Genomic DNA, 57,053 nt, shown 5'->3' on the forward strand with positions numbered 1-57,053 from the left:
CAGCGTCGGTGTCGGTCGGGACGGTGTCCAACGTGCTCAACTCGCCCGAGCGGGTCGCACCGGCGACGGTCGCGCGCGTGCACGCCGCGATCGAGGAGCTGGGCTTCGTCCGCAACGACGCGGCGCGGCAGTTGCGGGCAGGCCAGTCTCGGTGCGTCGGCCTGCTGGTCCTCGACGTGGGCAACCCGTTCTTCACCGACGTCGCCCGCGCGGCCGAAAGACGTGCTGCGGGAAACAATTTGGTGGTGCTGCTCGGCACGACCGACGACGACGCCCGGCGTGAACGGGTCTACCTCGAGACGTTCGAGGAGCAGCGGGTCTTCGGCCTGCTGATCTCCCCGGTGGGCGAGGACCTCGAGCGTCTGCACGTGGCGCGCCGCCGGGGCATTCCGGTGATCCTGGTGGATCGCGACGGAACGGGCACGCCGTTCCCGTCCGTCGCCGTGGACGACGTCGCAGGCGGCGGGTTGGCCGCCCACCACCTGTGCGATCAGGGCCGCACCCGCATCGCGTTCGTGGGCGGGCCGCACGGTCTGCGGCAGGTCGCCGACCGCCTGGCGGGCGCGCGGGCTGCGGTGGCCGAGCATGCGGGTGTCGGGCTGGAGGTATTCGACACCGACGAGCCGACGGTGCTGGCCGGACGCGCGGCGGGGGAGCGGTTGTGCGCGCTGCCCGCAGGCCGCAGGCCCGACGCCGTCTTCTGTGCGAACGACCTGTTGGCGATCGGGGTGCTGCAGGCGTTGACGGTCGGCGGGGTGCGCGTGCCCGACGACGTCGCCGTGATCGGCTACGACGACATCGACTTCGCCCGCTCGGCGGCGGTTCCGCTGTCGTCGGTCCGTCAGCCGAGCGCCGACATCGGAACGACGGCGATCGACCTGCTACTCACCGCCGCGGAGTCCCCGGACGCCGAGCCCCGGCACGTGGTGTTCCGGCCGGAGCTGGTGGCCCGCGCGTCGACCGGCGCGCCGGCGGCAGCTACCTGACGGTCGCTACTTGATGGTGTAGCCGCCGTCGATCACCAGATCGGCGCCGTTCACCATCGCCGATGCGCCGGAGGCGAGGAAGACTGCGGCAGCGGCGATCTCGTCGGGATAGGCGAACCGGCCGGTGGGGATCAGCTTCTTCAGCGCATCGCCCCTGGGGTTGTCCCATGCCTTGATGCCGAGGTCGGTGAGTACCACCGTCGGCGAGATGGTGTTGACCCGTACGCCCTTCGGCGCCCATTCGGTGGCGAGGACCTTGCTGATGCCGACCACGCCGAACTTCGACGCGCAGTAGGCGACGTGCTGGTCGATCGCGACGCTCGCGGCTTGGGAGGCCATGTTGATGATGACGCCCGAGCCTGCGTCGAGCATGTGCCTACCTGCCGCCTGACACATCAGGAACGTGCCCTTGAGGTTGATGGCGATGGTCGAGTCCCAGTCCGCGAGCGACAGTTCCTCGGCGGGCGCGAGCCTGGCGACGCCCGCGCAGTTGACCAGGACGTCGATCCGGCCGAACTCGGCGATCACCGCGTCGATCACGGTGGCCACGGAGTCGGGATCGGATACGTCGCAGGCGAATCCGCGGCTGCCGGGCAACGTGCCTGCCAGCTCCGACGCGCCTGCCTCGTTGAGGTCGACGACGGCGATCCGAGCGCCCTTGGCGGAGAAGGCGGCCGCGATGGCCGCGCCGATGCCCGACGCCCCGCCGGTCACGAGCGCCACCAGTCCGTCGAGGCGGAAGTCGAAGTCGACTGTGGGTTCTGCTGTCTCGGGCACGTGATCGTCTCCTCGGGTCGTCGTTGGTGCGGTTGGGGTCGGTGGTCAGTCCAGAACGGCTGCGGCGACGTCGGTGTCGGTCACCAGCGACGACACCAGGCCGGAACGCAGGACGGCCTTGGTGGCGGCCACCTTCTCGGGTCCGGTCGCCAGGGCGATGCGGGTGGGGATGGCACGCAGCCGAGCCTCGTCGATGCCCATTCGGCGTTCGTCGAGGCCCGGGATGCGGTTGCCGTCGGCGTCGAGCAGCAGGGCGCAGGTCTCGGCGCACACCCCGGCGGCGGCGAGCGCCGCCACCTCGTCGTCGGTCAGCGACGCGTACACCTGGGAGGCGCCGGGCGCCCACGCTCCGACGGACACGATCGCGCAGCTGACCTTCGGATGCCGTTCGACGGTCTCGCGGATCTGTGGGTTGCTGGCGAGACTCGCCGCGGTGCGCGCGTCGGGCACCACCAGCGGCGCGTAGAGGGGCCAGGACTCGCCTCCGCTGACCTCGCTGATGCGCCGGACCAGGTCGGCGCCGTTGGAGGTGATGGCGCCGGCCATTCCCGTGAGTTGTACGACGTCGCAACGGGGTAGGGACGTCAGGAACGGTGCGATGTGGGTGAGTGTGCGGCCGCAGTCGACGCCGACGACGTCGCCGTCGCGCAGGATGGACTGGAGCAGCTCGGCCATTGCCTTTGCGACGGCGTGCACCCGGTCGGCGGCGTTGCTGGTGTCGGCGGAGACGGCGTAGGCGTGCTCGAGGCCGTAGCGACGCTGCAGGGCGGTGGAGAGGTCGACGTCGATGGAGCCGGGGTTGTGGATCTTGATCTCGACCATGCCCGACTCGATGGCCTCGTCGAGCATCCGGGCGACCTTGAAGCGCGAGAGCCCGAACTCCTCGGCGATCTGGATGCGGGTGCGCCCCTCGAGGTAATAGCGCCGGGCTATCACCGCCCGCTGGAACAACTCGTCAGGCCCCATCCGTCCCCTCCCATGGGTCGAGAGCCGCTATGCTCACCTGCCGCTGCACATATGTGCAAGCCCGTTGACAGATGAGCATACGCATTGCATGATCCACACCACAAAGACACACATGAGTATCGGAAATCACAGATGAGCAATGAGGACATCGCGCTGGCATCGCTGGCCGGTTCGGTGTTGTCCCGGGAATCGGCTGCGGTGAGCGCACTCGTCGGCAACGTCGAGTCGAGCGTCGTCGCCGTGGCACGGCAGATGCTCGCCGTCACCGGCAAGGTCGTCACCACCGGCTCGGGCACGTCCGGGATCATGGCCGAGCGTCTCGCCCACCTGCTGTCGGTGTGCGGCACGCCCGCGGTGTACCTGCCGTCCATGGACGCCCTGCACGGCGGCATGGGCGCCATCACCGGCGCCGATCTGGTGATCGCGATCTCGAAGACCGGCCAATCCCACGAACTCGTCAACCTCGTCGAACGTCTGGGCCGCAAGGGCATCCACGTCGTGGCGGTGACCGAGAGCCCCGCATCGCCGTTCGCGCTCGCCGCAGGCAGCGTCGCCGCGCTACCGCAGACGCCGCCCGGCGCCGACCCGGGCGACATGATCGCGATGGCCAGCACCCTTGCGGTGGGCGCGTGGAGCGACGCGGTCGCGGTGGTCACGATGTCGATGCGCGGGCACACCGTCGGCGACGTCATCGACAGCCACCCGGCCGGCGGTGTCGGCGTACGTGGTCACCGACCCGGTGACGAGACGGCGCCGGTGGTACCCGCGTGAGCAATCCAGCCGTGCTTGGCGTCGACTCGTCCACGCAGTCGTGCAAGGTCGAGATCCGCGATCTGGCCACCGGTCGACTGCTGGGCTCCGGCTCGTCCCCGCACCCGCCGGCCTTCCCGCCCGTCGCCGAACAGCATCCGGACGTTTGGGTCGCCGCGTTCGTCGCCGCCACCGGCATGGCGATGGCCGCGTGCGACCAGCGACCCGACGTCCGCGCGATCTCGGTGGCGGCGCAGTGCCACGGCATGGTGCTCCTCGACGAGCGCGGCGACGTGCTGCGCGCCGCCAAGCTCTGGAACGACACCACCGGCGCGCCGAATCTGTCGCGTCTGGTCGACCGCATCGGAGCGCGCCGCTGGGTCATGCGGATCGGCACGCTGCCGACGGCCGCGTTCACGATCGCCAAGCTGGCGTGGGTCGCGGAGAACGAGCCGCGGCTGCTCGACCGCCTCGCGACCATCCTGCTGCCTCACGACTACCTGACCTACTGGCTCACCGGGCAGAAGGTGACCGACCGCTCCGACGCCTCGGGCACCGGCTACTTCGACGCCACCGACGGGCTGTGGATCCCCTCCTACCTCGAACTCGCAGGGGGAAGCCGGGATTGGGCCGCCACGCTGCCGACCGTCCTGGGCCCCGCCGACGCCGCGGGCACCGTGCTGCCGGCCCGTGCCGAGCAGCTCGGCATCGGGCACGACGTCCTGGTCGGTGCGGGTGGCGGCGACCAGCACGCGGCCTACCTCGGCCTCGGCCTCACCGATGGCGACCTGTACTTCAGCATCGGCACCTCCGGCGTCGTCGCGACGTCCTCGCGCGGCCCGGTGTTCGACACCACCGGTGCGGTCGACGGCGTCGCCGACATGACCGGCGGCTACCTGCCGTTGATGAGCACGCTGAACGCCGCCCGGGTCGTGGATCGAGCCGCCGCCCTGCTGGGCACCGATCTGGCGGGCATCTCGGCGCTGGCTCTGGCGGCCGGGCCCACCCAGGGTCCCGTCGTGGCGCCGTTCCTCGACGGCGAACGCACCCCCGACCGACCCGATGCCCGCGGCGCCATCGCCGACGTGACGTCGCGGACCACGCGCGAGGAACTCGCCCGCGCATTCGTCGAGGGGCCGCTGCTCTCCCTGATGTCGGGACGCGACAGCCTGGCCGACTGCGGCGTCGACACCAGCGGCGCGGCGACCGTCGTCGGCGGCGGCGCACGCTCACCGGCCACCCTGCAGCTGCTCGCCGACCTGCTCGGCGACGAGGTCACCGTGCCCGACGTCGACGAGGCCACGGCCCGCGGTGCCTGCATCCAGGCCGCCGCCGTGGCGTCGCGCACCGACCGCGCCGGGCTCGTCGACCTCGCCAAGCGGTGGCATCCCGAGGCACGCGCACGCGTGGCGCCCCGGGCACACGGCCGCGACCTCGGCGCGCTACGCACCCGCTGGGCCCAGCTCGCCGCGTCACCCGTCCTGGACGGAGGCGCCCGATGAACGACCTCGCGTCCTGGCACGCCGACTTCCCCGGACTGCTGGCCGGCTCGGTGTACGCCGCGCACGGCTCTCGGGTGGCGGCCGCGCAGACGCTGGCCGACACCGGCATCGACGTCCACGTCGACGTGATGGCCGTCTCGGAGGGCCTGCCCGCGGGGGTCAGTCTCGACGAGCTGCAACGCATCTCGGCCGTCGTCCCGAGTGAACGCGTCGGGGTCCACGTGATCGGGTCCAAGGACTTCGTCGACGCCGTGCTGCCCAAGATCCTCGCGGTGCACCCCGGTGTCGTGTTCCTGCCATGGCAGGCCTTCACCGCCGAGCGTGCCGACGCGATCCGGGTGGCAGGCGGGTCGGCGTGGATCGCCGTGTGGCGCGAATGGGACGGAATCGGCGAACCGCAGTGGCCCGCCGAACCCGACGGCGTGCTGGTCATGCTCATCCAGCCCGGCACCCAGGACCGCTGCCGGCTGGACCGGATCGGGCTCGTCACCGCCTGTACCGCCCAATTCTCGGAACTACCCGTGGCCGTCGACGGAGGAGTCACCGAGGACGTCGCGCCGCTGTGCGCCGCCGCCGGTGTCCGCCAGATGGTCGTCGGGCGCGCTCTGCTGAACACCAGACGAAGGGAAACGACATGACTACGACATCGCCCGCCACCCCGCCCGAGACGATGCGGGCCAGCGTCATGACCGACGTCGGCACGCTCGAGATCGAGGACCGGCCCGTCCCGGCGCCCGGCCCGCACGAGGTGCTCGTCGAGGTCGCCGCGGTCGGGGTCTGCGGATCCGACGTGCACTACTACCGGCACGGCCGGATCGGTGACTTCGTCGTCGAGGACCCGATGATCCTCGGCCACGAACTCTCGGGCCGCATCGCCGCGGTCGGCGAACGCGTCGATCCCACGCGCGTCGGCCAGCGGGTCGCCGTGGAGCCGCAGCATCCGTGCCGGCGGTGCAAGCAATGCACCGCCGGACGCTACAACCTCTGCCCGTACATGGAGTTCTACGCGACGCCGCCGATCGACGGTGCGTTCTGCCGCTACGTCACCATCGACGCCGAATTCGCCCACCCCGTACCGGATTCCATGTCCGACGACGCGGCGGCGCTGCTCGAGCCGCTGTCGGTGGCGATCACCACCATGCGCAAGGCAGGCGTGGAACCGGGCTCGTCGATCCTGATCGCAGGCGCCGGGCCCATCGGCGTGCTCTGCGCGCAGGCCGCCCGTGCGTTCGGTGCGTCGCGCATCGTCGTCACCGATCTCCTCCCGTCCCGTCGCGAGAAGGCGCTGCAGTTCGGCGCGACCGAGGTGCTCGACCCGACCGCGGTCGACGTGTCGGCGATCGAACCGGTCGACGCCTTCGTCGATGCCACCGGAGTGCCCGCCGCCGTTGTCAGCGGCATCAAGGCCGTCGGCCCGGCCGGACACGTCGTGCTGGTCGGCATGGGCGCCGACGAGTACGCGCTGCCGGTCAGCCACATCGCCAATCTGGAGATCACCGTCACCGGGGTGTTCCGCTACACCGACACGTGGCCCGCCGCAATCCATCTGGTGTCCAGCGGGGCGATCGACCTCGACTCGATGGTGACCGGACGCTACGACCTCGAACACGTCGCCGACGCCCTCGACAGCGACACCGACCCTGCCAGCCTCAAGTCGATTGTGAATCCTCGATGACACAGAACCCCTTTGACCTCACCGGCCGCACCGCCCTGGTGACCGGCGGGAACCAGGGCCTCGGCAAGGCCTTCGCGATGGGTCTGGCCCAGGCCGGCGCCCGCGTGGCGTTCTCGGGCCGCAACGCCGAGCGCAACCAGAAGGTGGTCGCCGAGGCCTCGGGTGCCGGCATCGACCTGCACGCGATCACCGCCGACATCACAGTCAAGGCCGACGTCGACCGGATGACGGCCGAGGCGCTCGACGCGCTCGGGCGCATCGACGTCCTCGTGAACAACGCGGGCACCTGCTACCACGCGGAGTCGTGGGACGTCACCGAACAGCAGTGGGACGACGTGTTCGACCTCAACGTCAAGGCGCTGTGGGCCTGCTCGCTCGCCGTGGGTGCGCACATGCGCGAGCAGGGGTCCGGCTCGATCGTCAACATCGGCTCGATGTCCGGACTGATCGTGAACCGCCCGCAGTGGCAGCCGGCCTACAACGCCAGCAAGGCCGCCGTGCATCACCTCACGAAGTCGCTTGCCGCCGAATGGGGTCCGCTCGGCATCCGGGTCAACGCCTTGGCGCCGGGTTACGTCAAGACCGACATGGCGCCGGTCGACCGTCCGGAGTTCAAGCAGCACTGGATCGACGACGCACCTCTGCTGCGCTACGCCCTGCCCGAGGAGATCGCACCGAGCGTGGTCTTCCTGGCCAGCGACGCGGCCTCGTTCATCACGGGTTCCGTGCTGGTCGCCGACGGCGGGTACACCGCATGGTGACCGCCGCCGAAGCGATCCGCCGGGTCGTGGTCAACTCCCTCGACGACGTGGTCATCGAGACCGTGCCGGAGGCCGAACCGAGCGCGGGCGAGGTGCGCGTGCGCAGCACGGTCGTCGGCATCTGCGGATCGGACCTGCACGCGGCGTGCGGCCACCATCCCTTCATCGACCTGCCCTACCGGCCCGGGCACGAGGTGGTGGGCGTGGTCGACGCCGTCGGACCCGGTGTCGACGACTCCTGGGTCGGCAGCCGCGTCGCCGTCGAACCCAACCTCGCGTGCGGGCACTGCCCCCAGTGCGAAGCGGGTAGGTACAACGTGTGCCGCGAGCTGCTGGTCCTCGGGTGCCAGACGCCGGGAGCCCTGGCCGACAGCTTCACCGTCGCCGCCGATCGCCTCGTCGCGCTGAACCCGACCCTCGACGACGATCACGCGATCCTCATCGAGCCGCTCGCCACGCCGATCCACGCCGTGCGCCGTGCCGCGGCGGCGGTGGGCGATCTGCGCGGTCGCCCCGTCGTCGTCATCGGCGCCGGACCGATCGGGCTGTTCGCCCTGCTGGCGGCCCGTCAGGCCGGGGCCACCGTCGTGGTCGCCGACCTACTCGCATCGAAGCGGGAGCGGGCCGAACGCCTCGGCGCCACCGGCAGTTTCGATCCGACCGCCGCCGACGCCGTCGCGGCCGCGCACCGCCTGCTGGGGGGACCGGCCGCCGTCGTCATCGACTGCGTCGCGATCGAGGGTTCAGTGGCCCAGGCCGTCGACCTGGTCGACAAGGGCGGCGCGATCATGATCGTCGGCGTCTCGTCCGGTGCGACACCGGTCCGGCTCGACCTCGTCCAGGACCGCGAACTGTCGCTGATCGGCAACCTGATGTACGTCCGGGAGGACTTCCTCGCCGCGATCGATCTGCTGGCCTCCGGAACGGTGCCGATCGACGAGTTCATCAGCGCCCGTTTCGACCTCGAGCATTCCGCGCAGGCGTTCGCCGCGTCGGCGGACCCCGAGAACGTCAAGGTGGTGGTGTCGGTCGGCAGGAGCAGTGAGCCCGTGTCGGTCGGCGCCGCATCGGTGGGGAGTTCGTCATGACAGCTCCTTCCCCGTCGCTTCGCTCGCCCCAGGCCGCCATTCTCGAGTGTTCCGACATCACCAAGAGCTTCGGCGGGGTGCCCGTTCTGCGCGGCATCACGCTCAACCTCGAACCCGGCACCGTCACGGCGCTGGCGGGCGAGAACGGTGCGGGCAAGTCGACGCTGATGAAGATCGTCAGCGGCCAGTACAGCGCCGACTCCGGTGACGTCACCGTCCAGGGCACCCACCTGGCGCCAGGCAATCCGCGTGACGCCGTCCGGCACGGCGTGGCGATCGTGCCCCAGGAACTCGCGTCCATCGAGGACATGACGGTCTACGAGAACCTGTTCGTGGGGCGGGAACTGAAGCGCGGGCCGTTCCTGAACCGCAAGGCGATGATCGACGAGGCGAAGGAGACGCTCTCGGCCTTCGACGTCGCCATCTCGCCGACCGCGCGAATGGGCAGCCTGCCCGTCGGGCTGCGCCAGATCGTCGAGATCGTGAAGGCCGCGCGCACCGGCGCTCAGGTCGTCATGCTCGACGAGCCCACGTCCGCGATCTCCGAACGCGAGGTCGAGGGCCTCTACGGCATCGTGCGCCGGTTGCGCGACCACGGCGTCGCCATGGTCTACACGACGCACAAGATGGCCGAGATCCGCGCCATCGCCGACCGGGTGGTGGTGCTGCGCGATGGCGGGCTCATCCTCGACGAGCCGCTCACCAACGTGACCGACGACGACATCGTCACCGCGATGATCGGCCGGGAACTCGACGCGCTGTTCCCCGCCCGCGTCGACCCCAAGGCGGAAGCGGTGCTCGAGGTCAGGGACCTGCACGTGGACGGTGCGTCGGGGCCCGTGTCGTTCTCGGTTCGGTCCGGCGAAATCCTCGGTCTCGCAGGCCTCGTCGGCGCCGGACGCACCGAGCTCCTCGAGGCGATCTTCGGTGCGCGGCACACCTCGTCCGGCGAGATCGTCGTGCGCGGCCGGACCGTGAAGCGCAACTCCCCGGCAGCGGCCATCGCCGACGGCATGGCGATGGTGCCCGAGGACCGCAAGATCTCCGGCGTCGTGCTGTCGATGAGCGTGCTGGACAACGGATCGCTACCCCGCCTGTCGGCGTTCAGCGTCGCGGGTTGGCTACGCGGCAAGGCCAGGACGACGGCCGTCTCCGACGTGATGAAGTCGGTGCGGCTGCGCAGCAGCGGCTTAAGCCAGCAGGTCGGGACGCTGTCGGGCGGCAACCAGCAGAAGGTGGTGCTGGCCAGGTGGCTGACCGGTGACGTCAACGTGCTGCTGCTCGACGAGCCCACCCGCGGCGTCGACGTCGGCGCCCGCAGCGAGATCTACCGCATCATCACCGAGTTCGCCGAGGCAGGCATGGCGGTGGTGATGGCGTCGTCGGACATGCCCGAGATCATCGGTCTGTCGCACCGGGCGTTCGTCATGCGCGACGGCGCGCTGGTCGGAGAACTCGACCGCGACGCACTCGACCACCCGGCCGTCCAGGAATCCGTGTTCCGCATGGCGACCGCACTCGACGGGCCCCAGCACCCCGAGAGCCCATCAACCCCCACGGCCGGAGATCGGCCCCAGTCACCGGAGGCAACATCGTGACCACCCAACTCGACACCGAAGGCGGCCAGGAGGGATCCAAGACCGTCGTCGCGTCGCCGACGACGGGCGAGCCCGTGCGGCTGTTCTCCCGCGAATGGCTCAGCGGCATGGCGCTGCGCTACTCGATGGTGATCATCATGCTGCTGGTGATCGCGTACTTCAGTTACCGCAGTGCGCGTTTCGGCACCGTCGACAACCTGGTGACGATCCTGGTGGCGGCGGCGCCCTTCGCGCTGATCGCGCTGGGACAGACCCTGGTCGTGCTCACCGGCGGCATCGACCTGTCCGTGGGCAGCGTCATCGCGGTGTCGGCCATGGCGGGCGCCGCCACGGCCAAGGCCAACCCGGGCCAGGTCTGGATGACGGTCCTGGTCGCCATGGTGGTCGGACTCGCCGTCGGCTCGGTCAACGGAATCCTGGTCTCGCGCATAAACGTTCCACCGTTCATCGCGACGTTGGGCACACTGACCGCGGGGTCGGGTCTCGCCTACGTCATCGGCGGCGGCGCACCGATCAACGGCCTGCCCGCCGAGTTCGGGTCCATTGCCAACACCAAGATCCTCGGCCTGCAGATCCCGGTGCTCGTGATGATCATCGGCATCATCGTGCTGATGGTCGTGATGCGGCGAACCACCTACGGCATGCGCGTGTACGCCGTGGGCGGCAACCGCAACGCCGCCGAGATCGCGGGCATCAACGCCAAGAACGTGCTCTTCAGCGTCTACGCGCTGACCGGCCTGCTGGCGGGCATTTCCGGCGTCATGCTGGCGTCCCGCGTCATCTCGGGTCCGCCCAACCTCGGTCAGGGCTACGAGCTCGATGCCATTGCCGCCGTGGTGATCGGTGGCGCCAGCCTGATGGGCGGCCGCGGCACCATCTGGGGAACGGTGCTGGGCCTGTTCATCATTCAGACGCTCAACAACGGCCTCGACATCCTCGTCGTGCCCGCCTACTGGCAGGACGTCATCAAGGGCGTCCTGATCGTCGCGGCAGTCGCCGTGGACGTCTGGTCCAACCGCCGAAGAACCTGACCCGCCCTCGCGGATTCACCATTCATCGATCCGAACACCGACACAACGAGAAGGAATGACCAGATGAGACTGACAACGAAGTTCGTCACCATCGCCGCGGCAGGAGTGCTGGGGCTTGGACTGTCCGGCTGTGGCGCCGGCGACACCGAGGCCAACAGCGACACCACCCGCGTCGGCGTGTCGGTGTACGACATGAGCTCGTTCATCACCGCCGGCAAGGAGGGCATGGACCAGTACGCCAAGGACAACAACATCGAACTGGTCTGGAACTCCGCCAACCTCGACGTCTCCACCCAGGCCAACCAGGTCGACTCGATGATCAACCAGGGTGTCGACGCCATCATCGTCGTTCCCGTGCAGGCTGATTCGCTCGGACCGCAGGTCGCCTCGGCCAAGGCCAAGAACATCCCCCTGGTGCCGGTCAACGCCGCGCTCGACAGCAAGGAGATCGCAGGCAACGTCCAGCCCGATGACGTCGCCGCCGGCGAGCAGGAAATGCAGATGATGGCCGACGCCCTCGGCGGCCGCGGCAACATCGTGGTCCTGCAGGGGCCCTTGGGCCAATCCGGTGAACTCCAGCGCACCGAAGGCATCAACAACGTCCTGCGCAAGTACCCGGACATCAAGGTGCTCGCCATGGACACCGCCAACTGGAAGCGTGACGAGGCCGTCAACAAGATGAAGAACTGGATCTCCGGTTTCGGTGACCAGATCAACGGTGTGGTGGCCGAGAACGACGACATGGGTCTTGGCGCACTGCAGGCGCTCAAGGAGTCGGGACGCACTGTGCCGATCGTGGGCATCGACGGCATCGAGGACGGACTCAACGCCGTCAAGAGCGGTGAGTTCATCGGCACGTCGCTGCAGAACGGCACCGTCGAGCTGGCCGCCGGGCTGGCCGTCGCCAACGCGCTCGCCAAGGGCGAGCAGGTCAACACCGAGCCGGTCTACGTGATGCCCGCCATCACCAAGGAGAACGTCGACGTCGCGATCGAGCACGTCGTCACCGAGCGGCAGAAGTTCCTCGAGGGTCTCACCGCGCTGACCACCGAGAACCTCAAGACCGGCAACATCGCCTACGAAGGCATCCCCGGACAGTAAACACGTGCGATTCGTGGAGCATCTCCCGCGCTCAGCGCAGGAAATGCTCCACGAATCGCGAAACAGGAAGGAATCGAATGAGACTGACGACCAAACTGGGCGTAGTCGCCTCGGCAGGGTTGTTGACACTGGGCATGACGGCCTGCGGGGCGGGCGACACCGAGGCCAACAGCGGGACCACCCGCATCGGCGTCACGGTGTACGACATGAGTTCGTTCATCACCGCCGGCAAGGAGGGTATGGAGACCTATGCCAAGGCCAATGACATCGAACTGGTGTGGAACTCGGCCAACAACGACGTCTCCACCCAGGCCAGCCAGGTCGACTCCCTGATCAACCAGGGCGTCGCCGCGATCATCGTCGTTCCCGTGCAGGCGGATTCACTCGCCCCGCAGGTCGCGTCGGCCAAGGCGAAGAACATCCCGTTGCTCGCGGTCAACGCAGCACTGGACACCCCGGACCTGGCGGGCAACGTGCAGCCCGACGACGTGGCCGCCGGTGAGCAGGAGATGCAGATGATGGCCGACCGCCTGGGCGGCCGGGGCAACATCGTCGTCCTGCAGGGCCCGCTCGGTGGATCCGGTGAGATCAACCGCGGCAAGGGTATCGACAACGTGCTCGCCAAGTACCCGGACATCAAGGTGCTGGCCAAGGACACGGCGAACTGGAAGCGCGACGAAGCGGTCAACAAGATGAAGAACTGGATCTCCAGCTTCGGACCGCAGATCAACGGCGTCGTCGCCCAGAACGACGACATGGGTCTCGGCGCGCTGCAGGCACTCAAGGAGGCCAACCGCACCGACGTCCCGATCGTCGGGATCGACGGCATCGAGGACGGGCTGAACGCCGTCAAGAGCGGTGAGTTCATCGGCACCTCCCTGCAGAACGGCACCGTCGAGCTGTCGGCGGGCCTGGCTGTGGCCAACGCGCTGGTCAAGGGTGAGCAGGTCAACACCGAACCGGTGTACGTCATGCCGGCCATCACCAAGGAGAACGTCGACGTCGCACTCGAGCACGTCGTCACCGACCGCCAGAAGTTCCTGGACGGTCTCACCGAGTTGACCGCGTCGAACCTCAAGAGCGGCGACATTGCCTACGAGGGGATTCCGGGGCAGAAGCAGCCCTAGTCGCGAATACCGGCAGGTTCTCGACGGGGTGACTGTGGGCCCCGTGTACGCGCGTCGCGTGACATGCGTACACGGGGCCCATACTCGTCTAGCGATGAGTTTCGGTCCCGCCCATGGTCGGTATGGAGAACTCAACGAAGGGAATCGATCGTGTCCATCGAACACGTGCTGTCGGTAGTCCCGGTGTCCGATCTCGATCGGGCGAACGCCTGGTACGAGAAGCTCTTCGGCCGCCCCGCCGACAACAACCCCATGCCCGTGCTCGTCGAGTGGCAGGTGGTCCCGGGTGGCTGGGTTCAGGTGTTCGTCGACGCCGACCGCGCCGGATCGGGCTTGCTCAACTTCGCCGTCGACGACCTGCGAGCCCACGTCGCAGAGGCGGCCGAGCGCGGCCTGACGCCCGGCGACGTCGAGGACGTCGACAAGGGTGTCCTGCTGTCGACGCTACGAGATCCCGACGGCAACCTGATCCGGTTGATCGGCGACTTCCGCGTCGAGTACTAGCGCGCCGTTCTCGGCGCAAGCGGACGCTGAGCGATCTCGAGAACCTCGTCGGTGGTCGGCGGACTCTGCGGGTGGTGCGACAGACACCACGGCGTCCGAATCCGATGAAAGGCAAGCCCTTCCAGCGCCACGTAGAAGTTGCCTGCCCGCAGCTTGCTGATGTCGGGGACCTCACCGCCCTTGACGCGCGCCATCTCCCTGGCCGTAGCGATCTGGGCGGGCGCGTTGAGCAGGCCGTAGAACTGCGTGGTCGAGTTGCCGGGGATGTGCAGGTGCAGGCCGCGGGGCGCCTGCGTCGCAAACACCAGTCCCAGCCCATACTTTCGGGCCTGGGACACCAGCGCCAGCGTGCTTCGCGTGCAGGCGGTGTAGCGGTCGGACGGTGCGAAGTTCTGCGCCTCGTCCATCACGAGCAGGCCGCCGAGCGGGCGGTCGGCCGCCGGATTCCGCTTGATCCAGGAGAACAGCGCCATCTGCAGCTGGTTGACGAAGCCCTCGCGCTGCTGGTCGCTGGTCAACCCGATCATGTTGATCACCGACACCCGGGCGCGATAGCCCTCCGACGGAGTGAGCAGCACACCGGGATCCGCCGGGGTACCGCTGCCGCCGAACAGGGGATCGTTCACCATCGCGGCGTGCAGGTTGGCCGAGAGTTCGGCTGCCAGCTTCGCGCCCTTGGGCAGCTCGCTGACGCCGTCGGGCAGGTCGCCGAGCATGGCGATGAATCCCGGTAGCGTGGCCTGGGTTTCGCGCCGCGCGTAGTGGCGCAACGCGACCTTGAGCACGGCGCGCGACTGCATCGCCTTCGCCGTGTTGCCGGTGATCAACGCGCGCGGCTCCAGCGCGGCGACCGCCGAGTCGACGGCATCCTCGAATTCCTCGGCGCTGTCGCGCACTCCGTCGAAGTCGGGCAGCGGCTGGAACGACAGCGGTCTGCCGGAGTTCCTGCGCGGCGTCCACACCACGACCTCGGTGCCAGCGAAGTACTGCTCGGCGCGCGCGTCGTCCGAGGGATCCCACCCGTCGGGGCGCTGCGGCCACGGGTCGCCGAGCCGGGACAGGTCGTTGTTCGGGTCGAGCACGATCGACGAGACCCCGCGCAGCGCGGCCTCTTCGATGAGCCGTCGGATGAGCACCGTCTTGCCGGAGCCGGAGCCGGCGAAGATCGAGGTGTGCTTGCGCAGTGCGGCGAGGTCGACGGTCACCGCGCCGTCGCTGGCGTCGACGCCGAGGGGCAACTCGTGGGCCGACGCCGCGACGGTCGGATACGCCACCGCAGCGGATTCGCCCGAAGCCTGAGCCGACGGCACCGGCACCGGCACCGGCGGCGGCTCGTCGCCGGCGAGGTCGCCAAGTGCCGTGCGCAGCAGTGCCACCGAGTGCGCGGGCCTGCGGGTGCGCAACCACGCCGTCAGCCCGGCGTCGTCGTCCTCCAGCATGTCCCGTAGCGCGAAGCCGGTGCGCAGATCGTCGTCGGACATCGTCAGCGTGCGGCCACCGGCGGCCTCGAACTCGGCGATCAGTTCGGCGGTCTTCTTGCCGCTCGGCCACGGTGTGTTGCGGAGCAGGAACAGTCGCCGCTTCTGAGAGCCGGACGCGGAACCCGCTGCGCTGCTGGCGTTTCGGATCCTGGTCTGCGCCGCGATCGCATTGGTGGCGGCGATCGCACGGAACGCCCAGTGCCGCTCGTCGTCGGTCGAGGACTCCAGGCTCTGGCGCAGCCGGGCGTGCAGCGGCGGCTTGTGCCCCGGTGGGGGATCGAGCCGGAACGCCTGCTCCTCCTCGCCCAGCTCGGCGATCCAGGCGTCCAGCACCGCACCCAGCAGCGCGGGCACGGTGGTGTCCTCGCCGTCGGGTTCCAGTGCAGCGGCGGGCACCGCGCGGCGCCGGTACTCCGCGAAGACGGCATCCAGACCGGTCGGGTCGGTGTCGCCGGCCCGGGGTTCGCCCGCGGGCACCTCGTCGGGTGCCGTGAGCGAGGCCAACTCGACCAGCGTGTCGCGTTCGAGGCAGCGGCGGACGTGGGCGTCGGCACGCTTGAGCAGTTCACGCGGCGTGAATTGGGGCGCCTCGTCGAACGCCGACGGCAGGATCGGCCAGCTCGGGTACGGCGGCGTGAAGCCCTTCGCGGCATAGCTGGTGGAGAACCGGCGCTCGAGGATGGCGCGGCCGAGAGCGGCGGTCGGCAGCGGCCGCAGCGGTGCGGTGACCCGGAACCGGTCGCTCACCGTGCCCACCGCGCGGGTTTCGATGGACTCCCACACCGCGGGCAGACACGCGACGACGGCGGGGGAGCGGCGCATGGTCTGGCGGATCGCCATCAGGCCGTGGGCGACGTGTTCGAGGTCGCGGTTGTCCGTGCGGCCCGCCACCTCGGTGGCATCGGTCGACTGGGCCAGCAGCGTGTCGATCTGGTCGATCGCCAATACGGCGGGTCCGGCCAGCGCGATGATCCGGGAGATCTGACGCACCGACTCCTGCGGTGTCAGCGTGGGATTGGGCAGCCGCCACGCGGCGCGCGCAGCGTCGTCGAGGTCGTTGCCGGACAGGAAGGCCTGTCCTACGTCCTGCAGTCCCAGGTCGCCGGATCCGAGCAGGACCAATGCCCGCAACGTATGGTGGCATTCCCTGACGGTGGCGCGGTGTTCGCGGTGCAGCGCGTTGACGAAGCGTTCGACGATCTCGGGTGTCACGTCGTCGTCACCGATGAGCGATCGACGGTCCGCCCGCCCGACGTGCGCCAGCGTCGAGAGTTCCCACAGCAGGTCCTTCAGCTGGGTCTCGCGCTCGCCGCCGGGCCGGTTGAGGCTGTCGAGGATGCCGCCGTGGGCGGACTGCCAGAAGCTGGTGGCGTCGAGCAGTTCGACGAGCAGGAAGTACCCTCCGCGGGCCTGGACGCGTTCGCGGACCTGGCCCAGCAGATGCGTCTTGCCGGACCCCGCGCGGCCCCTGATCACCACGCCGAGTGGGTTGGAGTCGGGATGCTCCGCCGCGTCGGAGAAGGCGGCGTCGACCTCCTCGATGGCGAACTCGTTGAGCCCGCCGACGTGGAGGGCGCCTTGCAAGTGCCAGAGGTCGTCGGCGGTCGGCGCCCACGTCAGGCGCAGGCCCGCCAGGGCCTCGCGCTGGCCGGTGTCCATCACGGTTCGATCGCGATCAAGTGGTTGTCCTTGTTGCCGATCCGGACCGCGGCGGATCGATCCGCATCGGTCAGCGTCTTCTGGTTCTCCTCGGGGATGAGGCTCACCCCGGGCACCTGATAGAGGCGCCGCAGCGCCGTGTCCACCTCGTCGCGCGAGACGTCGGGCAGTGCGGACCGCACCTTGACCAGCCCCACCCAGCTGCCGGGACGACGAGCGAGCTGGCGGTATGCGGTGCGAATCCTGTCCTCCACGTTGCCCCCGTCCGTCCCTTCCCGATCCGGCGCTGCGCCTTCGGTAGAGACGCTCGGAGCCGCCTCGTCGGCCGGTGCGAAGACGTCGGCCAGTGCGAGATCGGCGTGATCGAGATACCGGCCCAGCGCCTTCATCAACGTATACAGCGTCTTGTTCTGGCCGCGCACGCCGTCGGGAGCGTCGGTGCCGAAGATGGCGCGACACAGCTTCCAGCCCGCGTCGGTGAGTTCGAGGACCATCGGGGTGCCGGGTTTGACGTCGATCAGGCCCTTGTCGCGCAACCGGTCTCGGTAGCCCTTCTTGAGTTCGGGTCCCAGGTCCCGCAGCCGTGGATTGGGCACGGGAGCCGCTTGCGCCATCAGGACGAGCAGGACCGCCTGCTCCGTTCCGGTCAACTCGTCGGGGAGAACGCTCACGTGGCCTTGCCTTTCTGCCGTCGGTCGGTGAGGAGTCGCGCAATGGTGGCCAGGACGGTCGCGGTGTCCCGGTGGATGTCGTCGTTGGTGAACCGCAGCACCGCATACCCGGCGAGCACCAGGGAGTTGTCCCGGCGGCGGTCGTCGGCGTACTTGAGGGCGCCCCGGTGGTCGGGCCCGTCGATCTCGACGACGCAGCGGGCGTCGGGCCACATCAGGTCGACGCGGATCGGCACGGCCAGCGGATGCGGTTGGTGCACCTGGTTCCAGGTGCGGCCCGCGGCCCAGGCGCACCGCGCGAGGCTGGCCTCGAGTTCGCGTTCCGCGGCGCTGCGGGGGTGGGGTCGCCCCGCGACGGCGGGGTACTCCGGTGGCGGCGCGGGAGCGGTCGGCGCCGGGGTCAGGGTCTCGACGAAAGCCGGTAGCGATGGTCGGCGGGCCGGGAAGCGGTCGAGGCCGGCCAGTTCGGCGCCCACCAGCCAGACGGCCGCGCCCGAGTGGTCGGCGAGCCAGGAGGCCGCCGCGGCGACGTGCATCCGGCCGTCGTCGTCGAGCGGCGTGGCGCAGTCGAGCAGGACCGCGACGCGGTCCCGTCCGTAGGCGGCCGCCACGACGCGGATCAGGCCCCGGGCCCGCACGTCGGCGGGATGACCGTCGACGTCGCGGTTGGTCAGCGCGCCGTCCGCAAGCGCCGCGAGGAACGGACCGTAGTGCGTGCTGTGCGCGGCGACCGACTCGGCAAGGCGCCGCGCCGTGCGGCGCTCGAATGCGGTTGCCCCATCGAGGTGTTCTCCGCCGGGCAGCCAAGCGGGAAACACCGCGCGGGCCACGATCTCGAGTTGCGCGAGCACCTCGTCGACGATGGCGGCCGCCGAGCCTGCCGGGGTCACGTCGCAGCCGATCACCACCGGAGCGCCGTCCGGGAGCGGGTCGAGGCTGACCGACAGCGCGGCGTGGTCCACCCCCGCGACGCGGGTCACGCCGTCGAGCGGGAGGCATGCCCAGGTGGACGCGGGCGCAGGCACGCAGTCGTCGGCCATGCTCACCCGTACCCCCTCGGCCTGACCCACCGGTCATCATCGTGCCTCACCGCGACCGCCGTCGCCGCCCGCCGTCGTGCCGCTACGGCGCGTCGGCAGGCACGTCGACGTAGGCGGGCGTAAAGCCCTCGGCGGAGAAGGTGAACCCCTGGCGACTCTTGTCGGACATGCACGACACCCCGGTCGCCTCCTGCACGTTGCAGCGGAACCCGGCCACCGACAGCACGCGGTTGAACGGCAGTTCGGCGGGCGTGCCCTCGGCCAACCCGAATCCGGGCGGCTCCACCGCGCTGAAGCGGGGCTCGCCGTCGCGGGGCACCTCGATCGCGTTCGGCGTGCTCTCCTCGCCCGCGGCGTCGAGAACCGAGTCCGGCGTTCCGGTGATGCCGAGGCTGGACCGTCCGCCGGCAGCCTGGCAGCCGGCCGTCACCCGCGGCACGATCGCACACTCCCACCGACCGCTGGGGGTGGTGAAGAAGTACCAGGTGGCCCCGTTGACCTGGCCCGCGTAGTCGAACCCGTTGACCAGGTGCTCCACCCGCGGCTGAGGCGGCGGGACCGGCGACGGAGGCGTGGTCTTGGTCGTGACGGGTGGTTCGCCGGTGTCGACGACCGGCCCGGAGCAACCAAGGGCAAGGAGGGCGAGGCCCAGCGCAGCGGTTCGTTTCATGGCACGCATATCGGCCACCCAGCGTGCCCGAGCGCACACGCGGCGGCGCAGGCGGGGGACCTATCGCTCGGAGACCGAGGAGCGCATGACCTCGTCGCGCAGCTCGTCGTCCAGCGAGACGCGGACCAGCGCCGCGGCCAGCTGGGCGTAGCTGCGCGGTGCGAGCGCGGCGAGGTCGGACGGCGCCGTGGGCAAGTGCAGTGCGCGGGCTGCGGCGAGGGCCTTGTCGTCGAAGTGCGGACGCACCCACGGCCACACCACCTGCACTTCGCGCAGGAAGACGTCGGCGCCGGTCGGCCCGATGCCGTTGAACTTCACCAGTTCCTCGGCTGCCCGCCCGGCGTCTTGACCACAGCGGACGCCGAGGTTGCGCAGGTCACCGTCGTACTCGTCCTGTACCCGTCGCGCCATGTCGCACAGGCGCGTCGCCGAACTCTCGTCGTAGCGCGCGTACCCGGCGCGACCTAACGCGGCGATCACCTTCTGCCGGTCACCGGTGAGCACGGCACGCGGCGTCCGCATCCCGGCCTTGAACAGTTGGCGGGCTGCGTTGGCTGCGACGTCGGCACCGATCGGCTTGCTGGCGAGCATGGCGAGCACGAGGAGCTGGAACAACGGCATGGGCTTATCCTTGAGCCGGATGCCGCTCTGCTCGGCGTAGGTCTTTCCCGCCGTCCGGATGAGACGACGCACGAATTGCTTCGTATCCCTCATCTTCGTTGCGATACCCGTGGGGTCGGGCACCAAAACGCGGGCTACTTCGGTGGCAGCGTCCTGACGTGTGCCACGCCGCGACGCACCCAGACCCGCAGTTGGCGTGTGGTGCGTACGCCGTCGTCGGCGACCCGCAGCCAGCCCCTGGTCTCGCGGCCCGCCATCACCATGGGGGAGACGTGGTCGGTGGCCAGCAGCGCCTCGGTGTCCTCGGGCGGCACGCGGACCATCAGTCCGCCGCGTCCGCTGGCAGCGACGGCCATGTGCCCGCCGACCAGGAACGCGAGCCCGCCGAACATGCGCTTCTCGTCGACGGCCTGCCCCTCGACGGCCTGCTCGCCGGCCAGCACGTCACGGATGCGGTTGGCGAGGTCCTCGTCGTACGCCATGCACAGGAATTCTAAGCCCGGTCACCGGTCATCAGGGGCTCGAACTGAGCAGACGCTTCAACGTCCATGCGTTGCGCACGGCGTTGCCCTCGCCGTCGTTGTTGAAGTAGACGAGCACGTCGCGGCCCTGGTCCTGCCACTCGCCGATCCGATCGGCCCACCAGCGCATCGAGTCGTCGGAGTACGAGCCGGCGTAGAGGCGTTCGTCGTCCGGGCCGTGCATCCGCACGTACACCAGGTGGCTGGTGGCGCGCAGGACGCAGGGCAGTGCGGCGCCGCTGGTCACGACGTACGCCGCGCCGTGGCGCTCGAGCAGGTCGTAGACGGCCGGCGCGTCCCACGACGGGTGGCGGAACTCGACGGCCACGGGGATCCAGTCCGGCATCAGCGCGAGGAAGCGGTCCAGCAGGGCGGTCGACGCCTCATCGCAGGCGAGGGCGGGGTGCAGCTGCACCAGCAGGGCCTCGCGGCGGTCACCGAGGGCGCGCCAACAGCGTTCGAACCGTTCCACCCAAGCCTCGGGTTCCCGCAGCCGCCGGAAGTGCGTCAGCCCGCGGTGCGCCTTGACCGTCATCGTGAAGCCCTCGGGAAGGCGCTGGCGCCAGCCTTCGAACGTGGCGTCCTTCGGCCACCGGTAGAAGCTCGCGTTGAGTTCCACGGTGTCGAACTCCTGCACGTACCGGGCCAGGCGGCGCGACACGGGCATGCCCGGCGGGTACAGCACCGAGTTCCAGTGGTCGTACGACCACCCCGACGTGCCGATTCGGACGGTCACGACCGGTGTCATACCCGCTGACCGCCGGTTGTCACCTCCCTTGTTGCTGGCACCCTTCTCCGGCGAGCAGACACAAAATCCCCTCTTTCGGCGTGATCGAGGGGATTTTGCGTCTGCTCGCGGTATTCGGTTGTCAGGCAGCGACGGTCGCGGCCTCGGTCAGCGGCTCCAGGGCCAGCGCGACGATGTCGGCCACGTCGATCATCGGCCTGACTTCCAGCGCGTCGAGCACCTCGGCGGGCACCTCGTCCAGGTCGGGCTCGTTGCGCTGCGGGATGAAGACGGTCTTCAGCCCGGCCCGTTGCGCCGCCAGCAGCTTCTGCTTGACGCCGCCGATGGGCAGCACCCGGCCGTTCAGCGTGACCTCGCCTGTCATGCCGACGTCACCGCGTACCTTGCGGCCGGTGGCCATCGACACCAGCGCCGTGACCATCGTGACACCCGCGGACGGACCGTCCTTGGGCACCGCGCCTGCCGGGAAGTGGACGTGGATCTGACGATCCAGCGCCTTCGGGTCGACGCCCAACTGCTCGGCGTGCGCCCGGACGTAGGACAGCGCAATCTGCGCCGACTCCTTCATCACGTCGCCCAGCTGACCGGTCAGCTGCAGACCCGCGTCACCGGAGTTCGAGTTCGCCTCGATGAACAGCACGTCGCCGCCCAGACCCGTGACGGCCAGGCCGGTCGCGACACCAGGCACCGCAGTGCGTTCGTCGGACTCCGGCGTGAACCGCGGACGGCCCAGGTACGCAACGAGATCGGGCTCGTCGATGACGAGTGACTCGATGTCACCCGCCAGCTTCGTCGTCGCCTTGCGCAACGCCTTGGCCAGCAGCCGCTCGAACTGCCGCATGCCGGGCTCCCGGGTGTAGTCGGCAGCGATCTTGCGCAACGCGTCGTCGGTGACCTCGACATCCTCGGTCGTCAACGCCGCACGCTCACGCTGCCTAGGCAGCAGGTAATCCCGAGCGATGGCGACCTTGTCGTCCTCGGTGTACCCGTCGATCTGCACCAACTCCATGCGGTCCAGCAGTGCCTGCGGGATGTTCTCGATGACGTTGGCCGTCGCCAGGAACACGACGTCGGACAGGTCCAGGTCGAGATCGAGGTAGTGGTCGCGGAACGTGTGGTTCTGCGCAGGATCCAACACCTCGAGCAGCGCCGCACTCGGGTCACCGCGGTAGTCCGAACCCACCTTGTCGATCTCGTCGAGCAGCACGACCGGGTTCATAGACCCTGCCTCGCCGATCGCGCGGACCAACCGGCCGGGCAGCGCACCGACGTAGGTGCGCCGGTGACCACGGATCTCGGCCTCGTCGCGCACGCCACCCAGGGCGACGCGCACGAACTTGCGGCCCAATGCGCGGGCCACCGACTCACCCAGCGACGTCTTGCCGACGCCGGGAGGGCCTGCCAGCACCATCACGGCACCGGAGCCGCGGCCACCGACGACCGCCATGCCGCGCTGGGCACGCCGGGCACGGACCGCCAGGTACTCGACGATGCGGTCCTTCACGTCGTCCAGCCCGTGGTGGTCGGCGTCGAGGATCTCGCGGGCCCCGGCGAGGTCCGTCGAGTCCTCGGTGCGCACGTTCCACGGCAGGTCCAGGACGGTGTCCAGCCAGGTGCGGATCCAGCCGCCCTCGGGGCTCTGGTCGCTGGAGCGTTCCAGCTTGCCGACTTCCCGCAGTGCGGCTTCGCGCACCTTCTCGGGCAGGTCGGCGGCCTCGACGCGCGCCCGGTAGTCGTCCGAGCCCTCGGGCTCGCCCTCGCCGAGCTCCTTGCGGATGGCGGCGAGCTGCTGGCGCAGCAGGAACTCCTTCTGCTGCTTGTCCATTCCGGCGCGGACGTCCTCGGCGATCTTGTCGTTCACCTCGGTCTCGGCCAGGTGCTCGCCGGTCCACTCGACCAGGACGCGCAGCCGTTCCGCGACGTCCTCGGTCTCCAGCAGCTGCCGCTTCTGCACGTCGGTCAGGTACGACGCGTAGCCGGCGGTGTCGGCCAGTGCGGACGGGTCGCTGATCTTGTTGACCACGTCCACGATCTGCCACGCCTCGCGGCGCTGCAGCATGGCGAGCAGCAGCTTCTTGTACTCCGCCGCGAGCGTCTTGGTCTCGTTGGTCGGGCCCGCTGGGTCGTCGACGACCTCGGTGACCTCGACCCACAGCGCCGCACCGGGCCCGGTGGTGCCGGAGCCGATGTGCGCCCGCCGTTCACCGCGCACGATGGCGGCTGCACCGCCGCCCGGCACGCGGCCGACCTGCACGATCGACGCGATCACGCCGTGGGTGGGGTAGCGGTCGTCGAGACGCGGGGCGATGAGTAGCTTGCCCGACTCGCTCGCCTGGGCGGCGTCGACTGCTGCGCGGGCCGCGTCGTCGAGTTCGACCGGCACGACCATTGCGGGTAGCACGACCGGCTCGCTGATGAACAGGACGGGGACTGCGATTGGTTCTGGCATCAATCCTCCAAAGTTGAATCTGATGCGCTCAACCTTGGTGGGCGAGGGTTTGTTCCCCGCGACCACGCGACCGGGCGGCCGCAGGCCCACGACCAGCGTGGTGATCGCCGAGGGCTGAACGTGGCTGCGGCGCACACGCGGCTGGGTGGTTCGTCTACCCGTGCCAAACCCCCGGATGGGCGATGGCACGGATGGTTCACCGCGCTACCAATGGCGCATGCACCCTTGGCGACTGCGCGATTTCCACGATGACGACATGGAGCAGGCGATCTCGATCTGGGATCAGAGCCGCCTCCCAGGCGAGCCGTCACCTGCGTTCGGCGTGTCCGAGGTGGTGGCGGGGGCCCGTGGCGGCCAACCGTGTGTGGTCGCAGTGGTTGGTGATCAGCTGGTCGGCATGGCCGGTGGGCTGATCCACGGAGACCGTGCCTGGATCACGATGATGGCGCTCGGCAGCCGGTGGCGGGATCGCGGGATCGGCAGCGCGCTACTGAGCGAACTCGAACAGCGCCTGCGAGTCGCGGGCGCCCGTCGCATCACGGCGCTGCTGTCGCCCAAGGCCACCGGCACGACGGCGCTCCTCAATTCCGGCTACGAGGAGCGCACCGGGCTGAGTTACTTCGAGAAGGTCGACCACCTCGGGGCTTCGGACTCCGGCCTGCTGTCCGCGCTGGGGGCCCAGCTGATCCCGCGCGACCAGTGGCACGCCATGGCCGGGATGGAAAGCGAGAAGCAGGTGATCGAGCGCCGTATCGTGTTGCCGCTCGTCGAGCCCAACGCCGCACTGCGATACGGCGTCTCACCGCCGAAGGCAGTCATCCTGTTCGGTCCGCCGGGCACCGGCAAGACGAGCTTCGCCAAAGCCGTGGCCGGCCGACTCGGATGGCCGTTCGTCGAACTCTTTCCATCACAGTTGGCGACGCCTGGTGTCACCATGGCCGGCGCGCTGAGGGAGGCATTCGCCGCCCTCGCCGATCTGGATTCGGTGCTCGTGTTCATCGACGAAGTGGAGGAGATCGCCGGCTCGCGAACCGGTAAGCCGTCCGATCCGGCGCACGGGGTGACGAACGAACTCCTCAAGCTCATCCCCACTTTTCGCCAGCGCGATGACCGCCTGCTGATCTGTGCCACCAATTCGGTGCGTTCGTTGGACTCGGCGATCCTGCGACCCGGCAGGTTCGACTACGTCATTCCGGTTGGTCCACCGGACGCCACCGCCCGCGCGGCGATCTGGCGCCGCTACCTCGGTCCGACCGCCGGCTCGGTCGACGTCGGGCGGCTCGTCGACGGCAGCGCGATGTTCACTCCCGCCGACATCGAGTTCAGTGCGCGCAAGGGGTCTCAGTCGGCCTTCGAGCGGGAGATCGAGGATCGTCGCGGCGATCCGGCTCGCACGGAGGACTACTTGGCGGCGATCGCCGACACCAGACCCACGCTCACCGACGCGATGCTGGCGGAATTCGAAGAGGACATCGCCCATCGCACCCGACTGTGACGGAGATGCCGGACCTCGGAGACGCGAGAAGGGAGCCTACCGCTCGGGGGTTGCGGCAGGCTCCCTTGGTCTTGCGGTGGTGCTTGGCGGTTAGGCGACTGCCTGCGCGCCGAGCACTCGCTGGATGTCGGGCTTCATCATCTGAAGCTGCTGACCCCAGTAACCCCAGCTGTGCGTGCCGGCGGCCGGGAAGTTGAACACGCCGTTGGTGCCACCCGCGGCGACGTAGTTGTCGCGGAAGGTGAGGTTGGTGCGGAGCGTGAACCCCTCGAGGAACTGCGCGGCCATCAGGTTGCCACCGCCGCCTGCGGTGTCGAGGTCCGACGGGGTGCCGGTGCCGCAGTAGATCCAGACGCGGGTGTTGTTGGCGACGAGCTGGGCCATGTTGACCATCGGGTCGTTGCGCTTCCACGCCGGGTCATTCGACGGACCCCACATGCTCTCGGCGTTGTAGCCACCCGCGTCGTTCATCGCCAGACCGATCAGCATCGGCCACCAGCCCTCGGACGGGTTGAGGAAGCCGGAAAGCGATGCGGCGTAGACGAACTTCTGCGGGTAGTAGATCGAGTAGGTCAGCGCGGTGCCGCCCGCCATCGACAGACCCACGACGGCGTTGCCGTTCTGTGCCACGCCCTTGCTCGCCTCGAGGTAGGCCGGCAGCTCCTGGGTCAGGAACGTCTCCCACTTGTAGGTGTAGTTCTGACCGTTGCCCTGCGAGGGGCGGTACCAGTCGGTGTAGAAGCTCGACTGCCCGCCGACGGGCATGACGGTCGACAGCCCCGAGCCGTAGTACCACTCGAATGCCGGGGTGTTGATGTCCCAGCCGTTGTAGTCGTCCTGGGCGCGCAGGCCGTCGAGCAGGTAGACCGCATGCGGGCCGCCGCCCTGGAACTGGACCCGGATGTTGCGGTTCATCGACTGGGAGAACACGTCGAGGTACTCGACCGGCAGGCCCGGACGCGAGAACGCTCCTGCGGTTGCCGTGCCCCCGGCGACGCCGATCAATCCGGGCAGGGTCGCGGCGGTGAGGGCGGCCACCGCCAACCGACGCAACCACGCTCCACGAATCTTTCTGACGAACTTCATAACGGCAACCGACCTGCCTTTCTCTTCTGGTCCTAAAGCAATCTCCGTTGCTTTGCGGTCGTCAGTGAAACACGCAGGGAGACGGCACATCCCTGGGCAACGCCGTCGTGTCGTGTCGCGAATGGCTAACGATCAGGACTCGACCCCGACACCTACGTCGGCCATCGTGCGATGTGACCGGTGGGACTGAAGTGACTCGTGTGGTTTGCCGACGAAAGGCAGGCGACGTACGCCGGTCAGTCGCGGACGGCGGCCAGCGCACGCCGGGCGCTGCGCCTGCGGTCCTCGATGGTGCGGCCAATGTCCTGCAGCAGCAACGGCTTTCGCGCGACGAGTTCCTCGACGTGCTCACGGTCGACCTGAACGACCGTCACCTCGTCGACGGCACGGGCAGAGGCGGACACGGCTTCGCGGGTCAACGCCGTCTGCCCGATGAAGTCGCCCCGGCTCAGGGTCCGCACCGGGACCACCTCACCGTCGTCACCCGCCACGAACAGCTTGACGTTGCCATCGACGATGAACGACATCCTGCTCGGCACCTCGCCCGCGAACTGCAGCGTCTCCTCGGCGGCGTAGCGGGTCAAGCGGGCGTGCGCGACGAGTTCGGACTCCTCACCGGGGCCGAGGCGCAGAGCCGGCCCGACGATGCGGAGCGACGCGGTGAGTCGCTCCCCGGTGGCGAAGTCGTCCTCGGCCTCGTCGAGGTGCAACCCGGCCCGCCGGGCCGCGTACCAGATCCAGCGGAGGAACATCGACCGCGCGGCGGCGTCGTCGGCGGGGGACCGCACGGGGATCGTCGTCGCGTACTCCGTGCCACCCAGCGGCAGGGTCGACGGCTGGACGCCGGGTCGCAACTGGGGCAGTGTCGCGGCGACCCGGGTCAGGAGTTCGCACACGTCGTCCGGCGGGTCGTTCAGCGAGAACACCGTCTGCACGGTGATGACGTGCGCGCCCTCGGGCCTGCTCAAGTTGGCGAACGACTGGCCGGCCAGCACGGAGTTGGGGGTGATCTGCAGCCCGGCCACGGTCTCGATGTGCGTTGCGCGCCAATTGACCTCGACCACCCGGCCACGCGCCGACGGCGTGTCGACCCAGTCGCCGAGCCGAAACGGCTGCTCGAACAGCAGCAGGAGGCCGGAGATGATCTGACCCACCGAGTTCTGCAGCGCCAGGCCCAGCACGATCGACGAGATGCCCAGCGCCGTGAACAGGCCGCCGACGTTGGCGCCCCAGATGTAGGCGAAGATCAGCGCCACGCCGACGGCGATGAGCGCGAACCGCGCCACGTCGAGGAAGATCGACGGAATCCGCTTGCGCCACGTGCCTTCCGGCGCCCCCTGGAACAGCGTGGCGTTCAGTCCCGACAGCAGCAGGACGAGTACGACGAAGCCAAAGACGGTGGCCACGATGCGCACCGGCGTCGCCTCGCCGTTGACCTGGATGGCCTGGACGAGCAGGAGCAGCAGGGCGCCGAGCGGCAGGATGTAGGCCCGCAGCAGATACACCGGGCGGGTCAGCACGCTGCCGCGGCGGCGCAGCGCGTTCTGCAGTTCGGTCAGCAGTATCAGCAGTACCGGGAATCCGATGGCGACGCCGACGGCCCAGTAGAACCAGGGCGCGTCGAGCAGGCCGGTCACTGCTGACGCTCCACCAGTCGCCAGATCGGTTCGGTGTCGTCGTCGTCGGATCCGACGTGCCCGGCCTCGACGAACTTGCGGGTGTCGCGCATCGCGTCGTAGACCCGCGACGTGACGTAGACCCCTGGTTTCGGCGACCCGGCCTGCACGCGGTAGGCGATGTTGACCGCCGCGCCCCACATGTCGTAGGCCAGGCTCGACCGGCCGACCAGTCCGCTGCTGACCGTCCCGGTGTCGATGCCCGCGCGCAATTGCAGGTCGTTGCCGGACTCGGCGTTGTACCGGTCGACTATGTGCTGCATCTCCACGGCGAAATCGACCGTCCGCCGGACGTTGTCGAGCCTGGGCACGCTCAGACCGCAACTGGCGAGGTAGCCGTTGCGTAGCGTGCGTACTCGCTCCACGCCGAGATTGACTGCCGCCGCGTCGAATTGGCGCACCAGCTTGTTGACGATCGCCAGTCCCTCGTCTGACGTCAGTTCCGAGGACAGCTCGTCGAGCCCGACGATGTCGGCGAAGAGGACGGTGACGTCCTGGTGGTCCTGGGCGATGGTCTCCTCGCCCTCGCGGTAGCGCGCCACCACGGGTTCGGGCATCAGGGACAGCAGGAGCCGGTCGTTCTCCCGTCGTTGCTCGTTGAGCAGGTCCTCCTTGATCGCGAGGTTGCGGCTCATGTCGTTGAATGCCACCGTCAGGTCGCCGAATTCGTCGCGGGTGCGCACCGGCAGCGCCACCGCGTAGTCGCCCGCGCTGATCTGCTGGGCACCTGCCTCGAGCCGCCGCAACGGCCGGACGAACAACCTCGCCAGCAGCATGGCCGCCACGCAGACGATGAAGATGATGGCGGCGGTCGACAGGACCAGCTTGCGGGTGAACGCCGAGACCGGCGCGAACGCCTCGTCGGCGTCGATGCTCGCCACGATCGACCAGTTCAGCCCTGGCAGGTTCACCGGGGCGTAGGCCTGCAGCGTCTCGTGACCCAGATAGTCGCGTGCGACGAGCGATCCGGTCTGGCCGCGTCGGGCATCTCGGGTGGCGTCGGTCTCCACCGGCTGCACCAACGTGGTGCCGCCCTCCCGGATGGAGTCCTCGGCGACCTCCGGCGGGGTTCCCGCGTTCACCACGTCACGCTTGAACCGCTCGGGATCCTCGAGGAACAGCCGCGAGTCGGACCGCATGAGGTTGTCGGGCCCCACCAGGAACGTCTCGCCGGTGCGGCCCATGCCGGCCTGTTCCCACTGCTCGTTCGCGGTCATCAGGTCGTTGATCTTGGACACGGGGAACTGCAGCGCCAGGACGCCCTCGGCGCGCCCGTCCGGTCCGACGGGCGAGACCAGCCAGGCGGTCGGCTCGTCGGCGGGCTCGTAGTCGCTGAAATCCGTGACGCCCACGAAGCCAAGGGCATTGGAGTCGAGCGCCCGCTGGTAGGCGTCATTCAGATTGCTGCCCTTGTAGGGACCGTTGAGGATGTTCGTCCCGAGGTCGACGCCTCGGTAGGCGCTATAGACGACGTTGCCGCGGGTGTCCAGCAGCAGGGCGTCTTCGTACTGGAAGCGTTCGACGATCTGACGGAAGAAGTCGTTGTACCGGGCGTTGGCCGCCGACCAGGCGCTGCCATCTCGGGCGTCGCCGAAGGCGATGGCCTTCTGCCAGTCGTCGAACGGCGCGGTGTAGTAGGCCTGCAGATAGCGCTGGGCGGGCGAGGTGGGCAGCACCGAGGCGATGTCGACCTGCATTCCCGTCTGCGCGGCCTCGTCCCTGCCGAACCGGTTGGTGTAGTAGTCGACCAGCGACTGCTGCTGGGCCGGGTCGATCGTGGCGTTCGCCAACTGATCGAAGCCCGCCGTATAGGCCTGCAGCGCAAGCGTCGCCGTGGCACCGCGCGCATACACCACCAGCGAGTTCTTCAAGTCGTCGAACTGACTCTGTAGCTGCCTGGACTGGGAGGCGCGGATCTCGGTGAGCCTGTCGAACACCGAGGCGCGGAGTGACGACTGCCCGGACCGGTAGCCGATCGCACCGACCACCGCCGCGGACAACATGCTGGTCAGCAGCAGCATGACCAGCAGCTTGGACTGGATGCTTATTCGGGACGCCACGGGGCGCGGCAGCTTCCTTCGCGTGGGCGTCGGCTGGGAATCCCGCTTGGAGTCCGACTCGCTGGTGGTAGTGATCATTGAAGTCCGAACCCTAACCCGCTGATCGCGGCGTCGTGATCGCTGTAAGGGAATCGTTGCGATCACTTCACCTGGAGTGCGACCGTTGCGGTATGGCCGGCATCGACGATCCCTTCGACCTGCAGCGCTTCGTCACTGCGCAGGACCGCGTCTACTCCGACGTGGTCGACGAACTCACCGACGGCCGCAAGCAGAGCCACTGGATGTGGTTCGTCTTCCCGCAACTGAAGGGCCTGGGCAGGAGCAGCACCGCGATGACCTACGGCATCGGGTCGCGGGCGGAGGCTCGGGCCTATCTGGCGCACCCGGTGCTCGGGCAGCGGCTGCGCGAGTGTGCGCGGTTGACCCAGGCCATCGACGGCCGGTCGGCTCGCGAGGTGTTCGGCTGGCCCGACGAACTGAAACTGCAGTCCTCGATGACGTTGTTCGCCCGTGCGGCCGATCGCGCCGACGCCCGCGTCTTCCGCGACGTGCTCGCCAAATTCTACGACGGCGAGGAAGACCGGACGACGGTCAAGATGTGGGAGTCGCTGGCCGAGCCGGGCTGACTCAGGAAGCGTCGGCGACGATCGCCCAGCCGTGTGGGGCGACCTCCACTTCGGTGACGACGTCCTCGGCGGGCGCACCGGAGCCCGCGACGATCCGTCCACTCCGCACGCCGTGCTCGGACAACGTCATGCGCATCGATTCGTCGCCGACGTTGAGCACGACGATCAAGGCGTCGGAGCCGGCGTGTACCCGATACGCGTACTGCTCGTTGGTCAGCGTCAGAGCGGTGGTGCGGGCCGCGTGCAGCCACGGGTGACGCCTGCGCAAACCGATCAGGTGCTGGTGGGTCCGGCGCACGTCGTCGCCCGGATCGGTCTCGGGTGGGTGCGGCGGGAACTCGGGACGCACGGCGTCGTCGCCGCCGAAGCGGTCTTCCTTGACGCCGCGGTAGCCCCATTCGTCACCGGCGTAGATGCTCGGCGTGCCGCCTACCGTGAACAGCAGTGCAAGGGCGTGTTCGACGTGGCGTACGTCGTCGAGCCTGCTCGCGATGCGGGTCACGTCGTGGTTGCCGACGAACGTCAACGGCACGAAGACGTCGAGGAACTCGTCGTGTCGGCCCAAGGCGTGGTCGAGTTCGTGGAAGTTGCCGTCGTTGAGGCTGCTCCAGACGGCCTTCCACAGCTCGTACTGGGTGACGGAGTCATAGGTGGCCGCCTTCACCATCGACGCGTAGTCACCGTGGATGACCTCGCCGACGAACCAGGCGTCGGGATGCTCGCGCCGCACGCGCGGCAGCACCTCGGCCCAGAACCGGTCGGGCACGGCATAGGCCGCGTCCAGTCGCCAGCCGTCCGCGCCGCGGCGCAGCCACGTGGACATCACGTCGGCGACGTAGTCGACGACCTCGGGGCTGTCGTGGTCGAGCGCGATCAGCCCGTCGTGACCCTCGAACGTCTCGAACCGCCCGCGGCGCTGGCGGAACCACCGAGCCGACGGATGATCCGGGCCGCCATCGGAGGCCTCGCGGAAGCGCGGGAAGTCGGTGCCGACGTGATTGAACACCCCGTCGAGCAGCACGCGTAGCCCGCGCCGGTGCGCCTCGGCGATCAGGCGGTCGAAGTCCTCGTCGGTGCCGAGCCGCTCATCGATGCGGTAGTGGTCGATGGTGTCGTAACCGTGTGTGGCCGAGGCGAATACGGGCCCGAGCGCTATCCCGGACGCGCCGAGTGCGACGGGGTGGTCGAGCCAGTCGGTGAGGCGGTTCAGGCGATGCTCGTCGGCCGTCGGTGGGGGGTCCGCCGGATGTGCGCCGACGAATCCCAGGGGATAGACCTGCCACCAGATCGCGTGCTGGACCCAGCCGGGGGAGTCAGGCATCCGGCCCGAACCTCGCCTCGTAGAGCGCCTTCATCTCCGACTCCAACTCCCGCGCGGGACCGTCGACCGGGACCCGCGGTGCGATTGCCGTGATGGGCAGTGCCGAGACCGGCGACGGCGGCGAGCCCCATTCCATCTGCCAGGTCACCATCTGCTCTGTCGATGCGGCGTACACGATGCGGCCGAGGCCGACCCATCCGTGCGCGGCGGCACACATGGGGCAGTGCTCGCCAGAGGTGTAGACGGTCGCGCGCACGCGCTGCACCGGCGCCATGTTGGCCGCGGCCCAGCGGGCGATCTCGAACTCGGGGTGGCGGGTCTCGTCGCCGTCCTTGGTGCGGTTGCGGTCCTCGAAGCGGACGACGCCGTCGGCGTCTACCAGGACCGACCCGAACGGGGCGTCACCGTCCTCGAGGGCTTCGCGCGCCAATTCGACGCAGCGCCGCAGGTGACCGAGGTCGTCGTCGCTGATGCCCACAGCCGCCGAGTCTACGCAGCGGTCTCAGCACCAGGGTGGCGCGTACATCGTTCCGCACAGATCGCGGGCACGCGGATCGATCGACTGGTGCAACGCGATTTCGACCTCGGCGGTCGGAGCCGGCTCGGTCGCGACGATCGGCACGTACGCCGTCTCGGGTGTCCGTGTCGAGTGGTGCCAGAAGATGCCACCGAAGAACCCGAGGGTAACCAGAGTCGCCGCAGCAAGCTTCCATACCATCCGTCGGATTCTACGCACGCGTCAACGCGTCTGTATGCAGAAACTCCAATTGCAGTTCAACGGCGGTAACAGGCTCATCGAGCGAAGCTCCGCGTCCGGCTTTGCAACGGCAAGCGCGATCATGGTTTCCTCGTCCGACGTTGCCATATCTGCACGTGCGTGGGCGCTTACTACGTCGGTTTGCCACTCAGTCGCAGCAGGCGGGCCCGCCGGCGTCCAGCCGGCACGCGCAGGAGGCCGCGATCGGCACGTCTGCCCTGGCCCGCGCGAACTGCAGCTGGCGACCGATGATCGTCGCCTCGTCGTCGCGGCCGAGCCGGGTGAGGCACTCGTGGTAGCCGTGCAGACTCCACACGTTGCCGGGATGCTGGCAAGAGCGGCTCAGCGTCGGGTCGAGGCCGAGGTCGGCGGCGTAGACCGCCGCAGCCTGCTCGACGCGCCCCTGCTCGAGGAGCAGCGCGCCGTAGGCGTGACGGGTGGGCTGCATCCATCCCCACGGCTCGTCGTAGGGCAGCCCGTCGTCGAGGGCGATGGCCTGCCGTAGCGATTCGAATGCCTCGTCGAAACGTCCTTCGCGATAGGCGATCTCGCCGTCGAGCATCGCGCGCCCGATCGCCAGGATGTCGCGGCCGGTGTTGTTGAACAGGTAGCGGCTCTCCGGGATCGCAGCGTAGGCGGCCTCGAACGCGTCGCGTTCGGCGTGGGCCTCGGGCAGACGGCCGGTCGCGGCGTAGGCGACGCCGCGGCCGTAGTGCACGGTGGCGGCGGTCGTGCAGTACAGCAGCGGGTCCTCGGGCAGCGGCTCGGCGATCAGCTCGTCCCAGCGCCCGAACCGCACCAGCACGTGGACGCGCAACGGCACGAACGCCTCCAGCCAGTCGGCCATCGGGGGCGATTCGATCGCCAGGAGCTCGGGCGTCAACTGCCCGGCCAGTTCGCCAGCGGCCTGCAGTGCGACCTCCGACTGCCCCTCGAACATCGCGGAGTAGACGATGAAGTGCAGGTCGTGCGCCCGGTAGAGGGAGTAGAAGTTCACCGGCCCCGCCCGCTCGACGAACCGGTGATCCGCGCGCACCGCTGCCTGGTTGGCGATCACCGAGCTGCGATAGTCGCCGCACAGCACGTCGATGTGGCTCGGCATGTGCTGCAGGTGGCCGGCGTCGGGGACGAGGCCGCGCAGCAGGTCGGCCGCCGGGAGGGCCTCCTCGGGGTGGGCCGACATCTCCATGGCGTGCACGTAGAGGTGCAGCACGCCCGGATGCGCGCGACCGGCAGGCGTGGCCAGCGCCGCGTCGAGGATCCGCTTCGCCTCGACGACCCGAGAGCCGGGCGCGGGTTCTCCGGTGCGGCCGTCCCACAACGCCCACGCGGTGACGTTCACGAGGGCGTCAGCGGCCAGCGCCTGGACGTCGACGTCGCCGGGATGACGTTCGGCCAGACGTGCCATCGCGTCGGCGTAGTCGACGCCGCCGGCATCGAGGGCGTCGGTGTCGGTCGGGTCGGCCGTCGGAAACCGGGCCGCCAGGGCGGCGATCAGGTCCCGCTCCACCTCCGAGGCCCGGCCCGCCGCCGCGCGGTCGAGTTCGACGCGGGCCCGGGTGAGGCTCTCGACCAGCTCGACCGGGTCGAACGCCTCCCACGCCTTGTTGTAGTTGGGCCCCACGGAGTACGCGATGCCCCACCGGGCCACGGCGAGGTCGGGATCCGCCTCCAGCGCGCGCTCGAAGCACCGGACGGCCTCTCCGTGGTTGAACGCGTACGCCCAGACCATGCCCCGGTCGAACCACGTTTGCGCCTCGGGCGCCGCGGTGTCAATCGGCCGGTGATAAGACCCCAGGTCGTAGTACTGCTCCGTCACGCTGGTCATGGTGGGCACGATAGGCCTTCGCCGCCGCAGGGGCGAGCACTGCGCCCAAAGCGAGCACCGCTCCCGTCGCGGCCCAAATCACCAGCGTGACAAGTGGTGTCACCGCGCCGTGACCGTCGAAGTACTCGATGCTGCGCAGCAGCGCCACCCCGGAGCCCTGCGGCACGATGCCGTTGAGCGTCGTGTAGAAGCCCGACAGCAGCGGCAGACCGACGGGCCCTGCGGCCGCGGCGTTGCCGACGATGACCAGGAAGATGGTGAGCGAGGCCGAGGCGATGGTGCCGAACGCGGCGGACACGCCGGTGACGGCGCCGCTCACCGCCAGCGCGTAGAGCCACAGCGCCCCGAACACCTGCCACGTGTGGCCGGCGAGTGCGCCGAGTGCGGCATCGACGTACACGGTGACCGCGCCCGCGAGCACGGCCGAGTACGCGACGAGGCTCAGCGTGCGCCTGGCCAGCGTCGCCAGATGCGTCACGCGCCCCACCAGGAAACCGAAGACAGTGGCGCCCAACGACGCTCCGATCGACAGGAAGATCACGGCGTAGAACTCGACCGTGCCCTGCGGGTCGGCGGCCGACGTGGGGGCGACGTCGGTGACCACCGGCGTCAGACCCGCCTTGGCGGCCACGCCCCGGCCGACCGACTCGGCGGCGTTGGCGACGCTGCGGCCGCCGCCGCCTGCGACGAAGACCTCGAGTTCACCCGTGGGCGTGACGGCCATCGCGGCGTCGGTGCGGCGCTCGGTGACCTGCGCCCGTGCGGCATTGGCGTCGGCAACGCGCGTGACATCGAGTGCGTCCTGCTCCTGCATCGCGGCGACCAGCTGGTCGGGACCCGACACGGCGACGTCGAGGTGGTGCAGCGTCGGCTTGGCGAAGGCGCCGGAGTAACTGGCGATCATCGCGACGACGAACACGGTCATGGCCGCCATCACCAGCACCACTCGACGCACGTCGGTGCGGGTGAGCTGGTGCTCGGTCGGTGCGGGCCGCGAATCGTTGTGCTTGCCCATGATGGGTTCCTCTTCCTTGGTCAGTGCGCAGTGGCGGGCAGACGCAGCAGTGCGTCGACGGTGTCCAGTGCGGTGGTCACGCGCCCGTGCAGGTGGGTGGCGTCGGGGTCCTCCATCCAGGACCGCAGCACCTCCTGAAAGCCGCCGACGAGGAAGCGGCTGACGGCGTCGGGGGACAGGCCGGGCTGGGCCGGGTCGGCGCCGATCACCGCCAGCGCCTGCGCTGCTATCTCCTCGCAGGCGGGCAGCAGTTCGGTCCGGAAGGCGGCCACCACGCGCTGGGTGACGGCGCTGGGGACCACGTTGCGGTAAATCGCCCGGTGCCGGGCCGCCAGGTCGAACAGGCCGAGGATCCGCGTGCGGGCGTCGCCGTCGATGTCGCGGGTGGCCGTGCGGAACGCGGCGGTGAATGCGGTCGCCACGGCATCGTCGCGATCGGCGAAGTGGCGGTAGAAGACCTGCCTGCTGACACCGGCCCGGGCGACCAGGTCCCCGACGGTCAGTTCGTCGACGGGGCGCTCGGCGGCAAGTGCCACTGCAGCGTCGCGCAGCAGGGCGCGGACGCGCTCGGCGCGAGGGTCGACGCTGTCAGATCGGCTGGCCATCCTTCGACTGTAGGCCATTTCGTAGACAGATGACCACGAAAGCATAGGTTATCTATGACACTGTGGCGGCCGCGCAGTGACCCCGCTCTCCGCGCGCCGCCACTTCCTTCCGCGAGCAGACGCCAACTCGCACGACACGCCGGGCAATTAGGCGAGTTGGCGTCTGCTCGCGGTGAATCAGTGACCCGCGACCACGCGGCGACGATGGTAGGAACTTTCCCGCCGCTCCGCTTCGTTGCGTCCCCATGGTCACCGCCACCCCTGCCGCCACCCCTGTCGCCCTGCCCAGCCTCGCCGACCAGGCCGCCCGGCTCGTCGAACTCGGCGTGCATCACCGCGCCGGCCTGTCCACCTCCCGGTTGCAGACCCTCGCCACCACCGCCTCGGTACGACCGGGTCTGCTCGTCATCCACCCGAGCCTGCTGCCCGCGTCCCACCTGGCGCCGTTGATCCGGCACGCGGAGAAGCCGGGGTTCGTGGTCACCGACATGAGCGACGTCGACGAGTTCGAACCCGTCGAGCCACTCCCGGATTCCGACGTATTCGTGGTGAGTGACGTCGACCGCGGCGACGGCTATGCGAACTGGAGCCCCGACGAGGTGGACCCCGACCTGAGGGCTGCCGGCCGAACGCCGCTGACGCTGACCGAGGGGCTGACGTGGCTGCTCCAGCAGCCCGACGCGCTCGAACGCAACCACTGCTTCATGACGATCGGCTCGCGCAAGCGCAAGCTGGGGGGTGCGCTCGATACCCGCACCCCGGCGATCTGGATCAGCAACGGCACGGGCCGCGACGGCGTCGCCAATCGGAACGCACCGAAGGTCGGGTGGTGCTGGGCGGGCAACCGGCACACGTGGCTGGGTTTCGCCTCCGCGTCGGGCCGTCATCCGATCGCGTCGAGATAGCGCGGGCGGTCGTCACCGGACCGGCGCGGCGACCGTAGCCGGCGTCTCGGCGGCGGCCGGCTCCAGCCACCGCCCGAGCCACTGCCACAGCCGGTTCCCGTCGGCTGGGCCACCCGCGGCGGCGAGGTAACCGTCGGGGCGCACCAGCAGCCACGCGGGTCCTGCGGCGACCGCGTCGGGCAGCGTGACACTGCGCAGCGGTAGGACCCCCGTCCACGGTTGGCAGACGCGGCGGAGGCCGTCGTCGGCACCGTCGACGAGCAGGGTCGGCGACACCGGATCCAGCAGGTCGTAGAGCCGGCCCTCGGGCAGGCGCAGATCCGGCACGCGGTCACCGGCCCGCAGCGCACCCAGGCGGCCGCCACCGCGCGCCAGTGGCGCCCCTCGGTAGGACGCAGCGATCTGACCCAGCCGGGGCGCCGCCACGGTCTGAACGCGGTTGCGCCGCAGCAACTTCGGGATCGCACGCACCAGCAGACCGTGCACGACGGGATTGGTCGAGTTGAACGCCATGGTGGCACGCTCGGTCATCGCGACCAGTTGGCGGATCACCGGCAGCCGGTCGGACCCATAGGTGTCCAGCAGTTCCGGGCGGGCGCGCCCTCTCAGCACCATGGCGAGTTTCCAGCACAGGTTGATCATGTCCTGGATCCCGGCGTTCATGCCCTGCCCACCGGCTGGGCTGTGGACATGGGCGGCGTCGCCTCCGAAGAACACCCGACCCGATCGCAACGTCGTCATGTGCCTGCTGTTGATCCGGAAGCGCGAGCTCCAAGCCAGGTCGTGGCAGCGGGCGGGAACTCCCACGGTGCGGTCGTAGAGCGCCTGTACGTCGGCCAGCGTCGGCTGGGCGGCGTCACCGGTGATGCCCTCGGGATCGGTGGCCATGAACCGGAACCGGTCACCGCCCATCGGGAACACCGCGAGGAAGCCGTTGGAGGCGAGGAAGATCGACAGTTGGTCTTGGGCGAGGTCGCCCGACAGGCGCAGGTCCCCGAGTACGTAGTCCTGTGGGAGGGATCGACCCTCGAACGGCAGGCCGAGCGCCTTGCGCACCGGGCTGTGCGACCCGTCGGCAGCGATGACGTAGGACGCGGCGATGGACTGGGAGTGCCCGTCCTGGTCGCGCACGACCACCCGGACGTCGTCGCCTTGGGCCAGGCCGACGAACTCGATGCCACGTTCCACGGTGACGCCGAGCGCCGCAGCGCGTTCGGCAAGCAGGCGTTCGGTGTCGGATTGCGGCAGCATCAGGATGTAGTCGAATTCGCTTGCCATGGTGGCGAACTCGATGCCGCCGAGGCGTTCGCCGCCGGCGTGCAGAGCGGTCGCACGCACGCGGTTGCCCAGTGACAGCAGGTCGTCGGCGATGCCGCGGGGGCGGAGCAGCTCGAGTGTCCTGGCCTGGATGCCGAGTGCCCGCGACGTCGACGAGGGCGCCGGTGCCTTGTCGATGATCCGGACGGCGACGCCGAGGCGGGCCAGTTCCACCGCGGCGGTGAGTCCCGTGGGACCGGCGCCGATGATCAGGACGGGGAGGTCTGCGGTGCGTGTCATCGGAACTCCTAAGTCAACAACTGATGACTTAGACGCTAAGTCGCGGTGTCGGTGTTGTCAACGATGGGCGACTTATGCTGTCCCCATGGCCACGACCCGCCCCCGCAACGCCACCGGAACACGCGCCGACATCCTGGCCGCGGCCCGCGCGCGATTCGGGACGGACGGCTTCGACCGCACGACACTGCGTGCGATCGCCGCCGACGTGGGCGTCGACGCCGCGCTCGTGATCCGGTACTTCGGCAGCAAGCAGGACCTCTTCGCCGCCGCCGCCGACTTCACCATCGATCTGCCAGACCTGACCGGGGTGGACGCCGACCAGATCGCCGACGCCCTGCTGCCGAGGTTCTTCGCCGTCTGGGAGGACGACGCCACGTTCGTCGCACTGCTGCGCGCCGCCATGACCAGCCCGACGGCCGCCGACGCGATGCGCACCGTGTTCGCCACTCAGGTGGCACCGGCGCTGGCGGCCGTGGCCCCGGACCATCACGCGCAGCGCGCGGGGCTGATGGGTGCGTTCATCATCGGGCTCGCCACCACCAGGTACGTGCTCGCCAATCCCGCGGTCGCCAACCTCGGTCACGACGAACTCATCGCGTGGGCACGGCCGGTCATTCGGCAGCTGCTCGTCGGGGATGCGCCGGTCCGAGGGTGATTCGACACCGCGGCTAGAACGTGTTCTAGTTCGTTCATGGTCGAGTTCACCGTCCAGAATCTCAACGGCGAAGAGGTCGAGCGGTTGCGCGGCGTGTTCGGGCCGTTCACCGAGTCCGTCAGGGAATTGATCGACGCCACCATCCGCACCGAGGTCGACGCCGACGTCGTCGCAACCGCCAAGGCGCAGATCGACGCGATCACCGCCCGGCTGCGCAGCGCGCAACTCGACGGACCGTTCGGCGTGCGGTTGTCCGAGGGCGGCCAGATGCCATGGGGAAATCCGGTGATCGGGTTGCGCAACCCCATCGCCCCGCCGCTGGTGATCCGGCGGTCGGCCGACGGCGGCATCCACACCGACTTCCACCTCGGTGCGCCATACGAGGGCCCGCCCGGTCACGTCCATGGCGGCGTCTCCGCGCTGATCCTCGACCACGTGCTGGGCGAAGCCGCGAGCACGGCTCAGAACCCCCGCCTCACCGGCACGATCTCGATGCGCTACCTCCGCACGACGCCGCTGGGCGATCTGCACGCCGAAGCCAGGATCGTGCGAACCGAGGGCGTCAAGACGTTCGCGGTTGGCCACATCGCCGACGCCGACGGCGTCACCGTCGAGGCCGAGGGCGTGTTCATCACCCCGAAGTGGGCGCGCTGACGCAGGTGAGACGACCCGGCGTCAGTCGGGGATCGCCGTGGCGATGTCGACCAGCCGTTCGGTGACGGCATCGATCTCGGTCAACAGCACCCGCGCCGACGCGTCGTCGACGTCGGAGAGCTCCGCGCGCACCCGGGCGGCGGCTGCGGTCAGCACGTCGACGTCGAGCGTCCACGGCGAGCCTGCGGTCTGCGGGTCACCGCGCAGCGCCTCGACGAACTCGTCGACCGCACTGCGCAGCGCCGTGCTCGTCGTCGCAGCGCGGCGGGCGGGCAGGTTCGCCTCGAGCGCCGTGCACGACGCGGTCACCGCATTGAGCCCGGCCCGGTAGGAGCTGAGCCAGCGGCGCAGGTGTCTGTCGTTCATCAGGCCGCTCGCCGCTGCCGCCTCGAACGCCGCCCTGGCCCGGAACGCGCGCTCCCACGACGACGCCACCATCTCGCCGGGTCGGTCGACGTCGTGTACTGAGGCCTTGATGACCGTTGCGGCGTAATCGATCTCGGCTTTGAGCAGTTCGCCGGCGCGTTGCCGCAGCCGGACGTCGTCCCGGTCGGGGAGCGCGACGTGGGCGAGCACGGCGAGCACACCGCCGATCAGCGTCGCCAGGACGCGGTCGCCCATGGTCGCCAGGCTGGCCGCCCCCGACACGTCGACGAAGAACACGATGGCCGCGGCCAGTGCGGCACTGACCGCAACGTACCCCCAGCCGGACACCGCATACGCGACGCCGAGCAGGAGGACGGCGAACACCGCCGCGAACAGTCCTGCGGGGTGCAGCACGAGCGCGATGCCGGTCGCGATGATCACCCCGGCGACGTTGCCCGCCACCCGCCCGGCGCACCGCGTATAGGTGTGGGCCGTCTCCGGCCGCAGCACCATTACGACCGTCAGCGGAATCCAGTAGCCGTGTGCGACTTCGGCAACGCGGGCGATGGCGACGCCAAGCCCCGCCGCAAGCCCGAGACGGATGGCGTGCCGCAGCACCGGCGACTCCGCGCTCAACTGGTCGCGGATCATCGCCACGGCGTGCGCGAGGGTCCCGGCCAGCCCGGGACTGTGTTGCACGCCCCCGGTCGCTTCGCTCCTGCCCGCCGGCACACCCCCCGCCGGGGCGACGTCTGCCGACCCGTCCCCGAACCGCAACGCAGCGGCATCCCTCAGCTGCGCCGAAAGGCGGCGCACCAACGGCGATTCCAGCTCGGCCGCGCCTGCCGCCACCGCGTCGAAGCGTCCCATCGCGTACCCGGTCGCCTTCGCGTTGGCCCGGGTGGGACGGGACACCGCATCGAGCACGTCGGCGGCCGCGACGAGCACCCGGGATACCCCGTTGTCGCCGCGTGACCGACCGGCCAGCGCGGCCAACGTGACGGCGATCCGCTCCGGTAGGCCGTACCAGGCGCGGTACGCCAACGGGTGCCGGACGGCCTGGCCGTGCGTGAACGTGAAGGCCTCGCGCAGCGCCCGCAGTGGTTCCTGTTCGATGTGCCCGGACGGATCGGCGGCGAGCGCGCGAGCGTCCGCTGCCAGTGAGCGGTAGGCGCGGGTCAGCGCCTCGCGCTGCACGCGCCAGCGCCGGCGCGGCCACAACCCGATCAGAGCGGCCTGGGCCAGCCCGCCGACGACTGCGAGCAGAACGGACGCCGACACGGTCGCCCAGGTCGGCGGCACGGGCGGAGCGGTGACGAGCAGCACGGCGGCCGCAGCTGCAATGAGCCCAGGATTGGTGCCCGCCGCCCATGCCAGCCCCGCCAGGAAGCAGCCGATGGCGACGACCGCGATGAACGGCATCGAGTACGCCGACGTCGATGCCCCGACGAGCACCGCAAGCCCCATGGCCACCGACACCCCGACCACGAGGGGGATTCGGCCGTGTGGACTGTCCTGCAGCGCGGTGGCGCCCGCGATGGTGGCCGCGCCGGCGGCCGCCATGGCGGCGGTCGGCCCCACGACCCACAGTCCGATCGCGGCGATCACCAGCACGCCAAGCAAGCTCCGCGCTACCGCACCGAAGTCCGGCACGCTCGGCCGCAGCGCCAGACCCTTGATCACGGCCACCTTTCTACCCCGACCGCGCCTAGCAACCCATCATTGCCGGTCGGTAGGTTCGATTCGTGGAGAAGCTGATCGTGACACTGCGCACCCCGGACGCCGACCAGACGTGGTGCGACCGGTTGCGCGGCGAGGTGGGCGAGGAGCTCCTCGATCTCGGCCTGCCCGGGCTCGCCGTCAACGTGCGCGACGACGCGGTGCGCGATTCGTTGATGACGCTCACGACGCTCGATCCGCCGGTGTTCGCGGTGGTCACCATCTGGACCCAGCAGTACTACGGGCTGCCCACCCGTGCTGCGATCGCCACGCTCGATCGCGAATGCGACCGTCTCGCAGCGTATCTCGTCACCGAGTCGGTTCCGGTGGCGCCGCCGGACGAGCTGGGGGAGCGCACGCCCGGCCTGGCGAACGTGGCACTGCTGCGCAGGCCCGAGCACCTCGACGCGGCGACGTGGCTCGACCGGTGGCACGTCGACCACACCCCGGTCGCGATCGCGACGCAGTCGACGTTCGGCTACACCCAGAACACCGTCGTGCGGGCACTCACGCCCGACGCACCGCACGTGTCGGCGATCGTGGAGGAGAACTTCCCCATCGAGGCGACGCGCGACCTGCACGCGTTCTTCGGGGCGGCCGACGACGCCGACCTCAACGACCGGATGTCCCGGATGATGGCGAGCACGGCGGCATTCGGCGCCAACGAGAACGTCGACACCGTGCCCACCAGCCGCTACCTCCTGCGCAGCCCGTTCGTGGCGGACGCCAGGACCTGACCCGGCCCCGGTCGCGCAGTCGCCGCCGCTTACGCTGCGAGCGTGCTCGTGCAGATCGACGACGATGGCGGTGTCCGTACCCTCACCCTGAACCGGCCCGAGGCGCTCAACGCGTTCAACGAGGCGCTGTACGACGCGACGACCGTGGCGTTGCGCGACGCGGACGCCGACCCGGCCGTTGCGGTCGTGGTGCTCACCGGCACCGGCCGGGCCTTCTCTGCGGGCAACGACCTTGTCGAGATGCAGGCGCGCATCACCGATCCGGACTTCCAGTCCGGGGAGCACGGCTTCCCCGGCATGATCGAGGCGCTCACCGCACTGCGCAAGCCGCTCATCCTGGCCGTCAACGGGCTTGGCGTGGGCATCGGAGCGACGATCCTCGGCTACGCCGATCTGGTGTTCATGGCGGCAGGCGCCCGGCTGAAGTGCCCGTTCACCAGCCTCGGGGTCGCCCCCGAGGCGGCCTCGTCCTATCTGCTGCCGCGGCTCATCGGCAGGCAGAATGCCGCCTGGATGCTGCTGTCGTCGGAATGGGTCGACGCCGACGAGGCGCTGCGGATGGGGCTCGTCTGGAAGGTGTGCGACCCCGATGACCTGATGGCCGAGGCCGGGCGTCACGCCGCGGTGCTGGCCTCGCGGTCGATCCCGAGCCTGATGGCGGTCAAGGAGACCATCGTCGACCCCACTCGGGACGCGATCGCCGAGGCCGCCAAGCGCGAGTACGCGCAATTCGAGGTGCTGCTCGGGTCGGCTGCCAACGCCGACGCGCTGTCGGACTTCGCCGACCGCAAGACGCAGTGAGCTAGCGCCCCGCGTGGACGGGGCAGTCCCGGCGCTGCGCGCTGGCTGCGATAATCGACCGCACCGTGCGCTTGCATCGGCCACAGTCAGAACCCGCACCGCACGCGTCGGCGATCTGCCGCGACGTCGACGCCCCGCCGGCGACGAGATCGGTGACCACCTGGCTCGTGACGCCGGTGCACAGGCATACGAACATCAGCGGGTCCGTGCCATTTCGAATGGCGCGCCATTCGAGAAATCCGAGTGCGGATGGAATTTGCGCCGCGCGAATTCATCGGCCATTTCGGCGCTAGACGACAATTGGGCGGCGCGCGGCGCGAACCACGAGTGGCTCCGGTCCGCGTCCATGGGTTCCGCCTCACTTCGAAGGCGCCGTACGTGGATCACGAGCAACGCCGTCCTTCAGGTTAGCCCAGTCTAACCTTACTAAGGCTAGCCAGTCCATAACCCGGGCTCAGCAACCTTCGCTTCCGAGGTTTGCCTTACCAAACGTCGCACGTAAACAGCCCAAAATGCCGAGTTTCGCAGTCGCGTCCCGTCGTGTCGGTGCACTAGATTGAGGGATGCCGGGCAGCCCCCGGCACAGTGCTGAACCCAGCGACGAACCCCAGCGATGGCACCGCCCCGGCCCCGGTCGGTCGAGGTGCACGAGGAGCCACCATGCAAGGCGATTCCGAGGTCATCAAGCTCCTGAACGAGCAATTGACGAGCGAACTCACCGCCATAAATCAGTATTTCCTGCATTCAAAGATGCAGGAGCACTGGGGTTTCACCGAATTGGCGAAGCACACCCGCGACGAGTCATTCGACGAAATGCGTCACGCGGAAACCCTGACCAATCGCATCCTGATGCTCAACGGCCTGCCGAACTATCAGCGCCTGGCGTCGCTGCGGGTCGGGCAGACGCTGCGCGAGCAGTTCGAGGCCGACCTCGCGATCGAGTACGAGGTCCTCGCCCGCCTCAAGCCGGCGATCGTCTTCTGCCGCGAGAAGGAAGACAGCACCACCGCCAACATCTTCGAGGCGATCATCGCCGACGAGGAATTGCACGTCGACTATCTGGAGACTCAGCTCGAGCTGATGAACAAGCTGGGCGAGCAGCTCTACGCCGCGCAGTGCGTGTCGCGTCCGCCACAGTGACTATGCGGCGGTAACTCTTTTAGCCTGCCTAACGATATGCCTCGTGTGCCGTTGCGGCGCCTTGAGGACCTCGGAAGGACGGTATGACGAGCACGACGGAGGGTGCGGGCGTTCCGGCGGCCGCGGCGATCGACCCAGAGTCCGCCAACGCGATGATCAGCCCGCAGCGGCGGAACTTCATCTTCATCGGCGTACTGCTGGGGATGCTGCTGGCAGCGCTCGATCAGACGATCGTGGCCACCGCGCTCCCGACGGTGGTCGCCGACCTCGGCGGTGCGGGACACCAGTCCTGGGTCGTGACCAGCTACCTGCTGGCCTCGACGATCGCGACGGCCATCGTCGGCAAGCTCGGTGACCTGTTCGGCCGGAAGGCCGTGTTCTGCGCGTCCATCCTGTTCTTCCTCGGCGGGTCGGTCCTCTGCGGGCTCGCCGGATCGATGACGATGCTCGTCGCAGCGCGGGCGCTGCAGGGCATCGGCGGCGGCGCGATCATGGTCACCGCGATGGCCGTGATCGGCGAGGTCATCCCCTTGCGCGAGCGCGGCCGCTACCAGGGCGCGCTCGGTGCGGTGTTCGGCGTCACCACGGTGATCGGCCCGCTGCTCGGCGGATTCTTCACCGACCACCTCACCTGGCGGTGGGCGTTCTGGATCAACGTCCCGATCGGCATCGTGGTGCTGCTCGTCGGCATTGCCGCCATCCCATCGCTCACCCGAGCCGCCGCACGGCCCAAGATCGACTTCGCGGGCATCCTCTTCGTCGGACTCGCCGCCTCCGGTCTCACGTTGGCCACCAGCTGGGGCGGCGGCGAATATGCATGGGGCTCACCGGTCATCATCGGTCTCTTCGCCGCATCCGCCGTGGCCCTCGCCGTCTTCGTCCGGGTCGAGATGCGTGCCCCGGAACCGATCCTGCCGATCCGGCTGTTCCGCAGCCCCGTGTTCACGGTGTGCTGCATCCTCGGCTTCATCGTCGGGTTCGCGATGCTCGGGGCCTTGACCTTCCTGCCGACGTTCATGCAGTTCGTCGACGGCGTCTCGGCCACCGAATCCGGCCTGCGCACGCTGCCGATGGTCGCCGGCATGCTGATCACGTCTATCGGCAGCGGCAACATCGTCGGACGCACCGGCAGGTACAAGCTGTTCCCCGTCGCTGGCACCGCGATCATGGCCGGTGCGTTCCTGCTGCTGTCCCAGATGACGGCGGCCACGCCGACCTGGCAGCAGTCGCTGTACCTCTTCCTGCTCGGCACCGGCATCGGGCTGTGCATGCAGGTGCTGGTGCTCGTCGTGCAGAACACGTCGAGCTTCGCCGACCTCGGCGTCGCGACGTCGGGTGTCACGTTCTTCCGGACCATCGGTTCCTCGTTCGGCGCCGCGATCTTCGGCTCGCTGTTCGCCAACTTCCTGGCCGCCGACATCGGGCCCGCGCTGGCGTCCGGCGGCGCGCCGCCACAGGCGGCGGAGTCGCCCCAGCTGCTCCGGACGCTGCCCGCCGAGATGGCAGGCCCGATCGTCGACGCGTACGCCGATGCGCTGGGCACCGTCTTCCTGTGCGCGGTGCCGGTGGCCGTGGTCGGGTTCGTGGTCTCGTTGTTCCTCAAGGAGATTCCGCTGCGCGAGATCGAGGCGTCGTCGGCGACCGATCTCGGGGAGGGCTTCGGCATGCCCAGCACCGAGACGCCGGAGAAGATCCTCGAGGTCGCCGTCGGCAGGATGTTCCGGGATTCGCCCGACATCCGGTTGCGCAGCCTCTCCCGCGAGCCAGGCTGCGATCTGGACGTGCCGCGGGCGTGGGCGCTGCTGCAGATCTACCGGCACAACCAGGTCTTCGGCTCGGCCACCCTGACCGCGATCGCCGACCGGCTGCGCGTGCCCTTTGAGGTCATCGAGCCGATCTTCGACCGGGTGATCGACGACGGTCTGGCGCTCGGGACGGGCGGCAAGCTGTGGCTGACCCAAGCCGGTGCCGCCCGGGTGAACGCCTTGTCGGCCAGCATCGTCGGGCGCATCGTCGACAAGCTCGCGCAGTCGCCGACGTTCGAGGGCCGCCCGGATCGCGAGCAGGTGGAGATCGCCCTGGAGCGGATCGCCCACCGCATGCTGGTGCAGCGGGACTGGGCCGACGGCCCGGGAACGCTGGCCGCGGCCCGCTGACTCGAAACTAGAACACGTTCCAATCCGCGGCGCGCGGGCGTACGATTCCGCCCATGAGCCGAATCGGAGACTTCGCCGACGACGACGCGGCGGCCTGGATCGTCAAGTCACCCGACATCGGGACCGCGATGGCGAAGTTCACCCACGCCGTCTACGAGAAGAACCGTCTGCCGATGCGGGTGCGCGAACTCGCGCGCATGGTGATCGCGCTCGACAACGAATGCGTGGTCTGCCAGAACACCCGCGACGCCGACGGCATTGCGGCAGGCGTCGACGAGGACCTCTACGACCACGCCGCACAGTGGCAGACGTGGCCCGGCTACAGCGAGCAGGAGCGGATCGCCGCCGAATTCGCGCAGCGCTTCGCCTCCGACCACACCGGACTACGCGACGACGAGGACTTCTGGGCACGGTGCCACGAGCAGTTCAGCGACGAGCTGCTGACCGATCTCGCGCTGTCGTGCGCGATGTGGATCGGGATGGGCCGCATGCTGCGGACCCTTGACATCGGTCAGGCCTGCAAGATCACGCTCTAAGCGCTCAGACCTCGCCGGTGGCGTCGTAGACCCACGACATGTCGGCGGTGGCGAAGTCCTCGAGCCAGCTGGGTGGCGCGTGGTTGGCCAGGGCGCTCATGTCCCAGTAGTCCTTCCACAGCGTGATCTTGCCGTCTTCGACGCGATGCACCGAGACGAACTGCAGCACCGCGGATTCGCCTGAGGCCCAATGCCATTCCTCGTGGTGCTCGTACATGGCGTCCCGGCCGTTCTGTACGAGCAGACCGTCGAAGTTCTCGTAGGACGCCAGCGGTTCGAGCCCGATCTTCAGCCGTTTGACGATGTCGTCGGGCCCCTTGGCGGCCGCCGCGGGTCCGACGGGCACGTCGAGGTAGATGCAGTCGTCGGACAGGTAGGTCTTCAGCCCCTCCCAATCCCGCGCCGACAGCGCCCGCCACATGCCCAGGACGACTTCCTCGATCGACACAGTCTCAACCGACACTGGTCAGCACGTCCTTCTCGATGAGCAGAGCGGGGGAGCGGTGCGCGGCCCGCAGGAAGCGGCCGGTGCGCGTGCGGCCGACGAGTTCGGTGGCGACGCCGGAGGCGAACACCTGGCGCCCGGCGACGAACACTGCGGGCACCGCCTCGTCGTTGCGGTTGACCATGCGGGACAGACCGCCGTACTGCTCGACGGGCTCCTCGGCGTAGGCGTCGAGCTGGTCGTCGAGTCGCTCCGGATCGATGATCGCGATGTCGGCGCGGTCGCCGATGCGCAGGTGGCCCGCGTCGAGGCGGTACCAGTCGGCGAGCTCACCGGTGAGCCTGTGCACCGCGGCCTCGATCGTCATGAACGGGGTCCCGGCCAGTTCGGCGTCGCGGACGTGCCGCAGCAGCCGCAGCCCCATGTTGTAGAACGCCATGTTGCGCAGGTGCGCCCCGGCATCGGAGAACCCCATCTGGATCCCGGGTTCGCGGGCCATCTTCTTGAGCACCTCCGGCCGGTGGTTGGAGATGGTGGTGTGCCACCGCAGCGCCTTGCCGTGTTCGAGCACCAGGTCCAGGAACGCGTCGACGGGGTGCAGGCCGCGCTCCTGGCCGACCTCCCCGAACGACTTGCCCACCAGTGCCGCATCCGGGCATTCGGAGATGTGCGCGTCGAAGAAGTCGCGGTGCCAGACGCGCAGGCCGAACTTGCTCTCGTAGTCCTTGCGGAAGCGGCGCCGGTAGTCCTCGTCGCGCATCAGCTCGTTGCGTTCGACCTCGTCGGCCAGGTGCAGCGCGGCAGCACCCGCGCCGAACTCCTCGAACACCACGAGGTCGATGCCGTCGGCATAGACCTCGAACGGCACCGGGAGATGCTGCCAGCGGAAGTTGCCGCCGAGGGTGTTGACGAACCGGGAGAGCGGACCCATCAGCATGATCGCGTACGGATTGGACTTCACGTCGGCCGCCGACAGCAGGCTGGTCTTCAGCGGATTGCGGATGATGCCGACCGACTGCAGCAGTTGCGACCCGAGATTGAGCGGGTTCTGAATGTCGGGGCCGGACTGCAGGATTCGGCCCGACTTGCGGAGCAGGGACTTCAGCCGCCGCAGTTCGCGCGCCTTGGCATAGGTCGAGGGCAGCGTGCGGGAGCGGCACGCGTCGCCGTCGATCTTGTCGAACAACAGTTGCTGCGACGACATCCCGACGAAGCCCGCACGCAACGCATCGACGAGCATCTCCTCCATCCGAGCCTGTTCGCGTCGGGTGGGCTTTTCGTCCTTGCGTGTGGACCGGTCGAGGCCCATGACTGCCGTGCGCATGTCGGAGTGACCGATGAACGCCGTGACGTTCGGACCCAGCGGGCGCGCCTCGAGTGCGGTGACGTACTCGTCGCACGTACTCCACGTCTTGTGCTGGTTCACCGCGTCGATGACGTGGTCGCGCGGGATCGCCTCGACGCGGCCGAACAGGTCACCGGCCTCGGTGCCGTCGACGTGGATGGTCGACAGCGAACACGACCCGAGCATGATCGTGGTGACGCCGTGCCGCAGCGACTCCGACAGGTCGGGTCCGCCCAGCACCTCGACGTCGTAGTGGGTGTGGATGTCGAGCATCCCCGGCAGCACCCACTTGCCCGTGGCATCGACCACCTGGGGGCAGTCGGTCGCGTCGAGGTCGCCGGCCGAGATCGCGACGACGTGGCCGTCGCGGATGCCCAGATTGCGCACCGCAGAGGGGCCACCGGTGCCGTCGAACCAGAGGCCGTTGCGGATGATCGTGTCGTAGGTCACTAGGCCATGCAACCCTGGGCGACCACCGGTGTCAACGAAATCGTGAACAGATTCCGATATTTGTCTACCGATTGGCCGCTACTGCTCGACCCACGCGTCGGGCCGCCTGCCGTCGACGTCGGTGAACCCGTACTCCCAGGACAATTGCGCCGAATTCACCGAGCGCTGATTCCACCGGGCACGATTGGGATCCGCGGCGATCGCGGCGACACCGCGACCGACGAAGCGGGTGCTCTCCGACGCGTCGAAGCCCGGGGGCGCGACGGGGTAGCCGTCGGCCCGGTCGGGGTTCATCGCGTCCCGCCAGTTGCTCTCGGTGACGCCGTAGTTGTCGAGCATCATCTCCGAACGCAGCCACCCCGGGGTGACCGACACCGCGGTGGCGCCGTACGGCGCCAGGTCGTGACCGTGGCTGAACGCCAGCCGGTTCACCGAGACCTTGGCCAGGTCGTAGAACACCGACACCCGGTAGTGGTTCGCGTTGAAGTCCGCCGTCCCATCGGTGACCTCGACCAGCAGTCCGCCCGGCCGCGCGACCAGGAGCGGATGCAGGCAGTGCGACGTGATCAGGTGCGTGTCGACGCCCAGCCGAAGGATCCGCAGGCCGTCGTCGAGGTCGTGCTCCCACACCGGACGGTTCCACGAGCGGGGTGCGCCCTTGAGGATCTCGGCGCCCCACACGTCGTTCACCAACACGTCGATCGCGCCGTAGTCGGACCGCAGCCGGTCGGCGAGACCGCGCACCTGATCGGGATCGAGGTGGTCGACCGCGATCGCGACGCCGACGCCGCCGAGTTCGGTGACGAGTTCGGCCGTCTCCTCGATGATCTCGGGGCGGTCGTAGTCTGACTTCAGCGTTCCCGCCGCGCTGCTCCGGCCGGTGCACACGACGGTGGCGCCCGCCTCGCCGAGTGCGGCGGCGATGCCCCGGCCCGCACCCCGTGTCGCTCCTGCGACGACGGCGACGCGGCCGCGCAGGTCCGGCGTCGGGACCGGGGAGGGGTTTGCCACCAGGACAGTATCGGTGGTCAGGGCCGTTTTCAGCGGCAGTTCGGCCGACCGGGGCATACTCGCGGAGGTGACCCCACTGCAGCGCTACATCGCCGAGGAGATCGCCACCGACCACGTCGACGGCCTGATGTCTCGACGGGAGGCCTTACGACGGATGGCGCTGATCGGCGTCGGCGCCACCGCGGCAGGCGCACTGATCACCGCCTGCGGCGGGAACGGCGACGAGTCCGCGGCCCCCGAGAGCACTGCGACGACGGCAGGGAGCGGGGGCTCGACCACCGAGAGCGCCAGTGCCGCACCGCCACCCGGGGCCGACGCCGAAGTGCCCACCGAACCCATCACGTGGGCGGGCCCGCAGGGCGACCTGCAGGGCGCGTGGGCAGCCGCCGGGGCGCCGAAGGGCGCCCTGCTCGTCATCCACGAGAACAAGGGCCTGACCGACTGGACCAGGTCGGTCGCCGGGCGGTTCGCGGGCATCGGCTATTCCGCACTCGCCATCGACCTGCTGTCCGGGCAGGGCGGCACGGCCACGTTCACCGACCCGGCCCAGGCCACCGCGGCGCTGAGCAAGATCTCACCGCCCGAATTCGTGGCGAACCTGCGGTCCGGTCTCGACGAAGTGGCGCGTCGCACGCCCGGCGTGAGGCTCGCCGCGATCGGGTTCTGCATGGGCGGCGGACTCACCTGGCAACTCCTCGCCGCCGGTGAACCGCGGCTGACCGCCGCGTTCCCCTTCTACGGCCCGCTGCCCGAGGGTGCGGACCTCGCGGGCTCGAAGAACGCGGCGGTACTGGGCTTCTACGGCGAGAAGGACGCCCGCGTCAACGCCACCAAGGACGCCGCCGAGCAAGCCCTGACCGAGGCCGGCCTGGTCCACGAACTCGTCGTCGAACAGGGCGCCGATCACGCGTTCTTCAACGACACCGGACAGCGTTACGACCCGACCGCCGCTGCCGACGCATGGCAGCGCGTCGGGGCCTGGCTGACCCAACACGTCGGCTGACGACCGCTGACCCCATGTCGGCTGTCGCCGACTACGGCAGGCGTGTTCGCCTGCCGTTCGCCTCGTCGTCGACCCGACGTTCGCCCCTGCACACACGGCGCCGATACGATGGATGGACATGCGGGTCGTCCAGGTTGCCAACTTCTACGGCCCCCGTTCCGGCGGGCTGCGCACCGCCGTCGACCGCCTTGGGGCGGAGTACTGCGCTGCCGGCCACGAGGTGTTCCTCGTGGTTCCCGGCGCCGATGAAGACGTCCGCCAGCTGCCATCGGGTGTGCAGCGAATGTCGCTGCCCGCCAGACTGATTCCCTTCACCGGCGGCTACCGCGCAGTGCGGCCGAGCCCCGTCACCGCGCTGCTGGAGCGTCTCGGACCCGACGCCATCGAGGTGTCCGACCGGTTGACGCTGCGCTCGCTGGGACAGTGGGGCCGGGCACACGGCGTGTCGACGGTCATGATCTCCCACGAGCGTCTCGACCGCCTGGCAGGACAACTGCTGCCACGGCGGCTCGCCCGGTCGGTCGCCGACGTCGCGAACCGGCGGACGGCCGCCGACTACGACGTCGTGGTCTGCACGACCGGTTTCGCGCGGGCGGAGTTCGATCGCATCGGCGCGCGCAACGTGGTGACGGTGCCGCTGGGCGTCGACCTCGAGCAGTTCCATCCGCGGTGGCGAAGCCAGCTCGTCCGCAACCGGTGGGCCGCACCGGAGCAGACGCTGCTGGTGCACTGCGGCAGGCTCTCGGTCGAGAAGCACGTACACCGCAGCATCGACACCGTTGCGGCACTGCGCGATTCGGGGGTGGACGCGCGGATGGTCGTCGTCGGCGAAGGCCCCATGCGATCACGCCTGGAACGGCAGGCCGCCCGCCTGCCCGTCGACTTCACCGGCTTCGTCGGCTGCCGGGACACCGTCGCGGCCATCCTCGCGTCCGCCGACGTCGCCATCGCGCCCGGACCGCACGAGACCTTCGGCTTGGCTGCACTGGAGGCGCTGGCCTGCGGCACCCCGGCCGTCGTGTCGAAGACGTCCGCCCTGGCCGAGATCCTGTCCGACGACAGCGGGGTGGCCGCCGACAACGATCCCGGGGCCATCGCGGAGGCGGTCGCATCGATCATCGACCGGCCCGAGTCGGTGCGCAGGCGCAGCGCCAGGAGGCGGGCCGAGGAGTTCCCCTGGCCGCGGTCGGCCGCGGGCATGCTCGACGCTCTCGGCGTGGGCGGGCGCTAGGTGGGGCGGCTCGCCGGCGTTTGAGATCGCCTGTCGGCGGGCACTCGAACTTACAGGTACGTCAATACGTGGGTCGTCCATGTCCCGCCCGTGCCGCTGACCGAAGGAGTCGTCATGTCGACCACCACCTGGATCATCGTCGCCGTCGTTGCCGTCATCGTCATCGCACTCATCGCCTTCGCCGTGCGCAGCGCGTCGCACAAGAAGCGCGCCGCCGAGGCCGACCGCATCCGCGAAGAAGTGCACGTCGAAGGCCGCAAGCTCGAGCGGCGCGAGTCCATTGCCGCGGAGACCGAGGCCAAGGCACGCGCAGCGCAGGCCGAGGCGGAGGCCAAGGCAGCCGAGGCCGCACGCCTGCAGGACCGGGCGAGCAGTCATCGCGAGGTGGTCGACTCGACCCGCTCGAATCTCGACGAGCGTCGCGAGCACGCCGACTCGCTGGATCCGCGGGTGAAGTCGTCCGGCCGGGCCGACGACCAGGTCGACGAGTCGGACCGCGTCGTCGTGCGCGACGGCAACGACGTCCAGGCGCAGGACGTGCGTCACGACGTGCAGGCCCAGGACGTCCACGGACGCCACGCCGACGGACGCCCGACCCGCTAATCGCGGAGTAGCTGCCCGATCAAGGCATTGGCGACCCACGCCTCGAAGGCGTGGGTCGCCCATCCGCGTTCGCGAACCATCCGGTCGAAGACGACCGGGTCGGCCGCCAACCACGCCACGTCGACGGCGTGGTCTCGGGAGACCGCGGCCCGATCTGCGCCCAGTTCGGCGATCCGGTCGACTATCTGCGCAGCACCCTCCCGGCGCTGTCGGTGCAACGTGGTCAGGAGTTCACGCGCCTCGCCGTCGGTCTCGGCGGCCACCTCCAGCGCGCGAAACAGACCAACGGCACGCTCGGCGATCTGGACTTGGAGTCGAACCCAATCCCGCACTAGGCGGCGCGGATTGCGCAGGGCGAACAGGTCTTGGAACGCCGGTCGGTCCGTCAGCGCGACGGGCCTGTCGTCACCGGCGACGGCCCAGTCGAGCGCGGTCTTGAGCAGTGCGACCTTCCCGCCGACGGCACTGAACACGGTCTTGCGACTGACGCCTGCGGCGCTGGCGATCGCGTCGATGGTCGTTGCTCCGTAGCCGTCGGCCGTGAACAGCTCCGCGGCCGCGGTCACGATGGCCCGCCGGGTGTCGTCCGCCTGGGCTGCGCGCAACGTGGACCGGTAATCGCGCTTGACAGGATCCGGCATTCGAGTACACCCTTCAGGTATTCAATACCCCACAGGTTACCTCAATTCTGGAGGACCCATGCAGATCGTCATCGTGGGCGCCGGACCCACCGGGCTCTACCTCGCCACGACACTCGCCAGACGAGGGCACCGGGTCGCGGTCATCGACCGCGACCCGGGACCGCCGCGCTCGGGCCCGTGGCGCCGGCGGGGGGTCATGCAATTCGAGCACGCCCACACCTTCCGAGGGCCGGTCGTCGACCTGCTGCGCAAGGACATGCCCGAACTCCTCGACCGATTGCTCGCCACCGGTGCGTCCATCCCCGTCACGCCCGACAGTCGGCCGGCCGCGCTCCTGTGTCGGCGCAGCACGTTCGAGACCACGATGCGTGCGGTGGCTGCGGGACGCCCCGGAGTCGACGTGGTCACGGGGCACGTCGACCGGACCGTCCACGACGGCGCCCGTGTGCGCGGTGTCTACGTCGACCGACGCCGCGTGACCGCCGACCTGGTGCTCGACGCCTCGGGACGTGCGAGCCGCTTCTCGGCCGAGATCCGACCCCGGGCGATCGGCGAACCGTGCGGCGTCGCCTACGTGACCCGGCAGTACCGGCTCCGGCCCGGAACCGATGATCCCCCGACCAACTCTCCGATCGGCCTCTCCTTGAGCTTCGCCCGCTACTTCGCGGTGGCGTTCCTGCACGACGCCGGAACCTTCTCGATCACCATCGCGCACGACGGCAGGGACCCACGGGTCCGGGACCTGCGGCACGCGCACGTCTTCGACTCGGTGGTGCGGAGGATCCCGCGGCTGCGGCAGTGGATCGACGTGGCCGTATCCGAGCCGACGACCCCGGTGCTGCCAGGGGGCCGATTGCACAACGGGTACCGCGGTCAGTGCGACCAACGCGGCGCACTGGCCACGCCGGGCATGATCTCGGTGGGCGACGCCGTGTGCACCACGACGCCGCTGGCGGGACGTGGAGTCACCCTGGCTCTCGCGCAGGCAAGCCGGCTCACTGCGATCATCGACGACCACGGCGCCGACGTCGATTCGGCTGCACGGGAATTCGACGCGTGGTGCGCGTCGGCCATCAGACCGTGGTTCGACGACCATCGGCATGCCGATGCCGACCGACTGCGCAGATGGGCAGGCGGCGACGTCGACCTGACCCGGACGCTGCCATCGGATTTGATCGTGGCCGCCGGTGCGGTCGACGATCGCGTGCGCCGCGGGGCCGAGCCGTATGCCCGGATGGACGCGCTTCCGGACACCTTGGCGGCCGTCGAGCCCCTGGCGCGCGGCGTCTACGCATCGGGCTGGCGACCGGCCGCTGCGGAGGGTCCCGTCGACCTGGGGGAGGTCTGCGACGCGTCGGCAGCCGCCTGACCCGCTAGACCCCGGACGCGTGCGGGCCCGGCGTCACGCCACCGGGAGCCGTTTGATGCCGTGGATGAACGCGGACTGCAGTCTGTCCGGCTCCTCGGTGGCCGTCAGGTCGGGGATCTGGCGGTGCAGTTCCTCGAACGCGACGGTGATCTCGCGGCGGGCCAGGTTGGCGCCGAGGCAGAAGTGCGCCCCGCCGCCCCCGAACCCGACGTGCGGGTTGGGGTGCCGGTGCACGTCGAACGTCCACGGATCGGCGAACTTCGACTCGTCGCGGTTGGCCGAGCCGTACCAGAGGGTGACCTTGTCGCCCTCGCCGAGCGTGACGCCACCGATCTCGACCTCGCGGGTGACCGTCCGGCGCATGTAGCTCACCGGTGAGGCCCACCGCACGATCTCCTCGACCGCGGTCGGGGCGACCTCGTCGTAGTCGGCCCACCACGCGTCACGCTGCTCGGGATGGCGGCTCAACGCGAGCACCCCGTGGCTGATGGCGTTGCGCGTGGTCTCGTTGCCCGCCACCACCAGCAGGATGAAGAACGACGCCACTTCGCTCGACGTCAGACCCTCACCGTCGAGTTCGGCCCTGACCAGACTGGTGGTGAGGTCGTCGCCCGGGTTGGCGCGGCGGTCGTCGGCCAGTGCCGACGCGTAGGCGCCGATGTCCATCGCGACCCGGAAGAACTCGTCGAAGTCGGTGGTGATGTCGGGATCGCCGAAGCCGAGGATGACGTTCGTCCAGTGGAAGATCCGGTCGTGGTCCGCGTCGGGGATGCCCATCATGTCGCAGATGATCTGCAGCGGCAGCGGGCCGGCCAATTCGGTCACCAGGTCGGCGCGCCCGTCCGGATGGTTCGCCACCATCTGCTCGACGAGCCTGCGCGCGCGGTCGCGCACCGAGTCCTCGATCATCGACAGGACACGCGGAGTGAACGCACTGCGGACGATGTTGCGCAACCGGGTGTGCCGCGGGTCGTCCATCGCGATCATCGAGCCGAAGTACTCGGTGAGCTCGGGGGTCTGATCGCCGATCGTGATGCCCTGGGCCGAGCTGAAGATCTCCGGGTGGCGGCTCGCGTAGAACACGTCGTCGTACCGGGTGACGGCCCAATGCCCGCGACCGCCTTCGAACCCGTCCTGGATGAACTCCGGCTGCAACGACACCGGCGCCTCACGGCGCAGCGTGGCGAATGCACCCTCGCGCAGATCGTCGTCGAGCGCCCAGAAGTCCCACGAGCCGAGGTTGATCTCCGACAGCGGCACGTCGGGCGGAGCGGAGCCATTCACACGGGGCGTGATACCCACGTCGCCCCCTTCACCGTCGAAGGACTAGATGCCTTCGAGCGTAGCGCCAGTCACGGAGCGCCCTCGTGTCCGGCGCGACCGTGGGTGCGCCGGTCCTCCTTCATCCTGGCCTCGAACACGTGCCGGTGGCCCTGCTGCAGTTGGTCGCGGACGCGCCGCTCGTGGTCGCGCAGCACCGACCAGTAGTTGTCGTCGAAGTCCTCGACGATCTGGAACGTCCACCGGCCGTTGA

At 69.4% G+C, this 57,053-nt stretch carries 54 protein-coding genes (2 of these 54 cut by a window edge); 26 read left to right on the plus strand and 28 right to left on the minus strand.

Translation table 11 applies throughout. The features are described from left to right. Positions 1-986, plus strand: partial view of a LacI family DNA-binding transcriptional regulator gene (locus tag LOK44_RS01120; protein ID WP_237568918.1) — the 3' portion only. It extends 19 nt beyond the left edge of the window; 986 of the gene's 1,005 nt are visible here — the last part of the coding sequence; its start codon lies off the left edge, out of view; its stop codon occupies positions 984-986. A gap of 6 nt (positions 987-992) precedes the next feature. Here the strand turns inward: LOK44_RS01120 and LOK44_RS01125 are convergent, their stop codons facing one another. Both LOK44_RS01125 and LOK44_RS01130 read right to left on the minus strand, forming a co-directional pair. Continuing rightward, positions 993-1,763: an SDR family oxidoreductase gene (locus tag LOK44_RS01125; protein ID WP_237568130.1), complete on the minus strand. Its 771-nt coding sequence runs from the start codon at positions 1,761-1,763 to the stop codon at positions 993-995. Between the two features lie 45 nt (positions 1,764-1,808). Next, positions 1,809-2,729, minus strand: coding sequence for a sugar-binding transcriptional regulator (locus LOK44_RS01130; protein WP_237568131.1), 921 nt, complete (start codon positions 2,727-2,729; stop codon positions 1,809-1,811). A gap of 132 nt (positions 2,730-2,861) precedes the next feature. On the opposite strand from LOK44_RS01130, the gene LOK44_RS01135 reads away from it, so the two are divergent. The 11 genes from LOK44_RS01135 to LOK44_RS01185 all read left to right on the plus strand — a co-directional run bounded on the left by LOK44_RS01135 (position 2,862) and on the right by LOK44_RS01185 (position 13,866). Then, positions 2,862-3,500: an SIS domain-containing protein gene (locus LOK44_RS01135; protein ID WP_237568132.1), complete on the plus strand. Its 639-nt coding sequence runs from the start codon at positions 2,862-2,864 to the stop codon at positions 3,498-3,500. Further along, positions 3,497-4,981 carry a xylulokinase gene (gene xylB / locus LOK44_RS01140; protein ID WP_237568133.1) on the plus strand — a complete coding sequence of 495 codons (1,485 nt, stop codon included), beginning with the start codon at positions 3,497-3,499 and terminating at the stop codon, positions 4,979-4,981. The genes LOK44_RS01135 and xylB overlap by 4 nt, the downstream gene beginning before the upstream one ends. Further along, complete coding sequence (locus tag LOK44_RS01145) at positions 4,978-5,619, plus strand: beta/alpha barrel domain-containing protein (RefSeq protein ID WP_237568134.1); 642 nt, start codon at positions 4,978-4,980, stop codon at positions 5,617-5,619. Before xylB ends, LOK44_RS01145 begins: the two co-directional genes overlap by 4 nt. Continuing rightward, positions 5,616-6,656 (plus strand): NAD(P)-dependent alcohol dehydrogenase, encoded by a 1,041-nt coding sequence (locus tag LOK44_RS01150; protein ID WP_237568135.1) that lies wholly within the window; start codon positions 5,616-5,618, stop codon positions 6,654-6,656. The genes LOK44_RS01145 and LOK44_RS01150 overlap by 4 nt, the downstream gene beginning before the upstream one ends. Then, positions 6,653-7,417, plus strand: coding sequence for an SDR family NAD(P)-dependent oxidoreductase (locus tag LOK44_RS01155; protein ID WP_237568136.1), 765 nt, complete (start codon positions 6,653-6,655; stop codon positions 7,415-7,417). The genes LOK44_RS01150 and LOK44_RS01155 overlap by 4 nt, the downstream gene beginning before the upstream one ends. Beyond that, complete coding sequence (locus tag LOK44_RS01160; protein WP_237568137.1) at positions 7,411-8,505, plus strand: zinc-dependent alcohol dehydrogenase; 1,095 nt, start codon at positions 7,411-7,413, stop codon at positions 8,503-8,505. Before LOK44_RS01155 ends, LOK44_RS01160 begins: the two co-directional genes overlap by 7 nt. Next, complete coding sequence (locus tag LOK44_RS01165) at positions 8,502-10,103, plus strand: sugar ABC transporter ATP-binding protein (protein WP_237568138.1); 1,602 nt, start codon at positions 8,502-8,504, stop codon at positions 10,101-10,103. The genes LOK44_RS01160 and LOK44_RS01165 overlap by 4 nt, the downstream gene beginning before the upstream one ends. Further along, the gene (locus LOK44_RS01170; protein WP_237568139.1) at positions 10,100-11,134 is read left to right on the plus strand and encodes an ABC transporter permease; all 1,035 of its coding nucleotides are present in this window, start codon (positions 10,100-10,102) and stop codon (positions 11,132-11,134) included. The genes LOK44_RS01165 and LOK44_RS01170 overlap by 4 nt, the downstream gene beginning before the upstream one ends. 63 nt (positions 11,135-11,197) lie before the next feature. Continuing rightward, a complete protein-coding gene (locus LOK44_RS01175) occupies positions 11,198-12,235 on the plus strand; it encodes a substrate-binding domain-containing protein (protein WP_237568140.1) in 1,038 nt (345 codons plus the stop codon). A 77-nt stretch (positions 12,236-12,312) separates the two neighbouring features. Then, positions 12,313-13,362 carry a substrate-binding domain-containing protein gene (locus LOK44_RS01180; RefSeq protein WP_237568141.1) on the plus strand — a complete coding sequence of 350 codons (1,050 nt, stop codon included), beginning with the start codon at positions 12,313-12,315 and terminating at the stop codon, positions 13,360-13,362. A 150-nt stretch (positions 13,363-13,512) separates the two neighbouring features. Further along, positions 13,513-13,866, plus strand: coding sequence for a VOC family protein (locus LOK44_RS01185; RefSeq protein WP_237568142.1), 354 nt, complete (start codon positions 13,513-13,515; stop codon positions 13,864-13,866). Here LOK44_RS01185 and LOK44_RS01190 read toward each other — a convergent pair. From LOK44_RS01190 to lon, 8 genes are all read right to left on the minus strand, one after another. Continuing rightward, positions 13,863-17,006: a helicase HerA domain-containing protein gene (locus LOK44_RS01190; RefSeq protein WP_237568919.1), complete on the minus strand. Its 3,144-nt coding sequence runs from the start codon at positions 17,004-17,006 to the stop codon at positions 13,863-13,865. The genes LOK44_RS01185 and LOK44_RS01190 overlap by 4 nt on opposite strands. Then, positions 17,006-17,677, minus strand: a complete 672-nt coding sequence (locus LOK44_RS01195; RefSeq protein ID WP_237568143.1) for a hypothetical protein — start codon at positions 17,675-17,677, stop codon at positions 17,006-17,008. The genes LOK44_RS01190 and LOK44_RS01195 overlap by 1 nt, the downstream gene beginning before the upstream one ends. Then, the gene (locus LOK44_RS01200; RefSeq protein WP_237568920.1) at positions 17,674-18,717 is read right to left on the minus strand and encodes an endonuclease domain-containing protein; all 1,044 of its coding nucleotides are present in this window, start codon (positions 18,715-18,717) and stop codon (positions 17,674-17,676) included. The genes LOK44_RS01195 and LOK44_RS01200 overlap by 4 nt, the downstream gene beginning before the upstream one ends. Before the next feature lie 82 nt (positions 18,718-18,799). Continuing rightward, positions 18,800-19,387, minus strand: a complete 588-nt coding sequence (locus tag LOK44_RS01205) for a hypothetical protein (RefSeq protein ID WP_237568144.1) — start codon at positions 19,385-19,387, stop codon at positions 18,800-18,802. 60 nt (positions 19,388-19,447) lie between these two features. After that, complete coding sequence (locus tag LOK44_RS01210; RefSeq protein WP_237568145.1) at positions 19,448-20,101, minus strand: HhH-GDP family DNA glycosylase; 654 nt, start codon at positions 20,099-20,101, stop codon at positions 19,448-19,450. 41 nt (positions 20,102-20,142) lie between these two features. Then, the gene (locus LOK44_RS01215; RefSeq protein WP_237568146.1) at positions 20,143-20,490 is read right to left on the minus strand and encodes a TfoX/Sxy family protein; all 348 of its coding nucleotides are present in this window, start codon (positions 20,488-20,490) and stop codon (positions 20,143-20,145) included. A gap of 31 nt (positions 20,491-20,521) precedes the next feature. Further along, positions 20,522-21,277: a DUF72 domain-containing protein gene (locus tag LOK44_RS01220; protein WP_372481148.1), complete on the minus strand. Its 756-nt coding sequence runs from the start codon at positions 21,275-21,277 to the stop codon at positions 20,522-20,524. 121 nt (positions 21,278-21,398) lie between these two features. Beyond that, positions 21,399-23,726: an endopeptidase La gene (gene lon, locus LOK44_RS01225; protein ID WP_237568148.1), complete on the minus strand. Its 2,328-nt coding sequence runs from the start codon at positions 23,724-23,726 to the stop codon at positions 21,399-21,401. A gap of 217 nt (positions 23,727-23,943) precedes the next feature. On the opposite strand from lon, the gene LOK44_RS01230 reads away from it, so the two are divergent. After that, the gene (locus LOK44_RS01230) at positions 23,944-25,221 is read left to right on the plus strand and encodes an ATP-binding protein (RefSeq protein ID WP_237568149.1); all 1,278 of its coding nucleotides are present in this window, start codon (positions 23,944-23,946) and stop codon (positions 25,219-25,221) included. 90 nt (positions 25,222-25,311) lie between these two features. On the opposite strand, the gene LOK44_RS01235 is transcribed toward LOK44_RS01230, so the two are convergent. The 3 genes from LOK44_RS01235 to LOK44_RS01245 form a co-directional block, all read right to left on the minus strand. Beyond that, positions 25,312-26,307 (minus strand): esterase family protein, encoded by a 996-nt coding sequence (locus tag LOK44_RS01235; RefSeq protein WP_237568150.1) that lies wholly within the window; start codon positions 26,305-26,307, stop codon positions 25,312-25,314. 236 nt (positions 26,308-26,543) lie between these two features. Beyond that, positions 26,544-27,944: a mechanosensitive ion channel family protein gene (locus LOK44_RS01240; protein WP_237568151.1), complete on the minus strand. Its 1,401-nt coding sequence runs from the start codon at positions 27,942-27,944 to the stop codon at positions 26,544-26,546. Beyond that, positions 27,941-30,118, minus strand: coding sequence for an adenylate/guanylate cyclase domain-containing protein (locus tag LOK44_RS01245; RefSeq protein ID WP_372481178.1), 2,178 nt, complete (start codon positions 30,116-30,118; stop codon positions 27,941-27,943). Before LOK44_RS01245 ends, LOK44_RS01240 begins: the two co-directional genes overlap by 4 nt. 95 nt (positions 30,119-30,213) lie before the next feature. Here LOK44_RS01245 and LOK44_RS01250 point away from each other — a divergent pair, with 95 nt between their 5' ends. Next, entirely contained in the window at positions 30,214-30,669 is a 456-nt protein-coding gene (locus tag LOK44_RS01250) for a DUF1810 domain-containing protein (RefSeq protein ID WP_237568153.1), read from the plus strand. A gap of 1 nt (position 30,670) precedes the next feature. On the opposite strand, the gene LOK44_RS01255 is transcribed toward LOK44_RS01250, so the two are convergent. The 6 genes from LOK44_RS01255 to LOK44_RS01280 form a co-directional block, all read right to left on the minus strand. Continuing rightward, positions 30,671-31,990 (minus strand): alpha-amylase family protein, encoded by a 1,320-nt coding sequence (locus LOK44_RS01255; RefSeq protein ID WP_237568154.1) that lies wholly within the window; start codon positions 31,988-31,990, stop codon positions 30,671-30,673. Continuing rightward, positions 31,983-32,468, minus strand: a complete 486-nt coding sequence (locus tag LOK44_RS01260) for a nucleoside deaminase (RefSeq protein ID WP_237568155.1) — start codon at positions 32,466-32,468, stop codon at positions 31,983-31,985. Before LOK44_RS01260 ends, LOK44_RS01255 begins: the two co-directional genes overlap by 8 nt. Positions 32,469-32,492: 24 nt before the next feature. Beyond that, on the minus strand, positions 32,493-32,708 hold the full coding sequence (locus tag LOK44_RS01265; protein WP_237568156.1) for a hypothetical protein: 216 nt from the start codon (positions 32,706-32,708) through the stop codon (positions 32,493-32,495). Positions 32,709-32,895: 187 nt separating this feature from the next. Continuing rightward, positions 32,896-34,575: a tetratricopeptide repeat protein gene (locus LOK44_RS01270; RefSeq protein WP_237568157.1), complete on the minus strand. Its 1,680-nt coding sequence runs from the start codon at positions 34,573-34,575 to the stop codon at positions 32,896-32,898. Continuing rightward, positions 34,520-35,590, minus strand: coding sequence for an SNG1 family protein (locus LOK44_RS01275; RefSeq protein WP_237568158.1), 1,071 nt, complete (start codon positions 35,588-35,590; stop codon positions 34,520-34,522). The genes LOK44_RS01270 and LOK44_RS01275 overlap by 56 nt, the downstream gene beginning before the upstream one ends. Positions 35,591-35,610: 20 nt before the next feature. Beyond that, positions 35,611-36,195: a TetR/AcrR family transcriptional regulator gene (locus tag LOK44_RS01280; protein WP_237568159.1), complete on the minus strand. Its 585-nt coding sequence runs from the start codon at positions 36,193-36,195 to the stop codon at positions 35,611-35,613. A gap of 245 nt (positions 36,196-36,440) precedes the next feature. On the opposite strand from LOK44_RS01280, the gene LOK44_RS01285 reads away from it, so the two are divergent. After that, the gene (locus LOK44_RS01285; protein ID WP_237568160.1) at positions 36,441-37,100 is read left to right on the plus strand and encodes a DUF5701 family protein; all 660 of its coding nucleotides are present in this window, start codon (positions 36,441-36,443) and stop codon (positions 37,098-37,100) included. Between the two features lie 12 nt (positions 37,101-37,112). On the opposite strand, the gene LOK44_RS01290 is transcribed toward LOK44_RS01285, so the two are convergent. After that, on the minus strand, positions 37,113-38,657 hold the full coding sequence (locus LOK44_RS01290; protein WP_237568161.1) for an FAD-dependent oxidoreductase: 1,545 nt from the start codon (positions 38,655-38,657) through the stop codon (positions 37,113-37,115). 85 nt (positions 38,658-38,742) lie between these two features. Here LOK44_RS01290 and LOK44_RS01295 point away from each other — a divergent pair, with 85 nt between their 5' ends. Both LOK44_RS01295 and LOK44_RS01300 read left to right on the plus strand, forming a co-directional pair. Beyond that, positions 38,743-39,312, plus strand: coding sequence for a TetR/AcrR family transcriptional regulator (locus LOK44_RS01295; protein WP_237568162.1), 570 nt, complete (start codon positions 38,743-38,745; stop codon positions 39,310-39,312). A 36-nt stretch (positions 39,313-39,348) separates the two neighbouring features. Beyond that, positions 39,349-39,966: a PaaI family thioesterase gene (locus LOK44_RS01300; RefSeq protein WP_237568163.1), complete on the plus strand. Its 618-nt coding sequence runs from the start codon at positions 39,349-39,351 to the stop codon at positions 39,964-39,966. A gap of 21 nt (positions 39,967-39,987) precedes the next feature. On the opposite strand, the gene LOK44_RS01305 is transcribed toward LOK44_RS01300, so the two are convergent. Further along, positions 39,988-42,015 (minus strand): FUSC family protein, encoded by a 2,028-nt coding sequence (locus LOK44_RS01305; RefSeq protein ID WP_237568164.1) that lies wholly within the window; start codon positions 42,013-42,015, stop codon positions 39,988-39,990. Positions 42,016-42,077: 62 nt separating this feature from the next. Here LOK44_RS01305 and LOK44_RS01310 point away from each other — a divergent pair, with 62 nt between their 5' ends. Both LOK44_RS01310 and LOK44_RS01315 read left to right on the plus strand, forming a co-directional pair. Beyond that, positions 42,078-42,788, plus strand: coding sequence for a hypothetical protein (locus tag LOK44_RS01310; RefSeq protein ID WP_237568165.1), 711 nt, complete (start codon positions 42,078-42,080; stop codon positions 42,786-42,788). A 42-nt stretch (positions 42,789-42,830) separates the two neighbouring features. Beyond that, positions 42,831-43,589: an enoyl-CoA hydratase/isomerase family protein gene (locus LOK44_RS01315; RefSeq protein ID WP_237568166.1), complete on the plus strand. Its 759-nt coding sequence runs from the start codon at positions 42,831-42,833 to the stop codon at positions 43,587-43,589. A gap of 1 nt (position 43,590) precedes the next feature. On the opposite strand, the gene LOK44_RS01320 is transcribed toward LOK44_RS01315, so the two are convergent. Next, complete coding sequence (locus LOK44_RS01320; RefSeq protein ID WP_163917377.1) at positions 43,591-43,785, minus strand: (2Fe-2S)-binding protein; 195 nt, start codon at positions 43,783-43,785, stop codon at positions 43,591-43,593. Positions 43,786-44,249: 464 nt separating this feature from the next. On the opposite strand from LOK44_RS01320, the gene bfr reads away from it, so the two are divergent. The 3 genes from bfr (at position 44,250) to LOK44_RS01335 (ending at position 47,421) form a co-directional block, all read left to right on the plus strand. Next, positions 44,250-44,729, plus strand: coding sequence for a bacterioferritin (gene bfr / locus LOK44_RS01325; RefSeq protein WP_237568167.1), 480 nt, complete (start codon positions 44,250-44,252; stop codon positions 44,727-44,729). An 83-nt stretch (positions 44,730-44,812) separates the two neighbouring features. Then, positions 44,813-46,885: an MDR family MFS transporter gene (locus tag LOK44_RS01330; RefSeq protein WP_237568168.1), complete on the plus strand. Its 2,073-nt coding sequence runs from the start codon at positions 44,813-44,815 to the stop codon at positions 46,883-46,885. Positions 46,886-46,938: 53 nt separating this feature from the next. Continuing rightward, positions 46,939-47,421: a carboxymuconolactone decarboxylase family protein gene (locus LOK44_RS01335; protein WP_237568169.1), complete on the plus strand. Its 483-nt coding sequence runs from the start codon at positions 46,939-46,941 to the stop codon at positions 47,419-47,421. 4 nt (positions 47,422-47,425) lie between these two features. On the opposite strand, the gene LOK44_RS01340 is transcribed toward LOK44_RS01335, so the two are convergent. From LOK44_RS01340 to LOK44_RS01350, 3 genes are all read right to left on the minus strand, one after another. Continuing rightward, positions 47,426-47,842 carry a nuclear transport factor 2 family protein gene (locus tag LOK44_RS01340; protein WP_237568921.1) on the minus strand — a complete coding sequence of 139 codons (417 nt, stop codon included), beginning with the start codon at positions 47,840-47,842 and terminating at the stop codon, positions 47,426-47,428. 31 nt (positions 47,843-47,873) lie between these two features. Beyond that, the gene (locus LOK44_RS01345) at positions 47,874-49,661 is read right to left on the minus strand and encodes an N-acyl-D-amino-acid deacylase family protein (RefSeq protein WP_237568170.1); all 1,788 of its coding nucleotides are present in this window, start codon (positions 49,659-49,661) and stop codon (positions 47,874-47,876) included. Positions 49,662-49,739: 78 nt separating this feature from the next. Then, positions 49,740-50,672 (minus strand): SDR family oxidoreductase, encoded by a 933-nt coding sequence (locus LOK44_RS01350; protein ID WP_237568171.1) that lies wholly within the window; start codon positions 50,670-50,672, stop codon positions 49,740-49,742. A 67-nt stretch (positions 50,673-50,739) separates the two neighbouring features. Between LOK44_RS01350 and LOK44_RS01355 the strand changes: the two genes are divergently transcribed. The 3 genes from LOK44_RS01355 (at position 50,740) to LOK44_RS01365 (ending at position 53,509) form a co-directional block, all read left to right on the plus strand. Continuing rightward, a complete protein-coding gene (locus tag LOK44_RS01355; protein ID WP_237568172.1) occupies positions 50,740-51,675 on the plus strand; it encodes a dienelactone hydrolase family protein in 936 nt (311 codons plus the stop codon). A 118-nt stretch (positions 51,676-51,793) separates the two neighbouring features. Then, complete coding sequence (locus LOK44_RS01360; protein WP_237568173.1) at positions 51,794-52,906, plus strand: glycosyltransferase; 1,113 nt, start codon at positions 51,794-51,796, stop codon at positions 52,904-52,906. A 114-nt stretch (positions 52,907-53,020) separates the two neighbouring features. After that, the gene (locus LOK44_RS01365) at positions 53,021-53,509 is read left to right on the plus strand and encodes a hypothetical protein (RefSeq protein ID WP_237568174.1); all 489 of its coding nucleotides are present in this window, start codon (positions 53,021-53,023) and stop codon (positions 53,507-53,509) included. On the opposite strand, the gene LOK44_RS01370 is transcribed toward LOK44_RS01365, so the two are convergent. Further along, on the minus strand, positions 53,506-54,150 hold the full coding sequence (locus tag LOK44_RS01370; RefSeq protein WP_237568175.1) for a TetR/AcrR family transcriptional regulator: 645 nt from the start codon (positions 54,148-54,150) through the stop codon (positions 53,506-53,508). The two genes, LOK44_RS01365 and LOK44_RS01370, sit on opposite strands and share 4 nt — an antisense overlap. Before the next feature lie 58 nt (positions 54,151-54,208). Between LOK44_RS01370 and LOK44_RS01375 the strand changes: the two genes are divergently transcribed. After that, complete coding sequence (locus LOK44_RS01375) at positions 54,209-55,519, plus strand: FAD-dependent oxidoreductase (RefSeq protein WP_237568176.1); 1,311 nt, start codon at positions 54,209-54,211, stop codon at positions 55,517-55,519. A 33-nt stretch (positions 55,520-55,552) separates the two neighbouring features. Here the strand turns inward: LOK44_RS01375 and LOK44_RS01380 are convergent, their stop codons facing one another. Then, positions 55,553-56,821: a cytochrome P450 gene (locus LOK44_RS01380; protein WP_237568177.1), complete on the minus strand. Its 1,269-nt coding sequence runs from the start codon at positions 56,819-56,821 to the stop codon at positions 55,553-55,555. Positions 56,822-56,871: 50 nt separating this feature from the next. Further along, on the minus strand, positions 56,872-57,053 hold the end of the coding sequence (locus tag LOK44_RS01385) for a hypothetical protein (RefSeq protein ID WP_237568178.1). It continues 265 nt past the right edge of the window; 182 of the gene's 447 nt are visible here — the last part of the coding sequence; its start codon lies beyond the right edge, outside the window; it ends in the stop codon at positions 56,872-56,874.

It is taken from the genome of Mycolicibacterium lacusdiani (assembly GCF_021916785.1).
GTDB classification, from domain to species: Bacteria; Actinomycetota; Actinomycetes; order Mycobacteriales; family Mycobacteriaceae; genus Mycobacterium; species Mycobacterium lacusdiani.

Bases quoted from the DNA above. Each gene is read 5' to 3' on its own strand.
- LOK44_RS01130 (WP_237568131.1), bottom strand. From the start codon at position 2,729: ATGGGGCCTGACGAGTTGTTCCAGCGGGCGGTGATAGCCCGGCGCTAT.
- LOK44_RS01135 (WP_237568132.1), top strand. From the start codon at position 2,862: ATGAGCAATGAGGACATCGCGCTGGCATCGCTGGCCGGTTCGGTGTTG.
- LOK44_RS01145 (WP_237568134.1), top strand. From the start codon at position 4,978: ATGAACGACCTCGCGTCCTGGCACGCCGACTTCCCCGGACTGCTGGCC.
- LOK44_RS01150 (WP_237568135.1), top strand. From the start codon at position 5,616: ATGACTACGACATCGCCCGCCACCCCGCCCGAGACGATGCGGGCCAGC.
- LOK44_RS01155 (WP_237568136.1), top strand. From the start codon at position 6,653: ATGACACAGAACCCCTTTGACCTCACCGGCCGCACCGCCCTGGTGACC.
- LOK44_RS01160 (WP_237568137.1), top strand. From the start codon at position 7,411: ATGGTGACCGCCGCCGAAGCGATCCGCCGGGTCGTGGTCAACTCCCTC.
- LOK44_RS01165 (WP_237568138.1), top strand. From the start codon at position 8,502: ATGACAGCTCCTTCCCCGTCGCTTCGCTCGCCCCAGGCCGCCATTCTC.
- LOK44_RS01175 (WP_237568140.1), top strand. From the start codon at position 11,198: ATGAGACTGACAACGAAGTTCGTCACCATCGCCGCGGCAGGAGTGCTG.
- LOK44_RS01180 (WP_237568141.1), top strand. From the start codon at position 12,313: ATGAGACTGACGACCAAACTGGGCGTAGTCGCCTCGGCAGGGTTGTTG.
- LOK44_RS01190 (WP_237568919.1), bottom strand. From the start codon at position 17,006: ATGGACACCGGCCAGCGCGAGGCCCTGGCGGGCCTGCGCCTGACGTGG.
- LOK44_RS01200 (WP_237568920.1), bottom strand. From the start codon at position 18,717: ATGGCCGACGACTGCGTGCCTGCGCCCGCGTCCACCTGGGCATGCCTC.
- LOK44_RS01205 (WP_237568144.1), bottom strand. From the start codon at position 19,387: ATGAAACGAACCGCTGCGCTGGGCCTCGCCCTCCTTGCCCTTGGTTGC.
- LOK44_RS01210 (WP_237568145.1), bottom strand. From the start codon at position 20,101: ATGAGGGATACGAAGCAATTCGTGCGTCGTCTCATCCGGACGGCGGGA.
- LOK44_RS01215 (WP_237568146.1), bottom strand. From the start codon at position 20,490: ATGGCGTACGACGAGGACCTCGCCAACCGCATCCGTGACGTGCTGGCC.
- LOK44_RS01220 (WP_372481148.1), bottom strand. From the start codon at position 21,277: ATGACACCGGTCGTGACCGTCCGAATCGGCACGTCGGGGTGGTCGTAC.
- lon (WP_237568148.1), bottom strand. From the start codon at position 23,726: ATGCCAGAACCAATCGCAGTCCCCGTCCTGTTCATCAGCGAGCCGGTC.
- LOK44_RS01230 (WP_237568149.1), top strand. From the start codon at position 23,944: ATGCACCCTTGGCGACTGCGCGATTTCCACGATGACGACATGGAGCAG.
- LOK44_RS01235 (WP_237568150.1), bottom strand. From the start codon at position 26,307: ATGAAGTTCGTCAGAAAGATTCGTGGAGCGTGGTTGCGTCGGTTGGCG.
- LOK44_RS01250 (WP_237568153.1), top strand. From the start codon at position 30,214: ATGGCCGGCATCGACGATCCCTTCGACCTGCAGCGCTTCGTCACTGCG.
- LOK44_RS01255 (WP_237568154.1), bottom strand. From the start codon at position 31,990: ATGCCTGACTCCCCCGGCTGGGTCCAGCACGCGATCTGGTGGCAGGTC.
- LOK44_RS01265 (WP_237568156.1), bottom strand. From the start codon at position 32,708: ATGGTATGGAAGCTTGCTGCGGCGACTCTGGTTACCCTCGGGTTCTTC.
- LOK44_RS01270 (WP_237568157.1), bottom strand. From the start codon at position 34,575: ATGACCAGCGTGACGGAGCAGTACTACGACCTGGGGTCTTATCACCGG.
- LOK44_RS01275 (WP_237568158.1), bottom strand. From the start codon at position 35,590: ATGGGCAAGCACAACGATTCGCGGCCCGCACCGACCGAGCACCAGCTC.
- LOK44_RS01280 (WP_237568159.1), bottom strand. From the start codon at position 36,195: ATGGCCAGCCGATCTGACAGCGTCGACCCTCGCGCCGAGCGCGTCCGC.
- LOK44_RS01285 (WP_237568160.1), top strand. From the start codon at position 36,441: ATGGTCACCGCCACCCCTGCCGCCACCCCTGTCGCCCTGCCCAGCCTC.
- LOK44_RS01290 (WP_237568161.1), bottom strand. From the start codon at position 38,657: ATGACACGCACCGCAGACCTCCCCGTCCTGATCATCGGCGCCGGTCCC.
- LOK44_RS01295 (WP_237568162.1), top strand. From the start codon at position 38,743: ATGGCCACGACCCGCCCCCGCAACGCCACCGGAACACGCGCCGACATC.
- LOK44_RS01300 (WP_237568163.1), top strand. From the start codon at position 39,349: ATGGTCGAGTTCACCGTCCAGAATCTCAACGGCGAAGAGGTCGAGCGG.
- LOK44_RS01320 (WP_163917377.1), bottom strand. From the start codon at position 43,785: ATGTTCGTATGCCTGTGCACCGGCGTCACGAGCCAGGTGGTCACCGAT.
- bfr (WP_237568167.1), top strand. From the start codon at position 44,250: ATGCAAGGCGATTCCGAGGTCATCAAGCTCCTGAACGAGCAATTGACG.
- LOK44_RS01330 (WP_237568168.1), top strand. From the start codon at position 44,813: ATGACGAGCACGACGGAGGGTGCGGGCGTTCCGGCGGCCGCGGCGATC.
- LOK44_RS01335 (WP_237568169.1), top strand. From the start codon at position 46,939: ATGAGCCGAATCGGAGACTTCGCCGACGACGACGCGGCGGCCTGGATC.
- LOK44_RS01340 (WP_237568921.1), bottom strand. From the start codon at position 47,842: ATGTGGCGGGCGCTGTCGGCGCGGGATTGGGAGGGGCTGAAGACCTAC.
- LOK44_RS01360 (WP_237568173.1), top strand. From the start codon at position 51,794: ATGCGGGTCGTCCAGGTTGCCAACTTCTACGGCCCCCGTTCCGGCGGG.
- LOK44_RS01365 (WP_237568174.1), top strand. From the start codon at position 53,021: ATGTCGACCACCACCTGGATCATCGTCGCCGTCGTTGCCGTCATCGTC.
- LOK44_RS01370 (WP_237568175.1), bottom strand. From the start codon at position 54,150: ATGCCGGATCCTGTCAAGCGCGATTACCGGTCCACGTTGCGCGCAGCC.
- LOK44_RS01375 (WP_237568176.1), top strand. From the start codon at position 54,209: ATGCAGATCGTCATCGTGGGCGCCGGACCCACCGGGCTCTACCTCGCC.